This window comes from Lacinutrix sp. MEBiC02595 (assembly GCF_053601555.1).
Window position 1 is genome coordinate 461,372 of the sequence record NZ_JBSHNU010000243.1, and the last position, 57,671, is coordinate 519,042.

Annotated in this window: 48 protein-coding genes (2 of these 48 running past the window's edge); 26 read left to right on the forward strand and 22 right to left on the reverse strand. The window is 32.4% G+C overall.

What is annotated here, in order from left to right; translation table 11 throughout:
* Both dprA and ACVCZW_RS15695 read left to right on the forward strand, forming a co-directional pair.
* On the forward strand, positions 1-800 hold the 3' portion of the coding sequence (gene dprA, locus ACVCZW_RS15690; protein ID WP_452230632.1) for a DNA-processing protein DprA. The gene continues 304 nt to the left of window position 1, outside the view; the window shows 800 of its 1,104 coding nt (coding positions 305-1,104); its start codon lies off the left edge, out of view; the stop codon is at positions 798-800.
* 96 nt (positions 801-896) lie between these two features.
* On the forward strand, positions 897-5,378 hold the full coding sequence (locus ACVCZW_RS15695) for a T9SS type A sorting domain-containing protein (protein WP_452232852.1): 4,482 nt from the start codon (positions 897-899) through the stop codon (positions 5,376-5,378).
* Positions 5,379-5,469: 91 nt separating this feature from the next.
* On the opposite strand, the gene trpS is transcribed toward ACVCZW_RS15695, so the two are convergent.
* Positions 5,470-6,438, reverse strand: a complete 969-nt coding sequence (gene trpS, locus ACVCZW_RS15700) for a tryptophan--tRNA ligase (RefSeq protein WP_452232853.1) — start codon at positions 6,436-6,438, stop codon at positions 5,470-5,472.
* Between the two features lie 180 nt (positions 6,439-6,618).
* On the opposite strand from trpS, the gene ACVCZW_RS15705 reads away from it, so the two are divergent.
* A complete protein-coding gene (locus ACVCZW_RS15705; protein WP_452230635.1) occupies positions 6,619-7,359 on the forward strand; it encodes a lysophospholipid acyltransferase family protein in 741 nt (246 codons plus the stop codon).
* An 85-nt stretch (positions 7,360-7,444) separates the two neighbouring features.
* Here ACVCZW_RS15705 and ACVCZW_RS15710 read toward each other — a convergent pair whose 3' ends face one another.
* The 4 genes from ACVCZW_RS15710 to recA all read right to left on the reverse strand — a co-directional run bounded on the left by ACVCZW_RS15710 (position 7,445) and on the right by recA (position 11,253).
* On the reverse strand, positions 7,445-9,157 hold the full coding sequence (locus ACVCZW_RS15710) for a hypothetical protein (RefSeq protein ID WP_452232854.1): 1,713 nt from the start codon (positions 9,155-9,157) through the stop codon (positions 7,445-7,447).
* On the reverse strand, positions 9,157-9,699 hold the full coding sequence (locus ACVCZW_RS15715) for an RNA polymerase sigma factor (RefSeq protein ID WP_452230637.1): 543 nt from the start codon (positions 9,697-9,699) through the stop codon (positions 9,157-9,159). Before ACVCZW_RS15715 ends, ACVCZW_RS15710 begins: the two co-directional genes overlap by 1 nt.
* Before the next feature lie 22 nt (positions 9,700-9,721).
* Positions 9,722-10,141, reverse strand: coding sequence for a hypothetical protein (locus ACVCZW_RS15720; RefSeq protein WP_452232855.1), 420 nt, complete (start codon positions 10,139-10,141; stop codon positions 9,722-9,724).
* Between the two features lie 104 nt (positions 10,142-10,245).
* Positions 10,246-11,253: a recombinase RecA gene (recA, locus tag ACVCZW_RS15725; protein ID WP_452230639.1), complete on the reverse strand. Its 1,008-nt coding sequence runs from the start codon at positions 11,251-11,253 to the stop codon at positions 10,246-10,248.
* A 714-nt stretch (positions 11,254-11,967) separates the two neighbouring features.
* Here recA and trhO point away from each other — a divergent pair.
* The gene (trhO, locus tag ACVCZW_RS15730) at positions 11,968-13,038 is read left to right on the forward strand and encodes an oxygen-dependent tRNA uridine(34) hydroxylase TrhO (RefSeq protein WP_452232856.1); all 1,071 of its coding nucleotides are present in this window, start codon (positions 11,968-11,970) and stop codon (positions 13,036-13,038) included.
* Positions 13,039-14,043 (forward strand): radical SAM protein, encoded by a 1,005-nt coding sequence (locus tag ACVCZW_RS15735; protein WP_452230641.1) that lies wholly within the window; start codon positions 13,039-13,041, stop codon positions 14,041-14,043.
* A gap of 4 nt (positions 14,044-14,047) precedes the next feature.
* Here the strand turns inward: ACVCZW_RS15735 and ACVCZW_RS15740 are convergent, their stop codons facing one another.
* Positions 14,048-15,460 (reverse strand): peptidoglycan DD-metalloendopeptidase family protein, encoded by a 1,413-nt coding sequence (locus tag ACVCZW_RS15740; protein WP_452232857.1) that lies wholly within the window; start codon positions 15,458-15,460, stop codon positions 14,048-14,050.
* 280 nt (positions 15,461-15,740) lie between these two features.
* Here ACVCZW_RS15740 and ACVCZW_RS15745 point away from each other — a divergent pair, with 280 nt between their 5' ends.
* The 9 genes from ACVCZW_RS15745 to ACVCZW_RS15785 all read left to right on the forward strand — a co-directional run bounded on the left by ACVCZW_RS15745 (position 15,741) and on the right by ACVCZW_RS15785 (position 26,471).
* Complete coding sequence (locus ACVCZW_RS15745; RefSeq protein ID WP_452231166.1) at positions 15,741-17,129, forward strand: PSP1 domain-containing protein; 1,389 nt, start codon at positions 15,741-15,743, stop codon at positions 17,127-17,129.
* Positions 17,119-17,607, forward strand: coding sequence for a gliding motility lipoprotein GldH (locus ACVCZW_RS15750; RefSeq protein ID WP_452230643.1), 489 nt, complete (start codon positions 17,119-17,121; stop codon positions 17,605-17,607). Before ACVCZW_RS15745 ends, ACVCZW_RS15750 begins: the two co-directional genes overlap by 11 nt.
* Positions 17,608-17,647: 40 nt before the next feature.
* On the forward strand, positions 17,648-20,002 hold the full coding sequence (locus ACVCZW_RS15755) for a penicillin-binding protein 1A (RefSeq protein ID WP_452232858.1): 2,355 nt from the start codon (positions 17,648-17,650) through the stop codon (positions 20,000-20,002).
* Positions 20,003-20,426: 424 nt separating this feature from the next.
* The gene (locus ACVCZW_RS15760) at positions 20,427-20,651 is read left to right on the forward strand and encodes a hypothetical protein (RefSeq protein WP_452232859.1); all 225 of its coding nucleotides are present in this window, start codon (positions 20,427-20,429) and stop codon (positions 20,649-20,651) included.
* Position 20,652: 1 nt separating this feature from the next.
* Entirely contained in the window at positions 20,653-21,408 is a 756-nt protein-coding gene (locus ACVCZW_RS15765) for a GLPGLI family protein (RefSeq protein ID WP_452232860.1), read from the forward strand.
* A 51-nt stretch (positions 21,409-21,459) separates the two neighbouring features.
* Positions 21,460-24,147: a carboxypeptidase-like regulatory domain-containing protein gene (locus ACVCZW_RS15770; protein ID WP_452232861.1), complete on the forward strand. Its 2,688-nt coding sequence runs from the start codon at positions 21,460-21,462 to the stop codon at positions 24,145-24,147.
* 98 nt (positions 24,148-24,245) lie between these two features.
* Positions 24,246-24,947: a CoA transferase subunit A gene (locus ACVCZW_RS15775; protein ID WP_452232862.1), complete on the forward strand. Its 702-nt coding sequence runs from the start codon at positions 24,246-24,248 to the stop codon at positions 24,945-24,947.
* Positions 24,948-25,070: 123 nt separating this feature from the next.
* Positions 25,071-25,724, forward strand: coding sequence for a CoA transferase subunit B (locus tag ACVCZW_RS15780; protein ID WP_452232863.1), 654 nt, complete (start codon positions 25,071-25,073; stop codon positions 25,722-25,724).
* Positions 25,725-25,826: 102 nt separating this feature from the next.
* Positions 25,827-26,471: a hypothetical protein gene (locus ACVCZW_RS15785; protein ID WP_452232864.1), complete on the forward strand. Its 645-nt coding sequence runs from the start codon at positions 25,827-25,829 to the stop codon at positions 26,469-26,471.
* A 232-nt stretch (positions 26,472-26,703) separates the two neighbouring features.
* On the opposite strand, the gene ACVCZW_RS15790 is transcribed toward ACVCZW_RS15785, so the two are convergent.
* Positions 26,704-28,395 carry an ABC transporter ATP-binding protein gene (locus tag ACVCZW_RS15790; protein WP_452232865.1) on the reverse strand — a complete coding sequence of 564 codons (1,692 nt, stop codon included), beginning with the start codon at positions 28,393-28,395 and terminating at the stop codon, positions 26,704-26,706.
* 166 nt (positions 28,396-28,561) lie between these two features.
* Between ACVCZW_RS15790 and ACVCZW_RS15795 the strand changes: the two genes are divergently transcribed.
* The gene (locus ACVCZW_RS15795; protein WP_452232866.1) at positions 28,562-31,441 is read left to right on the forward strand and encodes a GEVED domain-containing protein; all 2,880 of its coding nucleotides are present in this window, start codon (positions 28,562-28,564) and stop codon (positions 31,439-31,441) included.
* 349 nt (positions 31,442-31,790) lie between these two features.
* On the opposite strand, the gene ACVCZW_RS15800 is transcribed toward ACVCZW_RS15795, so the two are convergent.
* The 4 genes from ACVCZW_RS15800 to ACVCZW_RS15815 are packed head-to-tail and all read right to left on the reverse strand — an operon-like array spanning position 31,791 to position 35,356.
* Entirely contained in the window at positions 31,791-32,504 is a 714-nt protein-coding gene (locus ACVCZW_RS15800; protein WP_452230652.1) for a 3'-5' exonuclease, read from the reverse strand.
* 50 nt (positions 32,505-32,554) lie between these two features.
* Positions 32,555-33,706, reverse strand: a complete 1,152-nt coding sequence (locus ACVCZW_RS15805; RefSeq protein ID WP_452230653.1) for a serine hydrolase domain-containing protein — start codon at positions 33,704-33,706, stop codon at positions 32,555-32,557.
* 58 nt (positions 33,707-33,764) lie between these two features.
* Positions 33,765-34,238, reverse strand: coding sequence for a methylated-DNA--[protein]-cysteine S-methyltransferase (locus tag ACVCZW_RS15810; protein ID WP_452230654.1), 474 nt, complete (start codon positions 34,236-34,238; stop codon positions 33,765-33,767).
* Between the two features lie 2 nt (positions 34,239-34,240).
* Positions 34,241-35,356 (reverse strand): CNNM domain-containing protein, encoded by a 1,116-nt coding sequence (locus ACVCZW_RS15815; protein WP_452230655.1) that lies wholly within the window; start codon positions 35,354-35,356, stop codon positions 34,241-34,243.
* A gap of 450 nt (positions 35,357-35,806) precedes the next feature.
* On the opposite strand from ACVCZW_RS15815, the gene ACVCZW_RS15820 reads away from it, so the two are divergent.
* Together ACVCZW_RS15820 and ACVCZW_RS15825 are read left to right on the forward strand one after the other, a co-directional pair.
* The gene (locus tag ACVCZW_RS15820) at positions 35,807-36,256 is read left to right on the forward strand and encodes a hypothetical protein (protein ID WP_452232867.1); all 450 of its coding nucleotides are present in this window, start codon (positions 35,807-35,809) and stop codon (positions 36,254-36,256) included.
* Between the two features lie 5 nt (positions 36,257-36,261).
* Entirely contained in the window at positions 36,262-37,473 is a 1,212-nt protein-coding gene (locus ACVCZW_RS15825) for a hypothetical protein (protein ID WP_452232868.1), read from the forward strand.
* Between the two features lie 54 nt (positions 37,474-37,527).
* Here ACVCZW_RS15825 and hemB read toward each other — a convergent pair whose 3' ends face one another.
* On the reverse strand, positions 37,528-38,517 hold the full coding sequence (hemB, locus tag ACVCZW_RS15830) for a porphobilinogen synthase (protein ID WP_452232869.1): 990 nt from the start codon (positions 38,515-38,517) through the stop codon (positions 37,528-37,530).
* Between the two features lie 72 nt (positions 38,518-38,589).
* Between hemB and ACVCZW_RS15835 the strand changes: the two genes are divergently transcribed.
* Positions 38,590-41,226 carry a DEAD/DEAH box helicase family protein gene (locus tag ACVCZW_RS15835; protein WP_452232870.1) on the forward strand — a complete coding sequence of 879 codons (2,637 nt, stop codon included), beginning with the start codon at positions 38,590-38,592 and terminating at the stop codon, positions 41,224-41,226.
* A gap of 4 nt (positions 41,227-41,230) precedes the next feature.
* Here ACVCZW_RS15835 and ACVCZW_RS15840 read toward each other — a convergent pair whose 3' ends face one another.
* The 8 genes from ACVCZW_RS15840 to hemA all read right to left on the reverse strand — a co-directional run bounded on the left by ACVCZW_RS15840 (position 41,231) and on the right by hemA (position 48,648).
* Positions 41,231-41,620 carry a YchJ family protein gene (locus ACVCZW_RS15840; RefSeq protein WP_452232871.1) on the reverse strand — a complete coding sequence of 130 codons (390 nt, stop codon included), beginning with the start codon at positions 41,618-41,620 and terminating at the stop codon, positions 41,231-41,233.
* 96 nt (positions 41,621-41,716) lie between these two features.
* Positions 41,717-42,619, reverse strand: a complete 903-nt coding sequence (gene hemF / locus ACVCZW_RS15845; protein ID WP_452232872.1) for an oxygen-dependent coproporphyrinogen oxidase — start codon at positions 42,617-42,619, stop codon at positions 41,717-41,719.
* A gap of 73 nt (positions 42,620-42,692) precedes the next feature.
* Complete coding sequence (locus ACVCZW_RS15850) at positions 42,693-43,238, reverse strand: GNAT family N-acetyltransferase (RefSeq protein ID WP_452232873.1); 546 nt, start codon at positions 43,236-43,238, stop codon at positions 42,693-42,695.
* The gene (locus ACVCZW_RS15855; RefSeq protein WP_452230664.1) at positions 43,238-44,005 is read right to left on the reverse strand and encodes an EI24 domain-containing protein; all 768 of its coding nucleotides are present in this window, start codon (positions 44,003-44,005) and stop codon (positions 43,238-43,240) included. Before ACVCZW_RS15855 ends, ACVCZW_RS15850 begins: the two co-directional genes overlap by 1 nt.
* Before the next feature lie 260 nt (positions 44,006-44,265).
* Entirely contained in the window at positions 44,266-45,294 is a 1,029-nt protein-coding gene (hemE, locus tag ACVCZW_RS15860) for a uroporphyrinogen decarboxylase (protein ID WP_452230665.1), read from the reverse strand.
* 43 nt (positions 45,295-45,337) lie between these two features.
* Positions 45,338-45,694, reverse strand: a complete 357-nt coding sequence (locus tag ACVCZW_RS15865; protein ID WP_452230666.1) for a four helix bundle protein — start codon at positions 45,692-45,694, stop codon at positions 45,338-45,340.
* Between the two features lie 115 nt (positions 45,695-45,809).
* The gene (hemC, locus tag ACVCZW_RS15870) at positions 45,810-47,393 is read right to left on the reverse strand and encodes a hydroxymethylbilane synthase (RefSeq protein WP_452232874.1); all 1,584 of its coding nucleotides are present in this window, start codon (positions 47,391-47,393) and stop codon (positions 45,810-45,812) included.
* Positions 47,386-48,648 (reverse strand): glutamyl-tRNA reductase, encoded by a 1,263-nt coding sequence (hemA, locus tag ACVCZW_RS15875; protein ID WP_452230668.1) that lies wholly within the window; start codon positions 48,646-48,648, stop codon positions 47,386-47,388. The genes hemC and hemA overlap by 8 nt, the downstream gene beginning before the upstream one ends.
* A 39-nt stretch (positions 48,649-48,687) precedes the next feature.
* Between hemA and ACVCZW_RS15880 the strand changes: the two genes are divergently transcribed.
* From ACVCZW_RS15880 to ACVCZW_RS15910, 7 genes are all read left to right on the forward strand, one after another.
* On the forward strand, positions 48,688-48,816 hold the full coding sequence (locus ACVCZW_RS15880; RefSeq protein WP_452230669.1) for a hypothetical protein: 129 nt from the start codon (positions 48,688-48,690) through the stop codon (positions 48,814-48,816).
* A gap of 25 nt (positions 48,817-48,841) precedes the next feature.
* The gene (locus tag ACVCZW_RS15885; protein WP_452230670.1) at positions 48,842-49,738 is read left to right on the forward strand and encodes a helix-turn-helix transcriptional regulator; all 897 of its coding nucleotides are present in this window, start codon (positions 48,842-48,844) and stop codon (positions 49,736-49,738) included.
* A 34-nt stretch (positions 49,739-49,772) separates the two neighbouring features.
* Entirely contained in the window at positions 49,773-50,804 is a 1,032-nt protein-coding gene (gene hemH / locus ACVCZW_RS15890; RefSeq protein WP_452230671.1) for a ferrochelatase, read from the forward strand.
* Between the two features lie 7 nt (positions 50,805-50,811).
* Positions 50,812-51,360, forward strand: a complete 549-nt coding sequence (locus ACVCZW_RS15895) for a CopD family protein (protein WP_452230672.1) — start codon at positions 50,812-50,814, stop codon at positions 51,358-51,360.
* Positions 51,361-51,541: 181 nt separating this feature from the next.
* Positions 51,542-52,993, forward strand: a complete 1,452-nt coding sequence (locus ACVCZW_RS15900; RefSeq protein WP_452230673.1) for an ATP-binding protein — start codon at positions 51,542-51,544, stop codon at positions 52,991-52,993.
* Between the two features lie 63 nt (positions 52,994-53,056).
* Complete coding sequence (locus tag ACVCZW_RS15905; protein ID WP_452230674.1) at positions 53,057-53,839, forward strand: enoyl-CoA hydratase/isomerase family protein; 783 nt, start codon at positions 53,057-53,059, stop codon at positions 53,837-53,839.
* A gap of 24 nt (positions 53,840-53,863) precedes the next feature.
* Positions 53,864-55,387, forward strand: coding sequence for a hypothetical protein (locus ACVCZW_RS15910; protein ID WP_452232875.1), 1,524 nt, complete (start codon positions 53,864-53,866; stop codon positions 55,385-55,387).
* A gap of 87 nt (positions 55,388-55,474) precedes the next feature.
* On the opposite strand, the gene ACVCZW_RS15915 is transcribed toward ACVCZW_RS15910, so the two are convergent.
* Together ACVCZW_RS15915 and ACVCZW_RS15920 are read right to left on the reverse strand one after the other, a co-directional pair.
* Entirely contained in the window at positions 55,475-56,074 is a 600-nt protein-coding gene (locus tag ACVCZW_RS15915) for a hypothetical protein (protein ID WP_452232876.1), read from the reverse strand.
* 307 nt (positions 56,075-56,381) lie between these two features.
* On the reverse strand, positions 56,382-56,978 hold the full coding sequence (locus tag ACVCZW_RS15920; RefSeq protein ID WP_452232877.1) for a hypothetical protein: 597 nt from the start codon (positions 56,976-56,978) through the stop codon (positions 56,382-56,384).
* Positions 56,979-57,337: 359 nt separating this feature from the next.
* Between ACVCZW_RS15920 and ACVCZW_RS15925 the strand changes: the two genes are divergently transcribed.
* Positions 57,338-57,671 carry the 5' portion of an AraC family transcriptional regulator gene (locus ACVCZW_RS15925; RefSeq protein ID WP_452231167.1) on the forward strand. The gene runs 539 nt beyond the window's last position, so only the first 334 of its 873 coding nucleotides appear in the window; its start codon is at positions 57,338-57,340; its stop codon lies beyond the right edge, outside the window.

Here is a 57,671-nt window from a genome sequence, read left to right on the forward strand (position 1 = left end):
TTTTATTTCAAGCAGGAAATATTAATCTGAAACAACAACGCATCATTAGTATTGTTGGCGCAAGAAAAGTCACCACTAGCGGCATTGCTTTTTGCGAAAAACTGATTGAAGAACTTGCCGTTTTTAACCCTGTTATAATTTCGGGATTTGCGTATGGTACCGATATTACAGCACAAAAGGCTGCCTTGAAACATAAGCTACAAACGATAGGCTGCTTAGCGCATGGGTTAAATCAGATATATCCAAAAACACATAAAAAATATGTTGCCGATGTAGAAAAAAACGGAGGGTTTTTTACCGATTTCTGGAGTAGCGCTACCTTTGATAGAAATAATTTTTTAAAACGAAATAGAATAATTGCAGGTGTTAGCCAGGCAACCATAGTTATTGAATCTGCCGAAAAAGGCGGAAGCCTTGTAACTGCAGATATTGCAAACTCCTATAATAGAGATGTTTTTGCGGTTCCTGGTCGCGTTACCGATAGCCAAAGTGTTGGTTGTAATAATTTAATAAAGCACCAAAGAGCGCACATGTTGTCTACCCCTTTAGATATTCCATATATTTTAAATTGGGAATTAGAGGACAACCAAAAACCTGCAGTTCAAAAACAGTTGTTTGTAGAGCTCGATGATCAAGAAAAAGTGATTTATAACTTCTTAAAAGATATCGAAAAAGAACAATTAGACGTTATTGCGTTGCGTTGTAATTTACCAACCTTTAAAGTCGCTGGTTTATTGTTAAATATGGAATTAAAAGGAGTGATAAGACCACTTCCTGGAAAATTGTTCGAGGTGATCTAACCGTTCATCGATAAAATGTATCGTTGGTGTGGGAAATTTCATGCTTATTTTTTTATGGTTTATGTTTGTGAATCAAACATTTATGATAATTTTTCAATGAAGAAATTTTACTTCTTTTTTTTACTAACATGCGTTGTTCAAATGCATATTTCTGCGCAAGAAATAGAACCAACCATGTATACTTGCGGAGAATTTCATAGCGATATAGACGCGATCCAAAATAGAGGAAATAACCCAGAAGACAATTTTGTGGATCGATTTGGTAATACACATTTTAAAGAAATAAACACCAATTTATCAGGAGAACAAAGAGCAATTCCTTTAGCACCAGATTATGTTAGTCCTGAAGGATTGTTTGCTATTTATTTAACAGATCAAATTGCAGATAATAGTATTACAGATTTTAATAATGATGCTAATTATAGAAATGTAATCGCTCAAATTTTTGCAGATTTAGAGCAATTGATAATAGAAAATCCAGCTACTGGAGTTTTAGAACCGGTAAAAATAGAATTACAATCTGTTTATTCTAGCAGTAGTAGCGCTTTAGCATCTGCTTCTTCTTATTATAATTATAATGGAGTAGCACCCGGAACCATTGTAGATGGAGAAGTATGGAAAGCTATTAATACTGGAGCTAATGATTCAAATTTCTGGGATGGTTTTATAAAAGTAAACTTTTTTCATTCCTGGTATACAGATTTTAGTAATCCAACAGCTATTAGTGGTACGAATTCTTTCGATATGTATGCTGTTTTGTTGCACGAAATCATGCATGCATTGGGATTTGCTTCCGGAATAGATGATAACGGGAATCCTAGAAACGGAAATGCATTTCTAACTTATGATACGCTTTTGCATACAGATACTGGAGATGATTTAATTGTTCCTTCTGGATCCAGTTGGTTGTTTAATGGTGCTTTAAGTACAAATGTTTTAACTAATGGTTGTCCTAGTACTTCTGAAGTTAGATTAGGAGATGATGATTTATTTGTTCATACACCACAAACATATTCAAGTGGTTCTAGTTTAAGTCATATTGATCTGGATAATGATTGTGTCTATCCAGTAACAGATTATATTATGGCTTATGCGGTTTCGGTGGAAACTCCAAGAAGACCAATTACGCAAGAGTTTGATATACTATGTAGTTTAAACTATAATCTTGCAACGCAATATGGAAATAATAATGTTGTAGATTTTGGAAATCCTGCAGTGGTAACGGCACAAAATAATCATACAAGTAATATTGTTACTTATGCAAGCTGCAACCCTGAAGTTTTTGGATTAGATGATTTTGTTGATGTTGCTACACAACCAACTATTGATAATTGTCAAGGTTCTGTTTTAAGTATTTTAGAACAAGATTTATTAAATAATGATGTATCTAATTTAGGTTTAACACTAGAGGTTTCTAACTTAAGCTTAAATGGTAGTTTAATTACAACGTTTACAGGTATAGCACCAAATAGAACTTTTCTTGTGTCACCAAATACTGTTGGTAATCTTCAGTTAACTTATAAGCCTATGGACACCAATGGTAATTTAGGAAATGATACGTTTGCTAATATAGTGGTGACTATTTGTACTAGTTTGAACTGTATTAATACTAGTAGTTGTAATTTAATTTGTAATCCTGAGTTTATGGATCCAACACTTGGAAATATAGGTTCATACAACCCATTTGATATGGCGTATCATATGAATACTAGTGGAAATGGACCCAGTGAATTAGATGGATGGTTTGCGTTTAATGGTAGTGTTTCTTATTACGATTTTTCATTACCACAATGGATTGGGACTACAGAAGTGCCTGTAAACTATTTTAATTTACCAGGTAGTTCAGGAGAAGGAGCAATTGCTCTTTATGGATGCTCTTCCAATCAAATTAACAATGGAGAAGCTTTATTAACTAATGTTACTATTTATAATAATGTGAACTATCTACTATCCATTAATAGAAATAGATGGGTTGCAAATAGAGCATGCAGTTATCAAGTATATTTAAGTGATAATAATGCAATATCTTCATGGAGTTCTTCTACAGATTGTGGTGGAACTACTAATATTCTAGATGGTTTACCAGTTCAAACAATAGCTTTTGAAGATAATATTACAAGTAATCTATGGGAACAGTCTTTGTTTTGTTTCACGGCAGATGACAATTACCAAAGCCTAATATTAAATGCGTATTCGGCTTCTACTAGCGGAAGTCATGTATTAATAGATAATGTGGAGTTAATAGAAGATAAATTTATTACAAACACTGCAAACATTCAAACAACATACGATTTAATTTGTGGACAAGACGCTAATTTAGGCCAAGCATTGTGCTTGGTTTCTAATTTAGAATACCAGTATTGGGATGTTACAGATGTATCAAATACATTTCAATTAACCAATGCATTGGTTACACCTAATTATTATGTGAGCGATTTAAACAGTTCAGAAGTTATTTTAAATGACATAGCTGCTACTGTTAATATAGAATTAAGACGTGTTTTTGTTAATACTAATGGAGTCCCAATAAATATAAACACGTGCAACACTGTATTACTAATTACCATTAATGTAACACCAGAGAAACCACAAGATGGAAGTTTTACTAACACAGAGGATAGTATAGACTGTTTATTACATACTTTTCAAGCAAGCGAAACCTATGCAAATCACGAGTGGGATTTTAATAATGATGGCATAATTGATATTTCAGGACCTGGAAGCAATGTGGCAAACACAAATCCAAGTTACACATTTACAACGCAAGGCACATATACTGTAACACATACAGTATCTAATGAATGTGGAAGTTTAACTTACCAAGAAAGTATAAATGTTTTATGTGGTTGTCCTACCAGTACCACTTGGAATGGAACCGCATGGAGCAATGGTGTACCAGATATAAATACAGGAGTAATAATTAATGGAAACTACAACACCATACCTAACGGAAGTTTTAGCGCTTGTCAATTAACTGTAAATGCTGGTTTTAAACTTACAATACAAGATGCTACTTACGTAGAGGTACAAACCACTACTACTGTAAGTGGCGAGTTATTTGTAGAAACACATGGCGCATTTGTGCAAAATATGGATTTGGTAAATGCATTTACCCTCAATCCTGGAGGAAATGCTCTTGTAAATAAGTACACAAGCCTAGTTAGTAATTGGTACGATTATACCTATTGGAGTTCTCCAATAGTAGACGAAACCATTGGTGATGCTTTAGATATTGCACCTGCAAATAGACGTTTTTGGTACAATGCGCAAAATTATTTAGATCAATATTTAGATAGCTCTGGCAACACGGTTCTTGGTAGTGATGATATTGATGATGATGCTAACGATTGGCAAGTAGCAACAGCAGGATCTATTATGACCCCAGGAGTAGGTTATGCCGCAACAGTTTCCCCTGTTGGTTTTATGCCTGTGTCGTATCAAGCAACTTTTGAAGGTGCGTTTAATAACGGTATCATAGAAACACCAATATCTGTAAATAGTTTTCCTACAGATAACGATTGGAATTTAATTGGTAATCCATATCCAAGCGCCATTGATTTTGATGATTTATATGCACTAAACTCTGGTGTAATAGGAGGTGCAGCTTACCTTTGGTCGCATGCTAGTCCTCCAGATAGTAATAACGCTGGTAATGATGTCTTAAATTTTAATGCCAATGACTATGCAATTATTACCATTGGAAGTGGAAACATTGCTGGTAGTGGTACCTTAACCGATAATAATATTCCTAATATAGAAAATACCATACCATCTGGACAAGGATTTTTTGTAATAGGGCAATCTAACGGAACGCTAAGCTTTAACAATAGTATGCGTAGAGCAGATTTGGTAAGTAATCTTCAGTTTTTTAGAAATGCTAATAGCACCACAGATGCCAATAAATTATGGTTAAATTTAACGTCGGAAGCAGGTGTTTTTAACCAAATACTTATTGCCTATGTAGATGGAGCAACGAATGGCTATGACGGATTTTCTTATGAAGCAACTAGAAGTTTGTTTGGTGGAAATGCATCGGTTATTTATACCGAAATTGAAAACGATCCTAGAAGATTCGCTATTCAAGGTAAAGATCCTAACGCACTAAATATAGATGAAATTATCCCTTTCGGATTTTATTCCGGCATAGAGGAAACAACTAATTATACTATTTCTATTCCGCAATTAGAAGGCGATTTTTTAAATAACAATACTTGTTACCTGAAGGATAATCTATTAGATGTTATTCACGATTTAAATGCATCTAATTATAGTTTTACTTCGGGATCTGGAGAATTTAATAATAGATTTGAAATACTGTTTAATCCTGAAATCTTAACTATTTCTGAAAATGAAATTCAAGAGATTCATGTATATCCTAACCCAACATCAGGTGTTATTAACATAAAAGCTGCAACAAAAATTCAATCCTTAAAGTTGTATAATAACCTCGGACAATTAATTTTAGAGAACAAGGAAGTAAATGACTTAGATGTTTCAAAAATTAGTGAGGGTATATACTTCTTGAAAATAAAAGATGTAGAAGGAAGAATAAATACTACTCGAATTATAAAAAAATAGAAATAGAATGTAAAAGAAAAAGCTATTATGTTTTCACGAAAACATAATAGCTTTTTTAATAGTATAAAATTCTTAATTTTTTAGAAAGGTATTAATATCCAACCTTTTCTCTTACTCTAGCCAAAACAGCATTGGCTACTATTGTTGCTTTTTCAGCACCAATAGCTAGAGCATCATCTAATTCGTTTAAATTATTCATGTAGTAATTGTATCGTTCACGTTGCACCGCGAATTTTTCAACAATCAATTCAAATAAAGCTTGTTTTGCATGACCATAACCATAACCGCCGTTTTCATAGTTGGCTTTCATGGTTTCTATTTCTGCTTCCGAAGCTAAAACTTTGTATAGCGTAAAACAATTACAGGTCTTCCAATCTTTAGGGTCTTCTAAAGCAGTACTATCTGTTTCAATACCCATAATTTGTTTTCGTAGTTTTTTATCCTCTAAAAATATATTGATAAAATTATTTCTACTCTTGCTCATTTTCTCACCATCGGTTCCTGGAATAAGCATGATGTTTTCTTGAATCTTTCCTTCTGGTATAACAAAGGTTTCTCCCATTTTAGCATGAAAACGAGATGCTACATCACGAGTCATTTCAATATGTTGTAATTGGTCTTTCCCTACCGGAATGATATTGGCATCATAAGCTAAAATATCGGCAGCCATTAACATTGGATAGGTAAATAATCCAGCGTTTACATCTTCTAAAACGTCTGCTTTGTCTTTAAATCCATGCGCTAAGGTTAAACGTTGGTATGGGAAAAAACAAGATAGGTACCAAGATAACTCGGTAACTTTCGGAATATCACTTTGTCTGTAAAATACCGTTTTTTCTATATCTAAACCAAAAGCAAGCCAGGTTGCAGCAACAGAGTACGTGTTTTCTCTTAATAATTCTGCATCTTTAATTTGCGTTAAAGTATGCAAGTTTGCAATAAATAAGTAAGACTCATTATTGGCATCTTCAGCCATTTTAATAGCAGGCATAATTGCGCCTAAAATGTTTCCTAAATGTGGTGTTCCTGTACTTTGTACTCCTGTTAAAATTCTTGCCATGTTTACTTTCCGCGAAAGCGGGAATCTGTTTTTAAAAACACAATGTAATATTGTGTTTTAAGATTTCACTTTTAATAATATAAAAGGAACCTCTTTAAATTAAACTTAATTTCTGTTTCTACTTACAAAGATAATTTTTTTATAAAGAGGAGTTCGATAAATTTACTAGATTTGGCACTTATGAAGATTTTTAAATACATTTTCTGGGTTTTCTATCGTATTTGGTTTTATATACTGGTTGCAATACCGATTATTATATTATTTCCATTTTTAATTGTTTCTATTTTAAAGGAAACTTGGTATCCTTTCTTTTTTAAAATTGCACGTATTTGGGCAAGGTTTATTTTAATAGGAATGGGTTTTAATGTAAAGATAGAACGCGATCAAATTACCGAAAAAGATAAAAGCTATATGTTTATAGCAAATCATACCTCGATGGCAGATATTATGCTCATGTTGGTTGCGGTTAAAAACCCTTTTGTTTTTGTTGGGAAAGCAGAATTGGCTAAAATTCCTCTTTTTGGTTTCTTTTATAAACGGACAAGTATTTTAGTAGATAGAAGTAGCGAACGCAGTAGAAAAGCGGTGTTTAAAAATGCACAAAGACGGTTAGGGCAAGGCTTAAGTATTTGTATTTTTCCGGAAGGATTGGTTCCAGATGACGATGTGCTTTTAACCGATTTTAAAGATGGTGCTTTCCGATTGGCAATAAACCATCAAATACCAATTGTACCTATAACTTTCGCTGATAATAAAAAACGTTTCTCCTATACTTTTTTTAGCGGCAGTCCAGGAAGAATGCGAGCAAAGATGCATACATTTATTCCTACGGAAGGTTTGAAATCTTCCGATGCTAAAACAATAAATAAAGCGTCAAAAGCTTTGATTTTAAATCAGCTAATCGCTTATAATGCCAAATAAAAAAGCCGCTCTTGGCATAGAGCAGCTTTTTGTATTCTTGCTTTTTTAAATATTAAATACTTCAAAAAAACAACAACCAACCTAACTAAAACTTATAACTCAACCCTGTGTACACACCAATAATGTATGGTCTAAAATCACCAGAAGTATTTTCAAACGCATTCATTTGGTATTTAAAGGTTGGTTGTACATTGAATTTAATTTTATCTGAAAACTTATAGTCTAAACCAAGTCCTAAGTTTCCGCTAAAACTAACCTCGTTAATATTATTTGCTTCGCCAATTTCTGTTTTTCGGCCATCAAATTCAGAAAATATCTTATTATCATTTAAAATAAAGGTGCTTAATCCTGCAATAACGTTTACGCCAAACTTTTTACTAGATATCGTGTATTCTAACTCCATAGGAACCTCGTAATAACCAATACGCTGACTTATAGCTGCATTTTCATTTGGTAAAAGACCAACCGCTTGTTGCACCACCAGATTATTTGCAGAAATAGCCGAAATATTTTGACCGTTATTAAAGTCTACATTTTTTAAAGCAGGAGCATTATTTCCAGAAACATTTTGATAAATAATCACATTATCTGTGTCATAACTTAAATTTAAAGAGTTCACACCAGAACGCAATTTTAATTTGTTATTAAAAGCATAGCTTACATTGACACCATAACTCGTATTTGTTTCACCAGATTTGGAGTTGTCAATAAATTGATCGTCCATGTGAGATCCTTTTCCAAGGGTATTATAGTAAACAGGTGCAATGTTAGCATATACTTGCCACCTGTTTACCTTTTCCTCTTTTTCAATGAGATCTTCCACTTTCGCTATTTCTTCTTCTATAGATGTTTCTTCCTTTTCGGTTTCTGTATCTGTAGTTGTGTTTTCTTCTTCGGTATTTATAGTGTTTTCTGCTATAGTATTTGTAGCACTATTTTCTAATGCAGAAGCTACTTTGTTTTTGTCTAATTCGGTTACATTTCCATTCGTAGAATTACTGTTTTGGGCTACAGTATTGGCGTTTGTATTAGTAATACCTGTATTTTTTTCTGTAGCATTAGTAGCGATAATATTCTTATTTATAGTGCTAGATTGTGCAGTATTGATAGTAACGTTTTTGGTCTTCGTATATAACGGTGAATTATTTTTAGTAGGTACTATTTGGGTTTGTTTATTAGCGGTAGCCTTGCTTTTATTTTGGGTTACAGAAGTATATGCTTTGCTGTTTTGTGAAGTATTATTGCTAACGGAATTGTTCGTGTTTACATTGTTATTTGTCGTTTTAGACGTATTAGAAGATGCAACACCAGCGTTTATATTGTTTTTGTTTGCTTCGGATGTTGTATTTTGAGAGGTGTTAGAAGATGCAACACTAGAATTTGTGTTGTTTTTGTTTGCTTCGGGAGTGTTTTTAAAGCCATCCATTATTCCTTCTTTGTTAGAAGTGGTATTGCTTTCTTCTACAATTCCATTATTTGTGTTTTCTGAATTTGTACTATTCGCGTTGGTACTATTCTTTTCCATTTCGGAAGCATTTACGGCATTCTCTATGTCTACAACATTTGTTTTGGTTGCATTATTTCTATTCGAATTATAGCGATTCCCTATCGTTAATAGTATGAGCAATAATGCTGCAATACCACCAATACGTAGCCAAATAGGAAAAATCTTTTCCTTATCTTCTTTAGGTTGCTCTAGTTTGCTTTGAATATTTTCCCAAACTTTCGGATTAGGAGTTGCCTCTAAATCTTTAAGTTTTTCTTGAAAAATTCTATCTATATGTTTTTTGTCACTCATTACAATGTTTGCGCGTTTAAAGACGCTCTATAGGTTTCTATTTTATCTTTTAAAGTCTGTCTGGCTCTTGCTAAGTTAGATTTTGATGTTCCTGTTGTTATACTTAACATAGCTGCTATATCTTTATGGGAATAGCCGTCTAAGGCATACAGGTTAAATACTAATCTGTATCTGTCTGGTAATTCTTGAATAATTTGTAATAGATAGTCTATAGATAATTCATCATCTTCTATTTCAAGAGTTACATCTTCAATATTTTCTTCGTTTACAATTTCAAAAACACCTTGGCTTCTGTAGCATTGTAGAGCTGTGTTTATTGCTATTCGTTTTAACCAACCTTCAAAAGAACCTTTGTTATTGTATTGTGATATTTTGTTGAAAATAGTCACAAAAGCATCCTGCAGATTATCTTCCGCTTCGGCGTAACTTCGTGAATACTTTAAGCAAAGAGAAAACAGCTTACTCGAAAAGAGTTGGTATAGTTCGCTTTGTGCTTTAGCATCATTTTTTTTACAATTTAGAATGAGTTGGTCTAAACTCAAAAGATATATGTATTAGTTAAAATTATTCTACTACTTCTATTTCATAGATCAAGTAGTTGTCTTGATTTGTATTGTTTACATCACTTTCACTATGCCAAAATTTAAAAACATGAGTACCCAACACTGTTGGTCTAAAATTAAAAGAAGCTTCTGCTTCTGTCATTACTTCTTGACAGTCGCTAATATTTGTATATACTTGACTTACCACAGCAATAGTGCTTTCGTTGGTGTTTGTGGTAGAATAAATGCCATTAAAAACGTGACAAGAAGATGGCTTGTAATAAACCAAATCTATAGTGTATGTGTAGTTTCTTCTAAATACATCTGGCATGCTAACACTTTCTATAGGTAAAAACTCTGTTTGAGAACGTGGCGTATCCTCATCATTTACACTACAAGAAAATAAAGAAACGAATAATAAGATTGCTAATATTTTTTTCATTTTAAGTATAATAAAAACATAGGTTTTAATTACTAGATGCAGAAAAGTATAAAAGGTTGCGTGTAAAAATAAAAAATCCCGAATATATCGGGATTTTTTTAAATTTATTCTTTAGCAGCTTTAATTGCTAATTTAATTTTTCCTTCCAGCTCATCCATGAGCTCCGGATTATCTTTTATTAATGCTTTAACAGCATCTCGACCTTGACCTAGTTTTGTTTCGTCATAACTAAACCACGAACCAGCTTTCTTTACAATTTCAAATTCTACAGCAATATCTAAAATTTCACCAACTTTAGAAATTCCTTCTCCATACATAATATCAAATTCGGCAAGTCTAAAAGGAGGAGCTACTTTGTTTTTAACCACTTTTACTCTGGTTTTGTTTCCTTGTACTTCTCCGTCGGTACTTTTTATTTGCGTGGATCTTCTAATATCTAATCGAACAGAAGCATAAAACTTTAATGCATTTCCTCCAGTTGTTGTTTCTGGATTACCAAACATAACACCAATCTTTTCTCTCAATTGGTTAATAAAAATAACCGTACAATTAGTCTTACTAATAGATGCTGTTAATTTTCTTAAAGCTTGAGACATTAAACGTGCATGTAAACCCATTTTAGAATCTCCCATTTCACCTTCAATTTCACTTTTTGGTGTTAATGCTGCAACAGAATCAATTACCACAATATCAATAGCACCAGAACGTATTAAGTTATCGGCAATTTCAAGTGCTTGCTCCCCATTATCTGGTTGCGAGATTATTAAATTATCTATATCTACTCCTAAATTTCCAGCATAAAATCTATCAAAAGCATGCTCTGCATCAATAAATGCAGCAATTCCACCAGCTTTTTGAGCTTCTGCAATGGCATGTAAAGTTAACGTCGTTTTACCAGAAGATTCTGGACCATATATTTCTATAACACGACCTCTTGGATAACCACCAACGCCTAATGCAATATCTAAACCTAAAGATCCAGAAGAAATAGCCTCTACATCTACTATGGCTTTATCGCTCATTTTCATTACTGTTCCTTTCCCGTAAGCCTTGTCTAATTTGTCTAAAGTTAGTTTAAGGGCTTTTAATTTTGCTTCTTTTTCGCTGCTCATCTGTGTATATTATTTTATTCGTGTAAGAGACGCTAAAATACTACTTCTTTTGTCATATTGCAATACAATAATACATTTCATTTTAAATTAATTAAATAATAATTGCCTTCGCGACGCAACCTTTTTGCTCTTTTTGCATCTACTATATAAAGTGGGAAAATTTTATGCTATGAAAAAGAAAAATAACCTTGCTTTTTAATAAATAGTGTCGAATAAATTTTAAAATTATTGAATCTAATTTGAATTTTATTTTCTTGTGATGAAATGATAATTTAAGCATCCCTTAAATACGTTTTGTTTTATGTTGGAACATGAAGAAAATAGAAATAACTTTAATTCATTGTTTTAATCTTTATTAGGTATATATAGTTTAATCTTTAAAGAATAAAACTATGAAGTTTTTTAAAAAATGTATTCATGCACTAGGCGGTTCCGTTGCTATATTTATAAATAGCAATTGTAAAGCCGATGGAGGTTAACTCGTAAAATATTTAAAATTTTAAGAAATTGAAAATATTAATAACGAGTTAGTCTATTAAAAGTCCTTTGCAAAGCGCAAAGGACTTTTTTTTGCCTTATACTTTTATAAATGGTATTATACAAATGCGCAAATCTTGCCTATTCTTTTTAAAATACTACCTTTGCATTATAAACTCAAAACTCTTCCTTATGTGAAGTTAAATGAGAATCTTTAACCTTAAAACTAAGTATAGCATGCAACTGTACAACACCTTAAGCGCAAAAGAAAGAGCTGCGTTAATCGAAGAAGCAGGAAAAGACCGATTAACACTTTCTTTTTACCAATACGCTAAAATTGAAAATCCTCAAGAATTTAGAGACCACTTATTTTTAACCTGGAATGCATTAGATGTTCTTGGTAGAATATATGTGGCTACAGAAGGTATCAACGGACAACTATCTCTTCCGGCAGATCAATTTGAATCTTTTAAAACCCATTTAGATACCATCGATTTTTTAAACGGAATCCGTTTAAATATTGCCGTAGAGCAAGATAATATGTCTTTTTTAAAACTGAAAGTAAAAGTTAGAAACAAGATTGTTGCCGATGGTTTAAATGACGATACTTTTGATGTAAGAAATAAAGGGGTTCATGTTGGTGCAGACCAATTTAACCAACTTATTGAAGATGAGAATACGATTTTAGTGGACATGCGAAACCATTACGAAAGTGAAATAGGTCATTTTAAAAATGCAGTAACTCCAGATGTAGATACGTTTAGAGAATCTTTAGATATTATTGAAGCAGATTTAAAAGCACATAAAGAAGACAAAAACCTTGTCATGTATTGTACTGGTGGCATACGTTGTGAAAAAGCTTCCGCATATTTTAAACATAAAGGCTTTAAAAATGTATATCAGTTAGAAGGCGGAATCATAGAATATACACGTCAAATAAATGACGAAGGATTAGAAAATAAATTCATTGGAAAAAACTTTGTTTTCGATGAAAGAAGAGCCGAAAAAATTAGCGAAGATGTGATTGCAAAATGCCATCAATGTGGAGATGCTTTCGATATTCATACCAATTGTGCAAATGATGCTTGCCATCTACTTTTTATTCAATGTGATGCTTGTAAAGCCGAAATGGATAACTGTTGCTCTACAACTTGTCAAGAAATTCATGTGCTTCCTTTTGAAGAACAAAAAGCATTGCGAAAAGGACAAGCAAATAGTAATGATATATTTAAAAAAGGAAGAGCAGATCACTTACCTTACAAAAAAGATTTAAGGAATATTTTTGAATCCTTTCCAAACAAGAAGTAAATGGATATTTACAAGCTATTACAACTAAACCGAAAGATAAAAAGTCATCGAATTAAATTCTTTGGTCTTTGGCTGTTACACAAATTTAACAGGCGTTATCTAGCAGTAAATTTAGATCCTGTAATGGCTTGTAACTTACGTTGTAAAATGTGCTATTTTACAGATGCAGATTATGTAAAAACCTTAAAAGGGCAATTTAAACAAGAAGAGTTAGATCAGGTAGCAAAAACCATTTTTAAACGTGCATTAAAATTGCAAATTGGTTGCGGTACAGAGCCAACGCTTTATAAAAACTTACCAGAAATTGTAAAACTAGGTAAAGAATACGGAGTGCCCTATATTTCGGTAACTACCAATGCGAATTTGCTAGATGAAGAAAAGATTGAAGCACTTTTAAAAGCAGGTCTTAATGAATTTACGATCTCATTGCACGGCGTAACCAAAGAAAGTTATGAGGGTTTTATGAAAAAATCGAGCTACGAGAAATTTCATAATGCATTTAATGCTTTTCAAAAACTAAAAAGTAAATACGATTTTAAAGTCCGAATTAATTATACTTTTAATAAAGATAATTTTTACGAACTAACAGAGCTCTTTGATCACTTTAGCGGAAAAAGTTTCGATATTCTTCAAATTCGTCCCATTAGAAAAATTGGTAATACCGAGTATAACGATTTCGATTTAGAAAGTATTCGTGCAGATTACCCGAAATTGATAACACAAATTCGAGACAATTGTAAAGCCAATAATATTACGCTTTTAGCGTCCAACGAAATTCCTAAAAAAACGAAAATAAACAACTCTAGTTTAATTTTTGACTATACGTTTTGCTATGTTTCTCCCAATCAATTCTGGAAAGAAGGCTTTAATTGGAAAGAAGAAAGCTTCAATAGCTACTCCAAAAGAATAGGCTGGAGCAAGCAATTATATGCAAATGTTTTTAAGTCGGAAACCGAATTAAAATCACTTACCAATAGATTAAATTACGAAGTAGAGTTTAATTAAAATGCTACTCTTTTATAATTTTAAACGTTTTCTTTTGGTAGGTGTCACTTTCAAGGGTTAAAAAGTACATCCCATTAGAAAGGTCTCCTAAACTTACTTTTTGTATTCCTTCTAAAATGTTATTTATTGTTTTCATGTTTTTACCTTGAATATCCACTAATCTAGCTTTTGTAATGCTATGGCTAGATGAAATATGAATATAATCCTTAGTTGGATTAGGGTAAATGGAAACTGCTTGTAAATTGTTTTCATCGATGCTTAAGGTTTGCATATTAAATAGATGTGTAATGGTTTGTCCTTCATAAGTAACTTCCCATTTCCACGTACCAACTACATCAAATGAATTAAAATACCAGTAGTAATACCAAGAAGAACTTGTTGTGCTAGTATTAAAAGAGGAATTAAAAAAAACAGAATTATTTGGTCTTAAAATCTGTACACTTAAATTGGTTCCTGCAACTTGATCTCTTAAAAAAGCAGTTAAATAAATGGTGTCTCCTAATTCAAAATCAGTACTTTCATAAGTGGTTTCTTGCTCAGGACATGTTGGAAATACAATAGGGTTATTGCTATGTGTAAGTGCGGCATTTATATTTGAGTTGCTATATGGTTTTTGGTTTAGCCACCAGGAGTCTGCGTTTAAACTATTGCATGTTCCGTAATACGGATCTACTAATTGTGTATAACTCGCATTTGTGTATACTTCAAAATGTAAATGTGGTCCTGTTGAATTCCCCGAACTTCCTACCGTTCCAAGAACTTCTCCTGTGGTTACCATATCTCCAACAATTTTTGGAGTTACAGATCCGTTTTTCATATGGCCATACCAAGCAACACTACCATCGCTATGTTGCACGTAAACAGCGTTCCATTGATTATTATTAAAGCCGCAACTTCTATCAAATTGACCATCTCCTTTTCCTATAATTTGCCCACTTGCCGCGGCAATAATTTCTGTTTGGCTATCATCCATCTGCTTCCAACTAAACGGCCATAGGTAAATATCTAAACCTTGATGGTTATATCCCGCTGCGGTGTCATAGGTTTGTGAACCACAATTATAATCTAATAATTGACTTGGAAACGCCGTATTATGATCTACATATCCAGAAATTGCCCAAGTCTCATTAAAATCAAAACCAGTGGCTTGCTGTATGGGCCAATCAAATAAAACATGACCACCAGCTTTATTTGTTTCTTTAAATGCGAGTTTGTTTTCTTGTTTTAAAACGCGCATATTTTCCTTTAAGGAAACTTTAATGTTTTCCCTTTGTTCTATGGTTAAGCAAGGTTTTTTTGCTTCATTAAAGATGTATTCTCCGCTATTTATTTTTTGAAAAGATTCTTGAGCATGTACAGAAATTAAAAATCCGAATACCGAAAGTAGTGCGATGGAAGTTTTAGTGATTTTTTTCATAATATTAATAGCTTTAAGGGTTGTCGAAATATCTTAAAAAAGGAATTGTAATCTATTTGCTATTAATGAATTAGGAAGTATAAAGATACAAATTTTTTATAATATTGAGTTTTATAAATTTACTAGCTTTTTAACTTAATAAATAATATTATCTTTACATTCCAAAGTAGAGCTTTGGTTTTAAATTTCTATGAAAGTGGAAATGTTTAAAAAAGAAACTATTTTTTATTAATCTTCTTCTGAAAAAAGAATGCTTTTTCAGAATCAATATATACACTTTATGGCTTGTGGAACTTGTTCAACAGGAAAAGATGGCCAACCAAAAGGCTGCAAAAGTAACGGAACATGCGGAACAGATAGTTGTAATAAACTTACTGTTTTTGATTGGTTAGCAAACATGTCGCTTCCAAACGGAGAGAAACCTTTTGATTGGGTGGAGGTTCGTTTTAAAAACGGAAGAAAAGAATACTACAAAAACACAGAAAATCTAACCTTAGCGATTGGTGATGTGGTTGCAACGCAAGAGCAATCTGGTCATGATATTGGTATGGCAACACTTACCGGAGAATTGGTAAGAGTACAAATGAAACGTAAAAAAGTTTCTGAAAAACCAGAAACAATTTTAAAAATATACAGAAAAGCATCACAAAAAGATATTGATATTTGGTCTGAAGCTCGCGATAGAGAAGACGCAATGAAGGTAAAAGCACGCCAATTTGCAATAGAGCTGAAATTAAAAATGAAGATTTCAGATATCGAATTTCAAGGAGATGCAAGTAAAGCTACTTTCTATTATACAGCAGAAGAACGCGTAGATTTTAGAGAGCTTATTAAACTTTTTGCAAGAGAGTTTAGAACCAGAATAGAAATGAAACAAGTTGGCTTTAGACAAGAAGCTGCAAGACTTGGTGGTATTGGTTCTTGTGGTCGTGAGTTATGTTGTTCTACCTGGTTAACCGATTTTCGTTCGGTAAGCACATCTGCAGCACGTTACCAACAATTATCTTTAAATCCGCAAAAATTAGCAGGACAATGTGGAAAACTAAAATGTTGTTTAAACTATGAGTTAGATAGTTATTTAGATGCTCTAAAAACGCTTCCAAAACCGGAAATAAAATTATACACTAAAAAAGGAACTGCTGTTTGTCAGAAAACAGATATTTTTCAAGGACATTTATGGTACGCTTATGAAGGCGAATGGATGAATTGGCATAAGATTACTAAAGATCAAGCTAATGAAATTATAGCAATAAATAAGAATAAAGAAAAAATAGAAAGTCTAGAGGAATACGCATTAGAACTAGTAGAAGATACTAAAACAGAGTTTGAAAACGTTGTTGGTCAAGATAGTTTAACACGTTTTGATAGTCCAAAAGGCAATAAAAAACGTAAAAACAATAAGAGAAGAACAAAACCTCAAAATAGTACAAACAATACCAACACCAATACTGCTGCTAAGACTAATAAATCGAATACCAATAAAACAAACAAAGCGAACACCAATAAACCCCGTAATACAAACAAAACGAGTACTGCGAGCAAAAGCAATACCACCAATAAAAGTAATACCACAAACAAAGCTAGCAATACAAACAAAACTAGAAATACAAATAGAACCAGTAATACGAATAAAACCAGTAATACTAATAAAACAAACAATGCGAAATAGTATTTCTCTATTGCTTTTTTTTCTTTCTTTATTTTTTGTGTCTTGCGATGCTAATGGTGTTTTTGATAGGTATCAAAGTATACCAAACCAATGGAATAAAGAAGCTTTAGTAACGTTTAAAGTACAAGCGCCAGACTCTATAAATAAATACAATTTGTTTGTAAACTTGAGAAATAATCAGGAATACAAATACAATAATTTGTATTTAATAGTAGAAATGAATTTTCCGCATGGAAAAACGGTTAAGGACACATTAGAATACAAAATGGCAAAACCGAATGGCGCATTTTTAGGTACTGGTTTTTCTAGCATTAAAGAAAATAAATTGTGGTATAAAGAGAATTTTACTTTTACCGAAATAGGAGAGTATCAAATTAATATACAACATGCCATGCGTGAAAACGGAAAAGTGAATGGTGTCATTGACTTAGAAGGCGTTACAGATGTTGGATTTAGAGTAGAAAAACAAATTAAATAAATTAGTAAACAAGGGTTTCAATTCCTTGTAGTTTAAGAATATGGCAAAAAAACAAGCGAAAAAACAAGCAAAAACAGAAGATTTCACGAAGTACGTTCGTTTATTTTGGAAACTTTTTTTAGGTGGTGTTTTAGCATTCATCTTATTGTTTGTATTAACATCTATGTTTGGGGATTTACCGGATCACACCATCTTAGAAAATCCTAAAACCAATTTAGCGACAGAGATTATTTCTTCCGACGGAAAAACTTTAGGTAAATTCTATTTTAATGATAATAGAACGCCAGTAAGTTATGATGAATTGCCGCAGCATTTGGTAGATGCTTTAATAGCAACAGAAGATGCACGTTTTCATGAGCATTCAGGGATTGATGCAAGAGGAACATTAAGAGCCATTGTAAAACTAGGAAAAGGTGGAGGAGCAAGTACTATTTCGCAGCAACTTGCAAAACAATTATTTCACGGGGAAGGATCTAAAAATACGATCGCTCGTATTTTACAAAAAGCAAAAGAATGGATTATAGCGATTCGTTTAGAGAGACAATACACTAAAGAAGAGATTATAGCGCAATATTTTAATATTTATGATTTTGGAAACAATGGAGATGGAATTCGTTCTGCTTCCAGAATTTATTTTGGTAAAGAACCAATGGAGCTAGATGTAAAAGAATCTGCCATGTTAGTTGGTATGTTTAAAAATTCTTCCTTGTACAATCCAAGACCAGAACGTAATCCAATAGGCGTAAGAAACAGACGTAATGTTGTTTTAGCACAAATGGAAAAGTATGATTTTATAAACGAAAAATTAAAAGACTCGCTACAAAAATTAGACTTAGGTTTACGTTATTCACCAGAATCGCATCGCGAAGGAACAGCGACTTATTTTAGAGAATATCTTCGTGCTTTTATGAAAGATTGGACCAATGAAAAAGGGAATAAAAAACCAGATGGTACAAAATACAACATCAATAGTGATGGCTTAAAAGTATACACTACTATAGATTCTCGTATGCAATTATATGCAGAAGATGCTGTAGCGAAACACATGCCAAGATTACAAGCAGAGTTTTTTCATCAAAATACACCAGATAGAAATCCAACAGCTCCCTTTTTAGATTTAGATACTGCGGAAGTCAATGCTTTAATGCAACGTTCTATAAAACAAAGTGAACGCTGGAGACATATGAAGTATGATTTAAAAAAGAAGGAAAAAGATATTATAGCTTCTTTTGATGTCGCAACAAAAATGAGCATTTTCTCATGGAAAGAAGGTAAAGTACACGAAATAGATACCATTATGAAACCAATGGATTCCATGCGTTATTACAAGCATTTCTTACATACAGGAATGATGAGTATGGATCCGGAAACAGGTCATGTAAAAGCGTGGGTTGGTGGTATAAACTATAAGCATTTTCAATACGATCACGTAAAACAAGGAAAACGTCAAGTAGGTTCTACCTTTAAACCTTTTATTTACGCAACAGCAATAGATCAATTGCATCTTTCGCCTTGTGATGAGTTGCCAAATACACAAATTACAATTGAAGCAAATAAATATGGAAACCCAGAGCCTTGGACGCCAAGGAATTCAGATAATAAATATGGAGGAACACGTACTTTAAAGAATGCTTTAGCAAATTCTATTAATACGATTACTGCGCGTTTAATGGATAAGGTTGGTCCGCAACCCGTGGTAGATTTAGTTAAAAAATTAGGAATAGAATCGGAAGTGCTTCCGGTACCTTCTATAGCTTTAGGTACACCAGATGTAAGTGTATATGAAATGGTTGGTGCTTATGCTGCTTTTGCAAATCAAGGGGTATACACAAAACCAGTAATGGTTACGCATATTGAAGATAAAAACGGAACTATTTTATATCAGTTTACACCAGAATCCCGTGATGTACTAAGCGAAGAAGTTGCTTATGTAACCGTAAACCTAATGCAAGGTGTAACACAATCTGGATCTGGAGCAAGATTAAGAACTAAAGGAGCCGATTCTTATAGAAAAGATTATAAAGAGATAATTACTGGTTATCCTTATGAATTTAAAAACCCTATAGCAGGAAAAACAGGAACTACACAAAACCAAAGTGATGGTTGGTTTATGGGAATGGTTCCAAACCTAGTTACCGGAGTTTGGGTTGGTGCAGAAGATCGAGCAGCGCATTTTGCTTCTATTACCTACGGACAAGGAGCAGCAATGGCACTGCCAATTTGGGGAATGTACATGAGAAGTTGTTATGAAAACGAAGAGCTTGGAATTTCTAATGGGGATTTTGAAAAACCGAAAAATTTATCCATCGAAGTAGATTGTAAGGATTATAAACAAAATCAAGATTCTAATTCTGATACGCCAGGTGGTGATGTTCCTGAGGATTTAGATTTCTAATAAATAAATTCTCTAATAGTCACACATAAATTCAAAGCCATTCTTTTCAGAATGGCTTTTTTTACGGATTTTCGTAAAATTTTTATGGAAAACCGGAAATTCTGACGTAGTAGAATATTTTCTACAAAAACTTGCTAGATTAGTTCTTTTTTTTTAAGTTTGAAATGTCAGAAGCAAAAATTTAAATCAAAGCCGATTAGAAGATTGCTAATGACAACAAGATTAATCTATAACTAGCGCTAGTTTTTTTATTAACAATTTAGTTTGTCATTCCTGCGAAGGCAGGAATCTCTCACTTAAAACAATAATGGCTTTTGTTGTTTTAATTTTATTCGGCTTCACACATTTTTCGGCTTTAAAATTCGGCTTAATTTTTATTAACCAACCAGTTATAAATAATCAACTGGTTTAAAATTTTAGAATTATGAAAAAAATAATTAGTTTTATTGGTGTTTTTATGTTGTTTACAACATTTAATGCCAACGCAGTCCATACTAAAGAAAATAGCGAGTATACATTATTGAAAGAACAACAAAGTTGCTTCTCTTTTTATCATGGCCTTTTTCATGAATATTATGGCGGTATTAATATTGGTAATGTTGGCGACTTTAATAATCTCGTATCACGATGTCAAGCTTTATTCGAATAAAATGAGTTATACTTATTTGCATTATTTTACTTTAAAGATAGTTTTCTGTATGTTTTTTTTGGTTTCAACGCTAAATTTATATGCACAAACTTCTTATAAGGTAACTTATAATATTTCAGAAATTAAACTTCAAGGTTCTATTGATAATTTAGATGAAAAAGGTAAACGTATTACTAAACAGGTTTCAGACAAAGCAAAAGATGTGCATTATACGCTGATATCAAATAAAGATAGTTCTTATTTTCAGTTAGAAAATACATTAAGAAAAGAAAGCGATTCACCACTCGATGACATGCTATCGAGAATGGCAAAAAGGTTTCCTTCTTTTAATAAAAAAGTATATACAAATCATAATGAAAACACCATTATTTTTGTTAGGAATTTAATTAATCAAGATTTTTTGGTTGAAAGAGATTGTTATGATTTTAATTGGATTATTAGGGATGAGTCAAAAAAAATCCTTGGTTTAGTAGCAAAGAAAGCTGAAGGAAATTATTATGATCCAGTGACAAATGAGGAGTTAAAAGTGGAAGCTTGGTTTGTTCCTTCAATACCTTTGCAATCTGGTCCAGATATTTTTAATGGACTTCCAGGGTTAATTGCAGAAGTTAATTTAAAAGGAGCTGTAGTGTCCGTAATAAGTATGGAACCTAATATGATTTTGAAAATAGAAAAAATGGATGCCGCAAAAGCAATGACACAAGAGGAATATGAAAATCTAATAATCAATTTAACTAAAAAGTATATTGATAACTAAAAAGAAGAAGCTTTTATAGGAAGCATACTTCGAAATCCAAAAACCAATTAATTGATTAAGTTTAAATATATAATTATTTTAATCCTGCTATTCCTGGCAGGATTTTCTCTTAATGCCCAAAACGTAATAATAAAAGGGAAGATTAATAATACCTTACAGTCTCCTTTAGGTAACGCAAATATTCTTGCTATTCCTGAATCTGAAAATGTAGAAATACGTTTTGCTATTACAAACCAGCATGGAGAATACAAACTAAAATTAGAGCAAAACAAAAGTTATAAAGTAACTGTAAGTTATTTAGGTTTTATCCCAAAAATTTTAACAATAAACACAAAAGAAGAAAACCTCACATTTAATTTTATTTTACAAGAAAATCCAGATCAATTAGATGAAGTGATTTTAAATTACACACCTCCTATAATTATTAAAAAAGACACAACCATTTATCGTGTAGATAAATTTTCAACAGGAGAAGAACGCAAACTAAAAGATGTTCTTAAAAAACTACCGGGAGTAGAAGTAGATAAGCAAGGTAATGTTACTGTACAAGGTAAAAGAGTAACCAAGGTATTGGTAGAAGACAAAACCTTTTTTAATGGTAATAGCAAATTGGCAGTAAATAATATCCCTGCAGACGCAGTAGATGAAGTTGTGGTTTTAGATAATTACAATGCAGTTGCTATGCTTAAAGACCTGCAAGACACGGATGACATGGCTTTAAATATTAAGCTTAAAGAAGGTAGGAAAAAGTTTGCCTTTGGTGATGTGGAGTTTGGTGCAGGAATTAAAGAACGTTATGTTTTACATCCTAACCTGTTTTATTATAGCTCAAAAACAAATGTGAATTTTATTGGAGACCTAAACAATACTGGAGTAAAAAGCTTTTCATTTAGAGATTATTTAGAATTTGAAGGTGGATTTGGTAAACTCTTAAAGGATTCTGGTAGTTATTTTGGTTTGTTTAATAGTGACTTTGCAAAGTATTTAAATAATCAAGATTTTACTGCAAATACCAACCAATTTGGTGCAATAAATATTAGGCAATCTGTAAGTAATGTTACAGATATTTCTGGTTATGTAATTACTAGCAAAGCAAAAACAGAAACTCAAGACAATACTTTAAATGAGTATTTAATTAATGTAGAACCATTTATTGAAAATAGAAGTAATGCTAATGCACTAAACAGTTTTTTTACTATTGGTAAAATAACTATAGATTATAACCCAAGTTATGAAGAAGATTTTGCCTACAACAGCTTTGTTAAAGTTACCAATAATGATAGTAATGGTTTAGTAAACACTATAAATCCAACACAAAACAATAACATTACAACTAAAACAGACATTAAAAATATTAACTTAAAGCAAAATGTAAGTTATAGCAGAAAGTTAAGTAAAGACCACACCGCAACTTTAGAAGCAACTTATAATTTTCAAAAGGACAAACCCATTACTAATTGGCTTACCAATCAAGAAATTTTACAAGGTTTAATTCCTTTACAAGAAGCCGAAATCTATAATATTCTACAAACCAAAAAAGTAAAATCACATACTACAAATGCAATTGTAAAAGACTATTGGGTTTTAAATAATTTTAATCATTTATATACAAGTGTTGGTGTAAATGCTTCTTTTAATGATTTTTATAATCAGGATGAACAGTTATTAAGTAATGGAAGTAGTAATAATTTTTCAAGCGCTGAATTTGGTAATGATTTTAAACATAACATTATAAATACGTTTGTTGGTTTAGAGTATAAATTTCAAATAGGTATTGCTACATTTAAACCAGCATTATATTATCATTTTTACTCTTGGAATACACAGCAGTTTGAAGAGAAGTTTTCTAATAACAAAGCACTTTTATTACCACAATTTACATCTAAAATTGAATTTAATAACAGTGAAAAAATAAACATTAAGTACAGACTAAATGCTAATTTTTCTAGTGTAAGCCAACTAGCTAGTAATTTTATGCTCTCCAGTTTTAATAGTGTATATAAAGGAAACTCAACTTTAGAGAATCAACTATATCATACTGCTAGTTTGAGTTATTATAAATTTAGCTTATTTAAAAACTTAAACATTAATGTTAGCACTACATTTAATAAACGAGTTAAATCTTTTAAAAATGAAACCCAATTGCGAGGTATTGAACAGTTTAGTACATCAATTATTTTTGAAGAACCAGAACAAAACTGGACGTTAAACGGAAGCATTGCCAAGAAAGTGAATAAAATTAGATACAAATTTAAAAGCAGTTATTCTTACAATGACTTTTATCAAATTTTAAATGATGTAACCAATAAAAATATTTCTAAAAATATAAATACCACAGTAAGTGCAGAAACTTTTTTTAAAAACTATCCTAATATAGAAATAGGTTATTCTAAAGATTTTAACAATTATAAATCATTTGGTAATAAAACCAAATTTGAAAACGATGACTTTTTTGTAAACCTGGAATATGATTTTTTAAACGATTTTATTTTTAAAGTAGATTACAGTTTAAATAATTACCAGAACAAGAATATGAAAGTGAAAAACAAATTTGAACACGCAAATGCTTCGTTGTTTTATCAAAAAGAAGATAGTCCTTGGGGATTTGAAGTTTCAGCAAGCAATATTTTTGACACTAAATTTAAGCAACAAAATTCTTTTTCAGATTTTTTGGTAAGTGATAGTAAAACGTATATGCTTCCAAGAATAATTCTTTTGAAAATAATTTTTAAACTTTAAGATCAAACAGCTAATTAATAGTCACACATAAATTCAAAGCCATTCTATTCCGAATGGCTTTTTTATTTCGTATTTTTCAGTTCCAAAAAATTACAAAAATGATTAATAAAAAAGTAGATTCTGTACAAGAAGCATTGCAAGGAGTTCAAGACAACATGACTTTTATGTTTGGTGGATTTGGTCTTTCTGGTATTGCTGAGAATTCTATAGCAGAATTAGTAAAGAAAAACATAAAAGGACTTACCTGTATTTCAAATAATGCAGGAGTTGATGACTTTGGTTTAGGCTTATTGCTGCATCAAAAACAAGTCAAAAAAATGATTTCTTCTTATGTTGGTGAAAATGCAGAATTTGAACGTCAGATGCTTTCTGGTGAATTGGATGTAGAACTTATTCCACAAGGAACATTAGCAGAACGTTGTAGAGCCGCACAAGCTGGGTTTCCTGCAATTTATACGCCAGCAGGATATGGAACGGAAGTGGCAGAAGGAAAAGAAACCAGAGAGTTTGATGGTAAAATGTATGTATTAGAACATGCTTTTAAAGCAGATTTTGCTTTTGTAAAAGCGTGGAAAGGAGATGCAGCAGGTAATTTGATTTTTAAAGGAACGGCTAGAAACTTCAATCCTAATATGTGCGGAGCAGCAAAAATCACCGTTGCTGAGGTGGAAGAACTAGTTCCTGTTGGGACGCTAGATCCTAACCAAATTCATATTCCAGGAATATTTGTACAACGTATTTTTCAAGGAGCTAAGTATGAAAAACGCATTGAGCAACGTACCGTAAGACAGCGAAGTTAAGAGGTTGACGTTTCTGAGAAATCAGGAATGTACTATTGGTATTTAAGTTTCAATTAAAAAGATTCCTGCCGTGGTTTATCTCGAGCGAAAACGAAAGGCAGAAATGACAAAAACTAAAAAAAAATGTTAGATAAAATAGGAATTGCAAAACGAATTGCAAAAGAAGTACAAGATGGTTACTACGTAAACCTTGGTATTGGTATACCAACGCTGGTAGCAAACTATGTTAGAGACGATATAGAAGTAGAATTTCAAAGTGAAAATGGTGTTTTAGGAATGGGGCCATTTCCTTTTGAAGGGGAAGAAGATGCAGACATTATAAATGCAGGAAAGCAAACCATTACGACGCTTCCTGGGGCTAGTTTTTTCGATTCTGCGATGAGCTTCTCTATGATTAGAGGGAAACATGTAGATCTTACTATTCTTGGTGCTATGGAAGTTTCGGAGAATGGCGATATTGCCAACTGGAAAATCCCAGGAAAAATGGTAAAAGGAATGGGAGGCGCAATGGATCTAGTTGCTAGTGCTGAAAATATAATTGTTGCTATGATGCATACCAATCGAGCTGGAGAGTCTAAATTACTTAAAAATTGCAGTCTTCCTTTAACGGGAGTTGGTTGTGTAAAAAAGATTGTTACTAACCTAGCTGTTTTAGAAGTTACAAAAGATGGTTTTAAATTACTAGAACGAGCTCCAGGAGTTTCTGTGGAAGATATAAAGAATGCCACAGAAGGAAACTTGATTATTGACGGTGATATCCCCGAAATGAAGTTGTAAAAATGTATAAGGATTCTTTAATCTACATTACCGAATTCCATTTTTTTAATTTTTAAAAATAAGGAAGATAATATAAAAGGAGTCTGTAATTTTTTTTAATAAATGAAAATTAAATCCCTGGAAGGAGAATTCTTTCCATATAAATACAAAGTAGAGCGCGATTATACAAGGATAAAAGATCGTTTTGTTCGAAACACTACAACGGCATTAGACTTCTTGGTGAAAAATAATACACTAACGATTTCTTTTGAAGACGATGACGCGTTAAAAAGAGTCGATATCATAGATGTTTTAATAGCAGATACTACAAACAATATCTCCATTGTTCCGGGGAATAAAAACGCATACTACCATACACATAATGCCATTATGTTTTATGATACACATGGCGCTGTGTTTAGAAAAAACCATAAAAAAAAGTGGTTTAAACGAAATAAAGGCTTCAATTCTCCTTTGGCTTTATTTAGCCATGAACTGATACATTGTTATAATGAATTGTATGAAACCGAAGATTATCATGCTAGAAAGAAGGATCATTCTTCTAGAGGGGAAAAAGTAGATTATGATGGTCATGATTTATCATTTCCTAATGCAGAAGAAGTCTTTGTAGTTAAAATGACGAATCAGATAGCAAAAAGATTGGGAGAAGATAAACGCTCTAATTATGGTAGAAGTTATTATGCTGTAGAACATGTATTAAGTACTAAAAAAAAGAAGAACAAACCTAGAAACTGGTTGAAACGTTAAAATTTTAGGTATTTCATCGATTTATTATGCTTTTTAACTGATAATTCTAAAATAAGTTACATCTTTGGAGTCCCCAAATGTACCAAATATAATAACCCGAGTCTAACATAGACTTAACCTAAAATTATGAATTATGAATACGGATTTATTTTTTTTAAAACTTTTTAAAAAACTAAAGAACACATTCAAATTTATGGCGAGCTTATTATATTTAACAAAAAAAGTATTCATGCTATAACCCTTTGGGTATAGCGTGAATTAACTTTTTTGTGTATTCCTTTTTCGGATTGTTATAAATTACATCTGCATCATCTAACTCTTCAATTTTACCAGCATTCATTACTAGCAATTGATCTGCCATATATTTTACCACAGCCAAATCGTGTGAGATAAAAATATAGGTAAAACCAAAATCTGCTTTTAATTCATTCAATAAATTTAATACTTGCGCTTGCACAGAAATATCTAAAGCAGAAACAGATTCATCACAAATAATAAGTTTTGGTTGCAAAGCAATAGTTCTAGCTATTCCAATACGTTGTCTTTGTCCGCCAGAAAATGCATGTGGATATCTGTTAAATGCATCCGCATCCAAACCAACTCTATGTAAGATTTCTAGAACTTTTTCTTTTCTCTCAGTATACGTGTTATATAGATGATGCACTTTCATTGGTTCTAAAATAGCATTACCAACCGTTAGTCTTGGGTTTAAGGATGCATAAGGATCTTGAAAAATAATTTGAATGTCTTTTCTAAGCACTCGCATTTCTGCAGCAGAAATTTTAGTGATATCTTGCCCTTTATATAAAATATTTCCAGCTGTAGCTTTATCTAATTGTAAAATAGCTTTACCAAGCGTAGATTTTCCACAACCAGATTCGCCAACCAATCCTAAGGTTTCGCCTTCATATAATTTAAAACTCACATCGTTTACCGCTTTAAAACCCTCCGTTTTATGAAACCAACCAGAAGTGCTAAAATATTCTTTTTCCAAATTTATAACCTCTAATAAGGGAGGCTTACTATAAATAGCTTCATGATGTTTTTTCCTTTCTTCCGTAGTTATTATTTCTTTCGATGTGGTTTCTTGTAGATAATCTTGAATAGTAGGTAGTGTTTTTAGTCTGGTGTTTAAAGAAGGTCTAGAACTTATAAGAGCTTTGGTATAATTGTTTTCCGGATTTTTAAATATTTGTTCTATGCTGCCTTGTTCTACAATATTACCTTGATACATGACTAATGCGCGATGTGCAATTTCAGATATTAAAGAAAGGTCATGTGTAATAAAAAGAATACTCATTTTGGTTTTTGCTTGCAATTCTTTTAAAAGTAGAATTATATCTTTTTGTACTGTGACATCTAGAGCAGTTGTGGGTTCGTCTGCAATTAAAATCTCCGGTTCACAAGCAATAGCCATGGCAATCATAACCCGTTGCATTTGTCCGCCAGATATTTCATGCGGGTACTTATTATATGTGGTTTCAGGAATAGGAAGCTTTACTTGTTCAAAAAGCGAAATCACATGCGCTTTGGCTTTGGTTTTAGTTAAACTAGTGTGTTGTAAAACAATTTCAAGAACTTGTTTTCCACAAGTCATAGAGGGATTTAGAGAACTCATTGGTTCTTGAAAAATAATAGATATTTTTTTTCCTCTTATTTTCTGAAACCCTTTTGCGTCTAATTTTGTTAGATCTTCGTTTTTATATAAAATGCTTCCGTTGGTGATTTTGGATATGTTTTTTGGTAATAATCCTAATATTGCCAATGTAGAAACAGATTTTCCAGAACCAGATTCACCAACAATGCCTAATATTTCATTTTCATTTAAATGATAAGAAATATTGTGGATAATTTCTTTTTCTTCCTTTTTATTATAGAAGGAAATAGAAAGGTTTTTAATAGCAAGTATTTTGTTTTTTAACATGGTTAAAAATAGCTTTTTTAGTCAGAAAAATTACGGGAAAACCGTAAAATATAGCTGTTTTTTTACAAAAAAAATGTATTTCGTCGAAAAGCTATTAATTATTTATTTTTTTAAATCAAAAACACTACTTTCATCAGAATATTAACCAAAAAATTATAACATTCGCATGAAAAAGAACTTTACATTATCAATTATGTGTTTTTTGATGGTTGTCTCCATTTTCGCTCAAGATCGAAGATGTGCTACTATGGAAAACCTGGAATATAGAAAGCAATTGGATCCGCAATTGGAACAGCGAATGACGGAAATAGAAAATTTTACGCAAGCAAAAATCCAAGCATTAGAAAATAATAGTAGTGCATATCGAGTAGATGGGAGTATCATTACCATTCCAGTAGTAGTACATGTGTTATATAGAAATAGCACAGAAAATATTAGTGAAGCACAAATACAGTCACAAATAGATGTTTTAAATGAAGATTTTAGACGTACTAATTCAGATGCGAACAGTACTTGGTCACAAGCCGCAGATACACAAATAGAATTTTGTTTGTCTACAGTAGATCCTAACGGAAATGCTACAACAGGTATTACTAGAAAATCAACTACACGTCAAGATTGGGGTGCAAATGATGAAGCTAAAAGTGCTTCTTCAGGAGGAATAGATCCTTGGAATACTTCGGAGTATTTAAACATGTGGATTGTTCCAAAAATGACAACAACTTCTGGAGGACAAACAATTAACCTTTTAGGTTATGCGCAATTCCCAGGAGGTTCAGCTGCGACTGATGGTTTAGTAATGATTTACAATGCTTTTGGTACAACAGGAGCTGTTACTTCTCCTTATGATGGAGGTAGAACTACGACGCATGAAATAGGACATTATTTTAATCTTCGTCATATTTGGGGAGATTCTAATTGTGGTAATGATTTTGTAAGTGATACACCAACACATCAAACTTCAAACTATGGTTGTCCAACGGGTCAAACTTCTTGTTCTTCAACAGATATGGTGGAGAATTATATGGATTATACCAATGACTCGTGTATGAACTTATTCACACAAGGACAAAAAACAAGAATGCGCGCTGTGTTAGAGGCAGGAGGAGCAAGACGTACTTTAGCATTATCTGATAAATGTGGAGCAACAGGAACTACACCAACATGTACCGATGGTATTCAAAATGGGGATGAAACAGGAATAGATTGTGGAGGTTCTTCTTGTGCACCATGTCAAACTGGAACCCAATATTGCGATTCGCAAGGAAATAATTCAAATGATGAATATATTTCTAGAGTGCAAGTAGGTACTATTAACAATGCTTCTGGAGCGCAATTATATTCCGATTTCACAAGTGTTTCTACAGATTTAGATACAGGTTCAAGTTATACCTTAACAGTAACACCTACATGGACGGGATCTACTTATAGCGAAGGGTATGCAGCATGGATAGATTATAATGATGATGGTGATTTTACAGATGCTGGAGAACAAATATTCTCTAAAGCTGCTTCATCAGTAACACCAGCAAGTGGGACTTTTACAGTACCAACAGGAACTGCAAGTGGCGACAAGAGAATGCGTGTTTCCATGAAATATAATGGTCTACCAACTTCTTGCGAAGCTTTCTCTTATGGAGAAGTAGAAGATTATACGGTAAATATTACTGCAGGAGTAGCAGATTCGGTGAAGCCAGTTATTTCTTTAACAGGAAGTGCAACCATTAATTTAACCGTTGGAGACACTTATACAGAATTGGGTGCTACAGCTACAGATAATATAGATGGAAACTTGACTTCTAGTATTGTAGTAACAGGAACTGTAAATACAAATACTGCAGGAACCTATACAAGAAACTATAATGTTAGTGATGCAGCAGGTAATGCAGCAAACCAAGTATCTAGATCTATAGTGGTAAGCCCAGCAAGTACGACAGGTTGTTCTGGAGCTATTAGCTCTTTCCCATATAATCAAGGTTTTGAATCTAGTTTTGGATCTTGGACACAAAGTAGCGGTGACGATTTTAATTGGACAAGAAAATCTGGAGCAACTCCTTCTAGTAACACAGGTCCAACTAGTGCATCAGAAGGTTCTCAATATATTTTTATGGAATCTTCTTCGCCTAACAATTCTACTAAAAGAGCCATTTTAAATTCTCCTTGTTTTGATTTAAACGGAGAAACGCAAGCTACATTCGCTTTTGCATATCATATGTATGGTGCTTCTGCAATGGGAAGTTTAGCTTTAGAAGCAAGTAGTAATAACGGAAGCTCTTGGACAAGTGTTTGGAGTAAATCTGGAAATCAAGGAAATGCTTGGGAAACAGCATCTGTAGATTTATCTGGGTATGTAGGAGCAACAGTTCAATTACGTTTTAATGGCGTTACAGGAACTACTTGGCAAGGCGATATGGCAGTAGATGCAGTAAGCTTATCTACAAGTGGTGGATCTTCAGGTAGTAGTACAGACGTTACCTTATCTATTACTTTTGATAATTATCCAGAAGAAACATCTTGGACAATAACAGATGACTCTAATAGTGTTGTAGCATCTGGAGGAACATACGCAAGTCAAGCCGATGGTTCTACATTAAATATTAATGAAACCTTACCAGCAGGATGTTATTCTTTTACAATTAGTGATGTTTACGGAGACGGTATTTGCTGTTCATACGGAAATGGATCTTATTCTTTAACCGGCGGAGGAACGGTATTAGTAAGCGGAAGTTCTTTTACGAACTCTGAAACCACAACATTTTGTGTTGGAGGTGCATCAAGTTCCGCTTCTAATTATTTTACTGCATCTACAGTGAATACTTTAGATAATCCGTTTACATTGTATCCTAACCCGGCTAAGCAAACGCTTAATGTGCGTTTAGTAGGATTAGAAGCACAAAGTTTCGAGATTAAAAACCTGTTAGGACAAACGGTGATTAATGGAAGATATACCAACACGATTAATGTGTCTAAATTGCAACAAGGTATGTATATTTTGCAATTAAATATTGGGGAGAAAACGAAGGTTAAAAAGTTTATTAAACAATAAACAAGTAATCCCCAAGAATTAGTTTTTTTAAAGTCCAGAGTGAAAGCTCTGGGCTTTTTTTATATCCTTCCTTGAGGAAGGTGGCTCGAAGAGACGGAAGGTGTTTTTGTTCCTTGAGGAAGGTGGCTCGAAGAGACGGAAGATGTTTTTGTTTTTTGAAAAAGATGTTTTTGTTTTTGGGCAAATTTTTTTGAAGGAAAAAAATCAGGCTGTCACTACTCAATCTTTTTTTTAGCTCTTTCCTATAGGAAGATCTTTCGAAGAAATAGAAACTATTATACTTTATTTAGAGAGGTATCAAAACTAAAAAAAAGGATTTCAAACAAACCGTTCCATCCTTTTTGCAATACTAAATATGAACAATCTCATTGTCATGAAGTAGCGCATCCCCACGAAGTCTTAAAAATATTTGAGCAACAGCAATGGTATCTTTTTCGCAGTAAACAACAATCCGGTCTATTTCCTTTTCTTGATAATATACACGATATACTTCGCTACCATCAATATCATCCTTTGGTGAAGGAATTCCTAAAACATTAGTCAGTAGCTTTAAAGAAGTATAGTTTTTATAGTCACCAAACTTCCAAAGTTCCAGCGTATCTAAATGCGGAACTTCCCAAGGTTTTTTGCCAAATAAATTTAGTTTGTATGGTAATTCTATGTTGTGAATAATCATACGTCTTGCGATATACGGAAAGTCAAATTCTTTACCATTATGTGCGCACAATAAATGTTTATTCTGACTAAAATGGGAAAGCAGTAGGTTTTTAAAGTCTTTTAAAAGTTTAGGTTCCTCACCATAAAAAGAGGTAACTCTAAAAGTTCTTATATCGTTTTGAATAGCAAAATAGCCAACCGAAATACATATTATTTTACCAAATTCTGCCCAAATTCCTGCACGATCATAAAATTCTTCCGCAGTAAATTCTTCCTTCCTTTGGTAACGTGATTTGGCATCCCAAAGTTCTTGTTTGGTTTTATCTAATTCCGAAAACTTCTCTGTTTCCGGAACCGTTTCAATATCTAAAAATAAAATGTCTTCTAAATGGAGTTTGCTAATCATATTTGCTTTTAGTCTTTCGATTATGCTTCAGATAAACTCCAGCAATAATCTTAGTTATTCATCATCTTATACGCTTCTTCTATGTATAAAGAAATATCTTTGGTATACGCTCCAATTCCAGCATCCGGCGATTTTTGGTGTCCTAAACGCACAATAATCACATTGTCTTCTGGTTGTACAATTACGTACTGCCCCAAGTGGCCACGCATCATGAAAAAATCTTTTTCGTTTTGGGTTTTTAACCACCAACCATATCCATATTCTGGACTTGCAGGAAAACGAGGTTTTAAAGATTTCGCTACAAAAGCAGAATCTAATACTTGTTTCCCATTCCATTTTCCATGGTCTTTATATAGTTTTCCAAAACGCGCAAAGTCTTTGGCGTTACTTGCAATGCAGCAATATGCTTTTACTAAATCATGGTCTTCACTGTCTACTTGCCAAAGGGTTGGGTTTTCGCTACCTAATGGTTTCCAAAAGCTTTCTGTTAAGTAATTGTATGCTTTCTTCCCTGTCGCTTTTTCTATTACCATGGCTAACATTTGTGTGTCTCCACTTGCATATTTAAAGGCTTGTCCTGGTTTTGTAACGACTTTTAAACCATTCATTACCTTGGCAAGATCGTCATCAAAATACGCACGTGTGGTTATAGATAGTGGGGAATAATATGCTTCATCCCAATTGGTTCCAGATGCCATACTACTTAAATCTCCAACCGTCATTTTTGCTGCATCTCCATCGCAGAATTCAGGTAGAAAGTCACAAACAGGTTGGTCTAAGCTTTCTATATAACCTTCCATAATAGCTTTTCCCATTAAACCAGAAACATAGCTTTTTGCCATAGAAAAAGAATTAGATTTTGAGTCTTTGTTATAGCCATCGTAATAATTCTCAAACCAAACACTATCATTTTTAATAATAACATAAGCAATGGTTCCCCAATCTTTATTGGCCTTTTGCAACGTTTCCGTTTCTGTTACTTTGTTATACATTTTATGATTTGGCCAAAGTTGCGGTGTCCCGTTTTCTATAACTTGGTTATCAAATTTCTTATAATCGTCTAAAAAAGCAGTAGTATAACCTTGCATATAAATGGTACGAACCGCTTTTATTAAGTAGTCTGTATCTGTAATATAAAGGGTTGCAATTAGTAATGCAAAAAGGATAGCAAGTACTTTAATTAGTTTTTTTATTATTTTCATAAGGTAATATAATTATTAAATATAGAATATTTTCTCTGATTAAAAAATTTAGAAGGAATTAAAAAAGACTTTCTTGTTTGTAATGGCTTTCATGTTCTAAAAGCCATTGTTTGCGCTGTAACCCTCCAGCGTAACCCGTTAGTGAGCCATCACTACCAATTACACGATGACAAGGAACGGCAATCCATAGTGGGTTTTTGCCATTGGCATTTGCTACTGCGCGAATGGCTTTAACATCACCAAGTTGTTGCGATAGCTTCAAATAGGAGGTGGTTTTACCAAAGGGAATAGTTAACAATTCTTTCCAAACACGTTTTTGAAAATCGGTACCTTGAGCGTTGGTTTTAAAGCTGAATTGCTGCCGTTCTCTGTTAAAATATTCTTGCAGTTGTATAGCACATTCTTCTAGTTCTTGCGGAATAATATCGGTTACTTTTTCATCCGAATTTAAAACAATAATGGATGCAATACCATCTATGTCACCTGTTATTTTGGTGAAACCTAAAGGGGTTTTGATAGTGCATTCTTCCATTGTTATTCTGGGTTGTTTTCGTCTATGATACCAAGTTTTTTAGCACGTGCTTCCCAACTTTTTCTTGCCAGACTTTGAAGATCACTTACGTTGTCACTTTCGTCCATGATTTCCATACCTAAAAGGGTTTCTATAACGTCTTCCATAGTTACAATTCCGCTTACGCTTCCGTACTCATCCACCACTAAGGCCATGTGGTTTCTAGTTTCTACTAGTTTTTCAAATAGCGTAGGTATTGGTAGGTTTCTTTCTACAATTATGATATCTCTTTTTAATTCGATTAACTTTTTAGAGCCATTTCCTAAAGCCATTTCTTTAAAAATTTCGTCTTTTAAAACGAGTCCTTTTATGTTGTCTTCTGTTTCCGAATACACCGGAATTCTAGAAAAACGAAGGTTCATATTTCTATTAAAAAAATCTTCTACTGTGGTATTTTCGTTCTCCGATTTCATAACGGTTCGAGGCGTCATCACATTTTTTGCAAATACCTCTTTAAAGGTTAAAAGGTTTTTAATGATTTTACTTTCATTACCTTCAAATACACCTTCTTCGTGAGCCATATCAGCCATAACCAAAAAGCCTTCTCTACTTAAAACACTTCCATGTCCTTTGCCTCCAATAAGTTTTGTAGTAAGTTGTAATAGCCATAATAAACCTGTCCATTTAAGTGGGAATATTAAAACTTTTAGCGCTGTTGTAGTAAAATTAGCTAAGCTTTTCCAGTAGGTAGCACCAACAGTTTTTGGTATAATTTCTGAAGCTACTAATATTAAAATCGTCATTATTGAAGAAACGACTCCAACCATTAAATCTTCTGTAAACTCGATACCAAATATGGATTTTGTTTGACTACCATAAAGTTCTACATAAGCTACTTTTGCTTGTACACCAACTAAAATAGCACCTACTGTATGCGCTATTGTGTTTAAGGTTAAAATAGCAATTAATGGTCTGTCTACATCCTTTTTTAGTAATTCTAATTCGGTTGCAAATGCTTTCCCTTCTTGTTTTTTTAGGTTAATAAATGTTGGTGTAACACTTAAAAGAACGGCTTCTAAAATAGAACATAAAAAAGAAAAAAATATTGAAATAAATGCGTAAAATAGGAGTACTCCCATAGTTGGTTTTAGATTTTTGTTTTGGCTAATTTACAAAATCCTATTTATATTAATAGACTTCAAGATAATAGGTTGTTTAACCTTTTGAAATTGCGATGAAAAGTAAATTTATTCGTGTAATTTATAGGTGAGTTTACTTTAATGGTTGCTTTGTTTCTATAAATAGTATTAATTATCCTTTTTGTTGTCACTTAAATAATGTCGCGTATTTTACATCTAGCATAAAGTGAAGTTGAGGTAGTTGACTAATAAATAGCTAGGTAAAAAAAATACTGTACTATTTTTTTGTAAATTAGTACCAATATACCTTTTATTGGGTATGGTATTCTTTCCCTATAGTACTTAGTTTAGTAGCATCATTTAAAGACAAAGTTATGTTCCATTACTTAATGAGAACATGGCAGATATAATAGACTTAAAACAAGTAGTACACAAAAAACAAAATAAATTATGGAGCTTTTTGAAACCTTTTACAATAATCAAAAGATCACCATCAAAATTACGGATGTGGAAACGATTGGAAAACAAATTGGACCTACCGTGTTTGCTCTTAAAAATAAGAGTGACCCTACTGATTTTGAAATACTGGATAATGACTCCAATTCTTCAGCTTTCTCAAAAGAGCAGGCAGAAAAATATACAATATTAGCTGCTAAATTTGTTTTTATTGTAGATATGAATCAAGAATCAAACAAGGAGAAAGTTAAGGAAAGAACCCTTATTCGATATAGTATTTATGATCAAGATAATCGTAAAACGTATTATTCTACTCTTGTGGATTTTGACAATGAATTCAAAGATGTTTCTGCTGAACAGTTTTCAGTGGAAAAGAATATCGAAATTGTATTAAGTAAGGATCATAAGAATAACCATAGAGAATTCGTAAAATCATTGAATTAATTATTATGAAAAGAGTTTTTATATTTTTACTTACACTTAGTGCATTAATTGTAAATGCCCAAGAAGAAAACGAACCCTCTGTTAACGATTTTAATTTCGAGAGTACTGCAAACCCCGCATTTACACTCATTGAAGAGTCACCAACAGCCATTAATACACCAGATAATATTAAAAGCTTAGGTCTTTATATGACTAATGGGTTTTCTAATGGCAATATTGCTTTAGAGACCAATCCATATTGGTTCATTCCAAATACTAAGGATAAATCTTACGAAAATTATCGTGGAATAAAGAAAAATAGAAATGGGGAATATATTATTGATCCTTTCAAGGCATTACAAACCAATACTTCTTTATCGATAGCTTATGTCAGTAAAGAGTTTCAAGGATTTGAAGAAGAAAAAAAGGTTGGAGCAATTGGTTTGAGAACTACATTAGTACAATTGTTTAGTAGAAAACAAGTTGATAAAATTGTTAATATTTTAAGTGATACCGGAAAGCCATATTCTAATGACGCACTTAATAAGTACAATGGTACCTTGGTTTTTTCGAATGACATTGTAACGAGAGAAATGGCTGACGAGTATGTTAAGAATAAAACAATACCTCAAAGCTATATGGATACTGCCAATAAGTTCTTAAGCCAAAATCCAGAATATAAGTTAATTTATGCAGATGGTAAAAGTTTAGCCACAGCGTACTTTAATGACATAACAGATAGAATTGTAAAATTTTATTATAATCCTAAAAACATAAAACCTATTTTACGAATAGATGGTGCTGTTGCATATAGTTTACTGTTTAAAGAAAATCAATTTAATAGTAATACAGCAAAGCGTTTAGGAGGTTGGATTACACTTGATTTGGCGCTTCCATTTAATGATAAAAACTACTTCCATTTATATGCTATCAGTAGATATATGGATAATGGATTTAATATAGATGCTACATTGCGTTATTTTGATACCAGTTTTTGGGACATTGGAGGGAAGCTTGAATTGGAACTAGGGAAGTTCAATTTGTCATATGAATATTTACAACGTGATGGTGACGATGAACAATATAGATCTGTGGGTAATATCACGTATCAAATCAATAAAAAAATGAGCCTAACAGGAGGTTTTGGTAAAGATTTTCCGATAGGCGATAATAACCTAGTTACTGTAATTGGTATAAATTGGGCATTAACCTCCGGAGAGTCAATATCTTCTAAATAAAATAATTCAAAAAGGATCAATTGTGGTATTCCGCAATTGATCCTTTTAGTTATTTTAAGACAACAACTTCACCACATCCTTAGCAAAGTAACTAGCAATGATATCTGCTCCAGCACGTTTGATTGCAGTAATTTGCTCCATCATAACCGCATCATGATCTAACCAACCTTTTTCGGCAGCAGCTTTAAGCATTGCGTATTCACCAGAAACTTGATACACAGCAACAGGAACGTCGACTTCATTTTTAATTTCGCGAACAATATCTAAATAGCATAAACCTGGTTTTATCATTACTATATCTGCACCTTCATCAATATCCATTTCCGTTTCGCGTAATGCTTCAAAACGGTTGGCATAATCCATTTGATACGATTTTTTGTCTTTTGGAATGTCTTGAGAATCTACAGGAGCAGAGTCTAATGCATCTCGAAAAGGACCATAAAAAGCAGATGCATATTTAGCAGAATAACTCATGATTCCTGCATCGGTATAACCTTCATCTTCAAAAGCTTCGCGAATAGATAAAATACGACCATCCATCATATCACTAGGAGCTACAAAATCTGCTCCAGCTTCAATATGAGAAACACTCATTTCTGTTAATACATCTACACTTTCGTCGTTAATTACTTTTCCGTTTTCAATAATACCATCGTGACCATAAATAGAATATGGATCCAGTGCAACATCTGTCATTACTAACATTTCCGGACAAACATCTTTTACTGTTTTTATGGCACGTTGCATTAATCCGTCAGGGTTTACCGCTTCGGTTCCTTTATTGTCTTTTAAATTATCTGGTACTTTCACAAAAAGTAAAACCGATTTTAATCCCAATTTCCAAAGTTCTTTTACTTCCGCTTGTAATAAATCTAAGCTGAAACGGTAGTAATTAGGCATCGATGCAATTTCTTCTTTAATGCCTTTTCCTTCCACTATAAAAAGCGGTACTAAAAAATCATTTGGTGAGATAATGGTTTCTCTAACTAAGCTTCTAATTGCTTCGTTGGTTCTTAATCGTCTATTTCTCTTAATTGGATACATAATTTTTGTGTAAAATTCGGGATAATGTTTACTTTTATCAAATACAAAGTTAATCAATAATCCGTATTTATATTGAGCAAAGCATGGTCTAGTTTAGAATTTATTTTTCCGTGGAGAAGTTATCAAGCCAAGCTTTTAAAAAACTTTGAGACGCATATTCTAGATCGTCATTTTCATGTTATTGCGCCGCCAGGTTCTGGAAAAACTATTTTGGGTATTGAAATAATGAGAAAACTAGGAAAGAAAACACTAGTTCTCGCGCCAACCCTTACTATTAGAAACCAATGGGAAAATAGGTTACAGTCTTTTTTTACTAAAAACAAGGATTTTAAATCGTTCTCTTTTGATGTAAAATTCCCTAGCGATATTACTTTTATTACCTATCAATCTTTGCATGCTTTTTATAAATCCTTTGAAGATAAAAACGACTACCTTAATTTTTTTAAAAAGCATCATATTGAAACGCTAGTTTTAGACGAAGCGCACCATTTAAAAAACGCATGGTGGAAATGTTTATTCGAATTAAAAAACAGTACTCCTTTTTTTGTGGTTGCTTTAACAGCAACGCCTCCTTATGATAGTGATAGGACTGAGGTTTCTAAATATTTTAGCCTTTGCGGAGAAATAGATGATGAAATTGCAGTTCCCGATTTAGTAAAAGAAACTGATTTATGTCCACATCAAGATTTTGTGTATTTCTCCAAACCGGAAGATTTAGAGATTCATTTAATTTATGAATACCGACAGAAAATAGCTGGTTTTAAAGATGAATTACTACAAGACGAAACCTTTATTTCATTTATTAAAGAACATCGTTTTTATAAAAATACAGAAGATTGTTTAGATGAATTATATAGCAATACCGAATATTTTTCGGCAATGCTTATTTTTTTAAATGCCTGCGGAATACCTATTGATGATTCTAAATTAAAGACTTTAGGATTTCATAAAAAGGAAACTATAAATTTTCCGGAGTTGTATTTAGACTGGTTAGAAATTTTGTTTCAAAACCTGTTAGTAAAAGATCGAGAACAGTTAATTGCAAGTGAAGCATACCTTTTAAGTTTAGAGAAAGCGCTAAGAAGATTACATGTTTTTGATAAAAATAGAGTGCACTTTTTAGGAGAAGAATTATTGTATAAATCGCTAATTAGTAGTCCGAGTAAACTTAAAAGTATTATCACCATTGTGAATGCCGAAAGTAAGAGTTTACAAGCCGATTTAAGGTGTGTGGTTTTAACAGATTATATTAGAAAGGAATTTTTAACCACTCCAGAAAGCGATCTTAATACGATTAATAAAATTGGTGTTATTCCTATTTTCCAGCAATTGCGTTGTCGCTTTTCTAAAAAGGAAGATGTAGCAGTATTAACCGGCAGTTTGGTTATTATTCATCAATCTATAATACCTGCTTTTTGCGCTATAGAAAGGGAAGTACATTTTTCATTTATACCTTTAGAAGTCGATGATGCATTTGTAATTGTTTCCGCTAAAACAAAAACTAAAAATAGTATAGTAAGTATAATAACCACTCTTTTTGAAAACGGAAAGATTAAAGTATTGGTTGGTACAAAATCCTTATTAGGCGAAGGTTGGGATGCGCCATCTATTAATAGTTTAATTCTAGCATCGTTTATAGGTTCGTTTGTGTCTTCTAATCAAATGCGTGGAAGAGCCATTAGAAAAAACCCTAAAAAGTTAAATAAAACCGGAAACATTTGGCATTTAGCTTGTGTAGATCGTACAGCGATAAATGGAGGTAAAGATGTCGATACTTTAAGACGACGTTTTGAAGCGTTTGTTGGAGTTGCAAATAGCGATATTCCTTATATTTCTAATGGAATGGATCGTTTAAATATACCAGAAAAATTTACAGATATAGATTTAGAAAGCTTAAATATAGCAACTTTAAAACGTGCTACAGATAGAGAATGTATTGCCAAAAAATGGAAAAACTCCATTGGCAACGGAACCAAGTTAAGTAAAGAAGTTAAGATTTTTAATTTAAGCGAACTGCCTTTTAAAAAGCAGAAACAAGTGTACTATTTTGATGTGGTCCGGTTTTTTACAATCGAATTATTTTTTTCTATCTTATTGTTCTATTTCGAGTTTATTATTAAAGGGTTTAATGTGATTTTACAACGTGGCGTCACCTATTTTATATATTCCTTTTTAGCTTTTTTTGTGCTCTCTTTCGGGCTTAAACTCTATAAGGCTATCACTTTATATATTCGTTATGGTTACTTGTATAAAAGTATTCAGAAAATGGGAGAAACCATATTAGATTCCTTGTATGATTTAGGACATCTAACAACTAGTAGAGAAGCTGTTTTTGTAACATCGAGTCGTGTTACTAGTGGCGATGTTGTTTGCAATTTAGTAGGAAGTAATACTTATGAAAATGCATTGTTCTCTTCCGCTTTATGCGAATTATTAGATGCTATAGATTCGCCAAGATATTTAATAATTAAAACTAGTTTTTTTAGAAGAACATTAGATATTGAAAATTTTTATCCTGTTCCGGAAATCTTTGGAGATAGAAAAGAGAATGCTATTATTTTTCAAAAAAATTGGAGTAAAAATATTGGTAGAAACAAGTTGTTTTACACGAGACATTTGAAAGGCAGAAGATTGCTTTTAAAAGCTAGATTATTTCATGTATATAATGCCTTTAAAAAAACATCTAAAGAAGTTACTATCTGGAAATAGTTATTTAGTTTTTGGCATATCCAACGTAATACCATTGGTTGTTTTCTTTTATAAAAGTAGATTTTTCATGAATAATATCTGTGTTTCCATTTTCATTAAAATACGCATTAAAAGTTACTGTTCCTTCCGCATCCTTTTCTAAGCCTTTGGTAGTTTCTTGTACTTCTAGTTTTATCCACGCTACAGATTTCGCCCATTTTACAATTGCTTTTTTTTCGGATATGGGTCTTGTGGATAGATGATGCGTTTCCATTAAATAATCACCATTTGCTACTACAAATGCGCTATATCTAGAACGCATGAGTTGTTCTGCTGTTTCCGTTTTTCCATGGTTTAAATGAAACACTTCGCAGCACGCTTTGTAGGTTTTGTTATTTCCGCAGTAGCAATTCATGGTTTTGCCTTTAAACCTGCAAGGTTTTTGAAACCTTGCAGGAATGTTTATTTATATATACCCTGCGAGGTCTTTAAGACCTTTTAGGTGTTTCAATTATACCCAATCTTTCGGGTTTTGTAATACTTCAATTAATCGTTCTTCTTCGCTACCCGATTCTGGATGATGATCATAAACCCATTGCACATGCGGCGGAAGACTCATTAAAATACTTTCAATACGTCCATTGGTTTTTAATCCGAAAAGGGTTCCTTTATCATGTACTAAATTGAATTCTACATAGCGTCCACGACGAATTTCTTGCCAATCGCGTTGTTCTTTTGTGTATGCTAAATCTTTTCTTTTTTCAGCAATAGGAACATAGGCTTCTAGGAAACTATCTCCAACTTCGGTAACATAATCATACCAGTTTTGCATGCTCATATCGTCGGAAGCTTTGCAATAATCGAAGAATAAACCACCAATACCACGACCTTCATTTCTGTGTGCATTGTAAAAATATTCGTCACAACGCGCTTTGTATTTTGGGTAAAATTCTGGATTGTGCTTGTCGCAAGCCGTTTTACAAGTCTGATGAAAGTGTGTTGCATCTTCATCAAATAAGTAGTAAGGCGTTAGGTCTTGTCCGCCACCAAACCATTGGTCTACAATATTTCCTTCTTTATCATACATTTCAAAATAACGCCAATTTGCATGTACTGTTGGAACCATTGGGTTTGTAGGATGTAATACGAGGCTTAATCCACAAGCGAAAAAATCGGCATCTTCTACGCCAAAATACTTTTGCATCGAGTCTGGTAATTTGCCATGAACACCAGAAATATTAACACCTCCTTTTTCAAAAACGTTTCCATTTTCAATGACACGTGTTCTTCCGCCACCACCTTCTGGTCGTTTCCAAATATCTTCTTGAAATTTTGCTTTTCCGTCAACTGCTTCTAGACCAGCTGTAATCCTGTCTTGTAAATCTTGTATGTATTGGTAGAATTTGTCTTTCATTTTACTGTCAAATATGTTAAGGTTATTTGATGAGGTATCCGTGCCTATTGTTTACTGCAGACCTACAACGTTTTTAAAACCTGCTAGGTCTATGCAATTCGTATAATTCCATGTCTAACGGACTCTCATTAGTTGGAGTAAATTCTTTTTCTAACGTTTTTTGCCAAACAAAACCATTGTTTAAAGCGACGTTTACACTTGGTAAATTATCTTTGTGTACTATAATTTGAAGCGTTTCTAATTCTAAATGCTTAAAAGCATATTCGGATAAAGTTTTTACAGCATTAGTAATTACTTTTTTTCCTTTAAAAGGATAACCAATACAATAAGCAAATTCGCCTTGTTTTATAGTCCAATCTAATGCTTTGATGTAGACTAAGCCAACCAAAGTATGGGATTCTTTTTCTTTTATAGTGAATAAATATTCTTCGTTTTTTTGAAACTGTTTTACTTTTTTTTCTACAAAAAGCTTGGCTAAATTTGGTGTTAAGCTGTCTGCTAAAGTTCCTGGAAAATAACGTTTCAGCCTATCTTGGTTAGCGACCATAAAATCGCAAACTTTCCAAGCGTCTTTTTCTTGGATTTTATCGATATAGAAATTGCTAAACGTTACTATCATTATTGTTGTATTGCTGTATTAGATAGTTTCTTTTCGGCTTCTATTAAGGTTACTGTATTTAAAGACGCGGCAGTGACAGATAGTGGCAAAACGAAAATAATACCAAATACTGGAATTAATAAAAAGAGCATAAATACAATACCATTTCCTATGGCAATACCTCTATTTTTTCTAATAAACTGAATGCTTTCTCGATATTTAAAATGTCTTTCTAAAGTATAATCCATGTTACCAAAACCTGCATAATAGGCTTGAAGAAAGAATAATAATACGGTGGAGAATATATTTACTACGGGAATAAATTTAAGTAATAATAACGGAATGGTAAATAGAAGTTCTTTGGCTAAGTTTCTAATATTGATACGTATTCCTCGCCATAATTGTTCTTTAAAGGAGGTTTGACGATGTGTGTGGTTTTCAACGCCTGTAAGATATGCTTCAATTTTTTCGGAAACGGGACTCATAAATGGCGCAGAAAGTGCCATGATAATGTGTTTGTAGACAATTAAACCTATTGCTAAAACTGCGATTCCGCCAATCACTGTGGAAATAGAAGTGAAGGTTTCTTTTCCCCATTCCCAAAACCAAATTTTCGCGATAAAATTACCAACATTATCGGATAAACCATAGGCAGTAATACCTATTATGGTTGCGGTTACTAAACTTATAATTATTGGTATGAAAAAGAATTTCCACAGTTTTAATTTAGAAATTAGTGCGAAACTTCCTGTGTATGCTTTTATGCCTTGAAGTATATTTTTAACCATAGTCTTTTTTTTAAAACCAAGCCTCGCGTTAGCGATTGAAGCATTTGTTGAAGCTCTTTTTTTTGCTATTGAAAGCAAATAAAAAGCGACTGCTGAAAGCGCGACCTACTTTTTTATAGCTATTTGTTGCAATTAACAACGAAATGTTACTTAAAAAAGTGGGTAACGCCCAAATTATTACTATTCTAAACCCTTTTCTAATGAAAGGAAACGTAAATGTTTAATCTTTTTGCCGGAGCAGATTCTTCTCTTAGGGAAGATTAAGATGGGCTTTTATACTCTTTTACAGCATCTATAAAGGCTTTGGCATTTTCTAACGGAATGTTGGGTAGAATACCGTGACCTAGATTTACAATATATTTGTCTTTACCAAATTCGTTAATCATTTGGTGTACCATTTTCTTGATTTCTGCAGGAGGTGAAAATAATCGCGTAGGATCAAAATTACCTTGAAGCGTAATGTTTCCACCAGTAAGATAACGAGCGTTTCTGGCAGAACATGTCCAGTCAATTCCTAAAGCTGCAGCTCCAGATTTTGCCATTTCATCAAGAGCAAACCAACATCCTTTTCCAAATGCGATAACCGGAGTTTCGTCTTTTAAAGCATCGATTATTTGCTGAATATATTGCCAAGAAAATTCTTGATAATCTACAGGAGAAAGCATGCCTCCCCAAGAATCGAATACTTGAACAGCGTTTACACCTGCTTTTACTTTTTCTTTTAAATAGGCAATGGTGGTGTCTGTAATTTTTTGAAGCAATTGATGTGCAGCAACCGGATTGGTAAAGCAAAATTCTTTGGCTTTATCAAAGTTTTTAGAGCCTTGTCCTTGTACACAATAGCAAAGGATGGTCCAAGGCGAACCAGCAAAACCTATTAACGGAATATCGTCATTTAGTTTTTCTTTGGTCATTTTTATAGCTTCGTAAACGTAGCTTAAACTTTCTTTTACGTCTGGAACGATTACCGTATCGACATCTTTTTGTGAGCGAATAGGATTTGGTAAATAGGGACCAAAATTAGGTTTCATTTGAACCTCAATATTCATTGCTTGTGGAATTACCAAAATATCACAAAATAAAATAGCAGCATCCATTCCAAATCTTCGGATGGGTTGCACTGTAATTTCACTTGCTAATTCTGGCGTTTGACAACGTGTAAAGAAATCATACTTTGCTTTGATTTCCATGAATTCTGGAAGGTAACGTCCTGCTTGACGCATCATCCAAACTGGTGGACGCTCTACTATTTCTCCTTTTAATGCTCTTAAAAATAAATCGTTTTTCATAACTGGCTTTTAGCTGCTAGCCCCTAGCTTTTAGCTTTGGTCTTTAGCTATTCTTAATTGTGTTTATTAATCCATTTATCATTTTGCCCTCTGTTTCTATAAGTTCAAAAATGGATTTTAAATCTTCTGGTTTGATGAATTTTAATTCTTTTATTATAATTAATTGCGTATCTACTTCAAAAAGAGAACCCATCGCAATTTCAAGAAATCGTTTGAATTCAAGTTCACTGTTTCTACTACAACCTTCAGCAATATTTGAAGGAATGGAAATCGCTGCTCTTGTAATCTGAGACTTTAATCCAAATTTTTCAGTTGCAGGTAATTGCGCTGTTAAAACATATATTTGTTTTACTAATTCAATTCCTTGCTCCCAAATTTTTAGATTCTTATAATTTCTCATTTTATATATTTAGCCTTTAGCCTTTAGCCTTTAGCCTTTGCTAATATTTTTTATTTATAACAGTGAACCTAAAGGCTAAGAGCCAACAGCCAAAAGCTATTTTCACTACAGTGAGCTAAATATAATGCTCATTCACCAATTGGATTACACTTTCTACAGTGGGAACCTTAGCTATACGGATATCTTTAAAGTGTTTTTTAGCTTCTTGTGCCGTAGTTTCTCCAATACAAAAGGCAATCATATTTTCGGAAACATTATTTTCTTGCTTAAAACTTTGTACTGTGGATGGACTATAAAATAAAACAGCTTCTACAGTATCAGCAAGTTTTACCGCATCTAATTTGGTTTGGTATGCTTCAATTTCGTGAACGGTAATATTGTTTTCGGTTAAAATAGTTGGAAGCGCGTCTAAACGCAAGTCACTACAGAAATAAGTAACTTCGGTTCCTTCTATGTAATCTACTAAATAGTCTGCAAGTTTTTTAGCGTTAGGTTCGGTATGTTTTACTTCGCCAATACGTTTTTCTACCAAACGTTTTGTTCTACGACCAACACAGTAAATATTTTGAAATTGTAGCTCGATTGCAGAAAAGTTTTGGAGTAATGCTTCCACGGCATTTTTACTTGTAATCACCACGTTTTGAATAGGATTTCTAACCACTTGTGGTTTTAATCTATTGGTGCTTATTTTTACAAAGTCGGAACTTTCTACACCAAGATTTTCGTTTACTAATAAACGTTGATCTTCTGTAAATGATTTTGTAGAATATACGGTAGTTGGTTTGCTAGATTCTTGTGAAGAATCCATTAAACGTTTCCCGCCTTTTTCTATTACGTAATTGGCACACCATTCTGCCATATCATGGTGCTCACCTAATGTTTTTACACGTTGTACGGTTATTTTTTTACTTCCGTTAGGGCTTAATAAAACACCATCAAAATGTATTTCTTCTTCTTTAATATAACATAATGCGCCAATTGGAGCAGAACATCCACCTTCTAAACGATTTAAAAACTCACGCTCAATTTGCGTACAAGTTTGTGTTTCTTCATCATTAATTTCGCTTAAAATAGCTCTTGTTTCTTCATCTTCCTCTAGAGCAACAATCACTATTGCACCTTGTCCTGCTGCTGGAATCATCCATTCTAAATTCACAGCGGTTTCCGGACGTAATTCTAAACGACCAATTCCTGCTGCTGCAAAAATAGCGGCATCAAAATGTTCTGTGTCGTCTAATTTTTGCAAACGTGTGTTTACATTACCACGAATATCTTCGATGGTGTGTGTTGGGTAACGGTTTAACCATTGTGCTTTTCTACGTAAACTACTAGTTGCAATTACGGCTTTACGCGCTCCCAAAAACTCTTCTGTTGTTTTATACACTAAAGTATCTCGTACGTTACCACGTTTTAAAACAGCGGCTTGAACAATACCTTTTGGTAAAAGTGTAGGTACATCTTTTAAAGAATGTACTGCAATATCTATATCGCCATTTAGCATCGCAATATCTAGGGTCTTAGTAAAAATCCCGGTTATTCCTAATTCGTATAGCGGTTTGTTTAGTTGCAAGTCTCCTGTAGATTTTACAGGAACTAATTGTACTTTGTGACCAAGATGTTCTAATTGGCTTTTTACGATTTTTGCTTGGTATAATGCAAGTTCGCTATCGCGAGTACCAATTCTAATTGTTTTAGACATTTGTTGTGGATGTTTCTAATTGAAACACTTTTTTTATGAGTTCTAGACTTTCGTCTGTAGATATAGCATCATCTTTTAAGTGATGTGCAAAATGATTTGTTATTTTTTGAATAATATTATTGCTAATTAATTCCGCTTGTTCTTCGTTAAAATTGTTTAATTTTTTACGTTGCGTATCTAATTCCGCAACTTTAAAATCATTTAATTTTAGCTTTAGCGCTTTAATAGTTGGTGCAAACTTTCTAGTTTCTAACCAAGCGTTAAAGTCGGCTTTAACTTCTTCAATAATTATTTCTGCTAGCGGGATGTCTAGTTTGCGCTTTTCTAAAGTATCGTCGGTTATTTTAGATAAATGATCTAAATGTACTAAAGTGATGTTCTCTAGTTCATTTACATTTTCATTTACGTTTTTAGGAATGGATAAGTCTAGAATTAAAAGCGGCTTTTTGTTTTGTATAATATGTTTATCTACCGTTGGCATTTGTGCTCCAGTAGCAACAATTAAAATATCGGAAGCTTGAATTTCTTCTTGTAAATTGCTGTAATCTTTAACTACAAGGTTAAATTTTCCAGCAATAGCTTCGGCTTTATCTTTGGTTCTGTTAATTAAAGTGATTTGTTCGTTTTGCGAATGTTTCACTAAGTTTTCACACGTATTTCTTCCAATTTTTCCGGTTCCGAAAAGAAGAATATTTTTTTGCGAAACATTTTCCACTTCATTCAAAATATATTGTACCGATGCAAAGGAAACAGAAGTTGCTCCTGTAGAGATGCTTGTTTCGGTTTTAATACGCTTGCTTGCTTGAATTACTGCATTTACTAAACGCTCTGAAAAGTGATTTAATAAACCTTCTTTTTTAGCTTGTGAAGCAGCATGCTTTAACTGACCAATAATTTCGAAATCCCCTAAAATCTGACTATCTAATCCAGAGCCAACTCTAAACATGTGAGAAATAGCATCTTTATTTTTAAAAACAAATGCTACTTGTTGAAACTCTTCAACAGTACCTTTTGTATTGTCACAAAGTAATTTTATAAGTTGAAATGGGTGTTGTGCGAAACCGTAAATTTCGGTTCGGTTACATGTAGAAGTTACCACAAGGCTTTCTACACCTTCTTGTTTTGCTTGTTCTAGTAACTTTATTTTAGATTCTGAGTCTAAACTAAAATGCCCACGAATTTCGGCATCTGCTTTTTTATAGCTGAGACCAATTGCGTAAAATGAATTGCCTTTAGAAATATTGTATTGCTCCATTACCTGATTTGGATATTACCAGACAAAAATAGAACGCTTATGCGGATAAAAGTAACGCTAAAAGAACTTTTAGTGTCGTTTGTGGTTTTTTGGTGGTATTTTTTAATATTATATGATAATTGTCATACTTTTGCAGTAATAGCAACGCTTTTTGATGCTATTGTTTAGAACTGTTCTAAATAAGAATTTAAAAATGAAAGAGAATACTACTTTAAAAAATGTCGCTAGAGGGACTTTTAATGAAACAAAGGTCGATGATGGTTTTTTTGTGCTAAGTTATCAGAATGAAAGCCAATTAGTTGAAACTCTGGAGAGAGAGATAGATAGTAGTTTTATTCAGTTCCATTTTTGTATTAAAGGTTCTGCCGCTTTTTTGTTTAATACGGGAAGTTATACCTTAAACATACAAGACGAAACTTCTTTACTTTTATATAATCCGCAACGCGATTTACCAATTCATTTGCAAGTAGATGCCAATACGTGGTTGGTTTCTCTTCTTATTTCTATTAAAAAATTTCATGGTTTATTTAGTCAGGAAGCAGATTATATCACGTTTTTGAGTGATGACAATAAAGATAAAAAGTATTATAAAGACGGAAAAATTTCGCCTTCCATGTCTATTGTATTAAACCAATTGATACATTATAATTTAAACCAATCTATTAAAAACCTATATTTTAAAGGAAAGGCGTATGAACTTTTAAGCTTGTATTTTAATAGAAATGAAGATGCAAATGTAGAACAATGTCCTTTTTTGGTAGATGAAACGAATGTGATTAAAATACGAAAAGCAAAAGATATTATTATCTCTAGAATGTCAGAACCGCCAAGTTTGCAGGAATTAGCAGACGAGATTGCTTTAAGTTTAAAAAAGCTTAAAGAAGGATTTAAACAAATTTATGGCGATTCTGTATTTAGCTTTTTATTAGATTATAAAATGGAAGTCGCTAGAAAATTATTAGAATCTGGTGACCATAATGTAAATGAAGTTGGACTAAAAGTTGGTTATAGTACTTCTAGCCATTTTATTGCGGCTTTTAAAAAGAAGTACGGAACGACTCCGAAAAAATATATACAATCTATAAACTAAAATCATTTCCACTTTTGTGGAAAATACAATAGAAATGAGTAAAGGAATATTATTAGTAAATCTAGGTTCTCCAGAAAGTCCGGAACCTAAAGACGTTAAAAAGTATTTAGGAGAATTTTTAATGGATGAGCGTGTTATTGATATCCCGCTTTTGGCTAGAACCGCTTTGGTAAAAGGTATTATTTTAAATACCAGACCAAAAGCATCTGCAGCCGCCTATAAAAAAATCTGGTGGGAAGAAGGTTCACCGCTTATTGTTCTTTCGGAAAGGCTTCAAAATAAATTGCAGAAACAAACAGATATGCCTGTTGCTTTAGCCATGCGTTATGGAAGTATGACCATGAAGAAAGGGCTTCAGGAATTGGTAGATAAAGGTGTGGATGAAGTTTTACTTTTTCCGTTGTACCCGCAATTTGCAATGGCAACTACAGAGACCATAACGGTTTTAGCTGAAGAATTACGTCAAGAACATTTTCCGAATTTGAAAATAGAATCTGTTCCTGCGTTTTATAACAAACCAGATTATATTGCAGTTTTATCTAACAGTATTGCGAAGCATTTAAAAACGGTAAATTATGACCATGTATTGTTTTCATATCATGGTGTTCCAGAAAGACATATTAGAAAAAGTGACGTTACAAAATCGCATTGCAAAATAGATGGAAGTTGTTGCGTAACGCCAAGCAAAGCACACGAATTTTGTTACAGACATCAATGTTTAGAAGTAACACGTTTGGTTGCAGAAAAGTTGCAATTTAAAGAAGGTGCTTTTTCTACATCGTTTCAATCTAGATTAGGATTTGATCCTTGGTTGCAGCCATATACAGATAGAACTATTGAGCGTTTAGGAAAAAAAGGTGTGAAAAATATGGCCATTGTAACGCCAGCTTTTGTGAGTGATTGTTTAGAGACTTTAGAAGAGATAGCGATGGAAGGGCAAGAAATTTTTCATGAAATGGGAGGAAAGGATTTTTCAACGGTTCCGTGTTTAAATGACGATGACGAATGGGTTTCTTTACTTGCGAAATGGGTGAATAACTGGTCTGATAAAGGAGTTTTATCATAATATCACTATGGAATATTACAACTACATAAAATCCTTACATCTCATTTTTGTGATTACTTGGTTTGCAGGATTATTTTATATTCCTAGATTATTTGTGTATCAAATTGAAGCGTTTCATAAACCTTCACCAGATAAAGAAATTCTTGGGAAGCAGTTGAAGCTAATGGCAAAGCGTTTATGGAATATCATTACCTGGCCTTCTGCAATTTTAGCTACAAGCTTTGCAATTTGGTTATTGATTTTACAACCCGTTTGGTTGCAACAGCCTTGGATGCATGTAAAATTAGGTTTTGTAGTTTTACTAATCATTTATCACTTAAGAACACATCAGTTTTATAAGCAACTGCAAAACGATGTGGTTAAAAAAACTTCTAATTTTATGCGATTATGGAATGAAGGAGCAACCTTTATTCTGTTTGCAGTGGTATTTCTAGTCATACTAAAAAGTGCTTTTAATTGGATTTTTGGCGTGCTAGGTATTTTTGCTCTAGGTGTATTATTAATGTTAGGTTTTAAAGTGTATAAAAATATACGCAACAAGAATCCGGAAGCTTGATTAAAAGATACAAATACCAAAAACTAAAACCCCAAATGCCAAGTAATAATCTTGAGACCTAACAAATGGAATTTCTAATTTGATTTTTCTGGTATTTACACGAAGTGTTTTTGGTGTGATTATTGCTATATTTAGACTATTATAATACTAATTTAAGGTACCTGTTTATACAGGCATTTCTATGATATTAAAAAAGTTGTCTTTACGGGTTCGTATTTTTATTGCCATGATTCTTTTGGTGTTTTTAGCGTCTATTTTAATAACGGCAGTAGCTGTTTATCAAAATAAAGAAGAAACTATTGATTACCACACGCAAAGATTAGAGCGTAAAGAAGCTAATATTAAAAGACATATTAATTTTGTAATTCAAGAAACAACTTTTGAGGTTAAAACCGAGAAGCTCCCGTTTATTTTTAAAGATGAAATTTACAAAATTGCTTCGGTACATGATTTACCAATAAACCTTTACGATTTAAGTGGTCAGATTTTAAAATCCTCCATAGCAACCTTAACGCAAGATTCTTTGCAAACCTGTTTAAATGCAGAAGTTTTAAATGCTTTAGCAAATACCGTGGAACATAGGTATGTTGAGAAAAGACAAGTAAACGGAGAAACCTATCAATCTTCATTTACCTATATAAAAGACCATAAATCAAAGCCTATTGCTATTTTAAATTTACCATTATTAGAGAATGATGATTTTTTGGCAAAAGAACTGGATGAATTTTTAGAACGAATCGCTTTTGCATATTTGTTTATGTTGCTAATGGCAATTGCTTTGGCTTATGTTTTATCAAAATATATAACAAAATCTTTAAATACCATTAGTGATAAAATTAATACAACTCGGTTAGAAAAACGGAATCAAAAAATTGAATTAGATTCTGCTACAGTGGAGATTGCTGCGCTTGTAAAATCGTACAATAGTATGATTGATGAGTTAGAAGAAAGTGCAGTGCACTTGGCTACTAGCGAGCGGGAACAGGCTTGGCGAGAGATGGCAAAGCAAGTTGCGCATGAAATTAAAAATCCGTTGACGCCAATGCGATTAACCGTGCAGAGTTTTCAACGTAAGTTTGATCCTTCTGATGAAAACATACATCAAAAACTAGACGAATATAGCAAAACGTTAATTCAGCAAATAGATACACTAAGCTCTATAGCTTCGGCATTTTCAAACTTTGCTAAAATGCCAGCACAGAAAAATGAAATGCTTAACGTGGTTGAAATTGTAGATCTTTCTCTAGATATTTTTAATGAAGATTATATCGCGTTTTCATCTAATAGAAAAGAAATTATCGCTAAATTTGATAGAACACAGCTCATTCGAGTGGTTACCAATTTAATTAAAAATGGTATTCAAGCAATTCCTAAAGATAAAAAACCAGAGATTGTAGTGAAAGTACTGGAGGAAAATGAGCAGATTAAGATTACAGTTTCCGATAATGGTATCGGAATTACAGAAGAAAATAAATTAAAAATATTTGAACCAAAATTTACGACCAAAACCAGTGGTATGGGATTAGGTCTTGCAATGGTTAAAAATATTATGGAAACTTATAAGGGAAGTATTACCTTTACCACGCAATTAGGAATAGGCACCACTTTTACGGTGACTTTTCCGAAAGAATAAAGTTAAAAATAAATCAGATGGTCACTCTGAGCGTGTCGAAGAGTCTTCTAAAACCAAATAAAAATGTCATACAACAACATCTTATCTGCAACCCAAAACGGAATAACAACCATTACTATTAATAGACCAACAAAGCTTAATGCGCTTAATAAAGAAACTATTCAGGAACTGCATGAAGGTTTTAAAGCTGCGAATAAAGACAAAAACACCAAAGTTATTATTGTAACAGGAAGTGGTGAAAAAGCTTTTGTTGCGGGTGCAGATATTAGCGAGTTTGCAAACTTTAGTGTAGATAATGGCGGGAAACTGGCAGCTAAAGGACAAGAATTACTATTCGATTTTGTAGAAAGTTTAGAAACACCAGTTATCGCTGCTGTTAACGGTTTTGCACTTGGTGGCGGATTAGAGTTAGCAATGGCTTGCCATTTTAGAATAGCAAGTGATACTGCTAAAATGGGATTACCAGAAGTTTCTCTTGGTGTAATTCCTGGTTATGGAGGTACACAGCGTTTGCCGCAATTAGTTGGTAAAGGTCGTGCTATGGAAATGATAATGACCGCTGGAATGATTGATGCAGAAACAGCAAAAAACTACGGATTAGTAAATCATGTAACCACGCAAGAAGAGTTAATACCATTGGCTGAGAAAATAGCAAGTAAGATTATGCGTAATTCAACGGTTGCAATAGCCAAAGCCATCAAAGCCATTAATGCTAATTATAAAGATGGTAAAAATGGGTATAAAGTAGAAATTAAACAATTTGGAAAATGTTTTGGAACCGAAGATTTTAAAGAAGGAACAACCGCCTTTTTAGAAAAACGTAAAGCAGATTTTCCAGGTAAATAAACGATATATTTAATAAAAACACATATGAGGAAACTACTTATTACAAGTATAATTTTATTTACAAGTATTTTAACTTTTGGACAAAATGAATTTGACAATATTATTGAAGGACCTGTCTTTAAAGATCAAACAAATTGGACACAAATAGTTTCTTCTGAAGATGATGGAAATGGTGGTCTTGTAATTGTAAGAACATTTCATGTGCACTCTAGATCAAATGCGGAAGCCTACTATATAGAGCATTATGATAGTGATTTGAAATTAACTAATAGAGTGAAAATAGATAATGCTTCAAGCAATATTGTTATAGATAATGGTGTAATTAATATGATTATGTTTGGTTTGGATGAAGCAACAAATGCATATGAGTTTAATTTATTATCATCTACTATTGAATCCATGAAGTTTGAAAAGAAGCATTTATGCTCATCAGGGAAAGATCAAAAATTATCTATGTCTTTGTACGCTTCATCTAAAACATATGATCCTAATTCTTTTGGAACTGTATATTTCTCTGAAAACAAAAACTATAGTGCTTTGATTTTTGATATTAAAAATGAAGAAGAAGCAACACATAAAGTTTTTGTTTTTAATAAGAAATTCGAACAAGTAAAGGAGTACACATTCAAGAAAAACATTCCAGATGTATTTTTTGATTTTCAAAGTGTTAATGTAGATGACACAGACGGTTCCATTCTTTTATTAGGTAAAGTTTTTGAAAATAATACTAGAAAATTAATAAAAGACGATAAAGTAAACTATCATTATGAACTCTTTAAGCTAACTAATAATGGACAAGAAAAAGTAGATTTACAAACAAACAATAACTTTGTTAAATCTTTAGTGCCAGTTAGAAAAGGAAATAATTTATCTTATGTTGGTTTTTATGGAAAAGACAAGGAAGAAAAATCAAATGGAGTATGTAGGTTTGATATAAATATTAAAAATCTAAGTATAGAAAAAAGTAGTTTTGCTCAATTTTCAGATGATTTTATTATTGAAAAACTTGGTAAAAAATCGGATAAAGGGCTTAAAGATTTGAATATTAATGCTGGTTACATGCAAGATAATGGTAATATTATTTTAGCTGCAGAAGAACAACTAGATAAATATGGTCAGCATACAGGAATAACTTATCTCTATGATGATATTATTTCAATTAAAATGAACAATAATGGTGAATTAACTTGGGCTAAAAATATAATTAAAGAGCAGGCGGATACTTATTTTGATGTTGCTAATACTGTACATGCATCCTATGGTTCTGTATTTAGGAATGACAAACTATATTACTTTTTTAATGCTTCTCCAAAAATAAAAGAATCAAAAAATGGCGTGGTTGAATTTGGGAAATTCAAAAGAGATAAATCTGCTATCTATTGTGTTATTTTAGATGAAAACGGAAAGTCAAATTATAAAAAAATATACGAAGACAAAGATTTAGACATTCTATTTCATACAGAAGACAATATTATAGATGCTGAAGGAAACATAATTATTTTTGGTGATTCTGGGGAACAAAAAAGATTTCTTAAAATAAAAATCTAAATTTTTACAGAGTAACAAAAGTATTTTAAACAAAAAAAGCGAGCATAAATGCTCGCTTTTTTTTTACGTTGATATTATATAATCTAACTAGAACTGTATGTAATCAACAAATGTTCTTCCTTCTGTTTTTGTAACAATCTTATATGTTCCTTTTAGTTTTTGGTCTAAACTTAATACTCTACTTATATTTTTAGAGTCGTCCATAATGGTTTCCGAATAAATTAAGTTAAAGATATCACCTTCTGCGTCTTCGTAATAAACATTAATGTCTAAAGGTTCTTGGTTTAAAGATAATTTAGAGATGTACACTTTGTTTTCTTTATTTCTAACATGAGGTTTAAAGATTGTAGATCCTTTTTCTTTGTTAAATACAACGATGTTGTTAGCAACCTGAAAAGGAATTATTACGATTTTAAAATCTTTGTTTAATTCAAAAAAGTAATCCCCATTTGGTAATTCTGTTAAATCAAATCCTTTGGTGTAATCTCCAGAATTCTGAATGAACTCATTATAGAGAATAATTCCGTACGTATTCTTAATTAATAGTTCGTCACCTTTTTTAACATCGTTTAATGTTAAGGTTGTTCTTTTTGCATCCTTTAAAATGTTTAGTGGTGCATTTGCGTTTGCTAGTAAAGTAGTAAATAGTACTACTAATACTAAAGTGCTTTTCATTAATTTTTTCATAATCTTATAGGTTTAATGATTATACGGACAAAGTTATAATGAAAAGAGAGTTTGTAAAACAGCTATTTTTGCAACTATATATACTATTTTAACTCAACTATTTGAATTATAAAATATTATCTGTTAATATGGAATATAATTTTGATAATATAGCACACACAAAGCTTCTTGTAATCTTACTTAAATACCTAAGGTTTTAAAAGTATGGGGCGCTTTAAGTTTAATATTTAAACGGAAGTGTGTAAAACAAAAAAGCGAGCATAAATGCTCGCTTTTTGAAAACTGAAGAAGTATTATATAAATCTAACTAAAACTGTATATAATCAACAAATGTTCTTCCTTCGGTTTTTGTTACTATTCTATAGTTTCCTTTTTTCTCTATATCTAAATTTAAAATTCTATTTATATTATTTGAATTTTCTAGGGTTTCAGAATAGATTAAATTATAGTTATTGCTTTCTAAATCTTCATAATAAACTTCCACTTTTAAAGGTTGGTAGTTTAAAGATAGTTTAGAGATGTACACTTTGTTCTCTTTGTTTTTAACCAAAGGTTTAAAAATTGTAGATTCATTGTCATTTTTAAATGCAACTGAATTATTTGAAACATTAAAAGGAATTATTTTAATTATAAAATCTTTGTTTAATTCGAAAAAGTAATCTCCTTTTGGTAATTCTGTTAAATCAAATCCTTTTATATAATTACCAGAATTTTTAATTACTTCTTTGTAAAGAATAATTCCGTAGGCATTTTTAATGATAAGTTCGTCTCCTTGTTTAACATCTTTTAATGTTAGAGTTGTTCTTTTTGCATCCTTTAAATTATTTAAAGGTGCATTTGCGTTTGCTAGTAAAGCAGTAAATAATACTACTAGTACTAAGGTGTTTTTTATTAATTTTTTCATAATCTTTTCTTGTTATATATATTCCTAATCGTTGTTTCATTAAAACAACGGTAATTAAATTGGTTCTTAGTTGATCACTTTGTTGGCTATTACTATTATAGTAATAAAGCGTATTGCTTGGGCTTTTGTTTCTTGTATGAATTTTTTCATAACCATTTGGGTTTAATTATTATGTGGACAAAGGTATAAGCAAAGGAGAGTCTATTAAACATCTATTTTTACAACTATCTATGCTATTTTAACCTTGTAGGTTGTTGCGAAAACGTTATATGTTAAAATAGTATATAATAGTGGTAAATTAACACATGCTAAAATTTTTATTATTTGTAAATTTGTAGCGTATTTAATATCAAAAAAATATTTTGCAGTTAAAACCTACATTTAGAAAAATTACGCCGGATTTTGGTAGTTCTATTACCGCTATTCAAAAAACCAAGAAGCGAAAACGAAGCGAAGCTTTCTGGCATTTTCATCCAGAATTAGAATTAGTATATGTTAATAAAGGAAAAGGGAGAAGGCATATTGGTAATCACCTTTCTTACTTTAATAATAGTCAATTGATTTTAATCGGATCTAATTTACCGCACAATGGATTTACAGATCGATTAACTTCTAAAGGGAAAGAAACAATGGTGCAATTTCATCCGGAGTTTTTGGGTGATTTGTTTAATAAGCTGCCAGAAATGAAAAACA

Bases quoted from the DNA above. Each gene is read 5' to 3' on its own strand.
- ACVCZW_RS15695 (WP_452232852.1), top strand. From the start codon at position 897: ATGAAGAAATTTTACTTCTTTTTTTTACTAACATGCGTTGTTCAAATG.
- trpS (WP_452232853.1), bottom strand. From the start codon at position 6,438: ATGGCAAGAATTTTAACAGGAGTACAAAGTACAGGAACACCACATTTA.
- ACVCZW_RS15705 (WP_452230635.1), top strand. From the start codon at position 6,619: ATGAAGATTTTTAAATACATTTTCTGGGTTTTCTATCGTATTTGGTTT.
- ACVCZW_RS15710 (WP_452232854.1), bottom strand. From the start codon at position 9,157: ATGAGTGACAAAAAACATATAGATAGAATTTTTCAAGAAAAACTTAAA.
- ACVCZW_RS15720 (WP_452232855.1), bottom strand. From the start codon at position 10,141: ATGAAAAAAATATTAGCAATCTTATTATTCGTTTCTTTATTTTCTTGT.
- recA (WP_452230639.1), bottom strand. From the start codon at position 11,253: ATGAGCAGCGAAAAAGAAGCAAAATTAAAAGCCCTTAAACTAACTTTA.
- trhO (WP_452232856.1), top strand. From the start codon at position 11,968: ATGCAACTGTACAACACCTTAAGCGCAAAAGAAAGAGCTGCGTTAATC.
- ACVCZW_RS15735 (WP_452230641.1), top strand. From the start codon at position 13,039: ATGGATATTTACAAGCTATTACAACTAAACCGAAAGATAAAAAGTCAT.
- ACVCZW_RS15740 (WP_452232857.1), bottom strand. From the start codon at position 15,460: ATGAAAAAAATCACTAAAACTTCCATCGCACTACTTTCGGTATTCGGA.
- ACVCZW_RS15745 (WP_452231166.1), top strand. From the start codon at position 15,741: ATGGCTTGTGGAACTTGTTCAACAGGAAAAGATGGCCAACCAAAAGGC.
- ACVCZW_RS15750 (WP_452230643.1), top strand. From the start codon at position 17,119: ATGCGAAATAGTATTTCTCTATTGCTTTTTTTTCTTTCTTTATTTTTT.
- ACVCZW_RS15755 (WP_452232858.1), top strand. From the start codon at position 17,648: ATGGCAAAAAAACAAGCGAAAAAACAAGCAAAAACAGAAGATTTCACG.
- ACVCZW_RS15760 (WP_452232859.1), top strand. From the start codon at position 20,427: ATGAAAAAAATAATTAGTTTTATTGGTGTTTTTATGTTGTTTACAACA.
- ACVCZW_RS15765 (WP_452232860.1), top strand. From the start codon at position 20,653: ATGAGTTATACTTATTTGCATTATTTTACTTTAAAGATAGTTTTCTGT.
- ACVCZW_RS15775 (WP_452232862.1), top strand. From the start codon at position 24,246: ATGATTAATAAAAAAGTAGATTCTGTACAAGAAGCATTGCAAGGAGTT.
- ACVCZW_RS15780 (WP_452232863.1), top strand. From the start codon at position 25,071: ATGTTAGATAAAATAGGAATTGCAAAACGAATTGCAAAAGAAGTACAA.
- ACVCZW_RS15785 (WP_452232864.1), top strand. From the start codon at position 25,827: ATGAAAATTAAATCCCTGGAAGGAGAATTCTTTCCATATAAATACAAA.
- ACVCZW_RS15790 (WP_452232865.1), bottom strand. From the start codon at position 28,395: ATGTTAAAAAACAAAATACTTGCTATTAAAAACCTTTCTATTTCCTTC.
- ACVCZW_RS15795 (WP_452232866.1), top strand. From the start codon at position 28,562: ATGAAAAAGAACTTTACATTATCAATTATGTGTTTTTTGATGGTTGTC.
- ACVCZW_RS15800 (WP_452230652.1), bottom strand. From the start codon at position 32,504: ATGATTAGCAAACTCCATTTAGAAGACATTTTATTTTTAGATATTGAA.
- ACVCZW_RS15805 (WP_452230653.1), bottom strand. From the start codon at position 33,706: ATGAAAATAATAAAAAAACTAATTAAAGTACTTGCTATCCTTTTTGCA.
- ACVCZW_RS15810 (WP_452230654.1), bottom strand. From the start codon at position 34,238: ATGGAAGAATGCACTATCAAAACCCCTTTAGGTTTCACCAAAATAACA.
- ACVCZW_RS15815 (WP_452230655.1), bottom strand. From the start codon at position 35,356: ATGGGAGTACTCCTATTTTACGCATTTATTTCAATATTTTTTTCTTTT.
- ACVCZW_RS15820 (WP_452232867.1), top strand. From the start codon at position 35,807: ATGGAGCTTTTTGAAACCTTTTACAATAATCAAAAGATCACCATCAAA.
- ACVCZW_RS15825 (WP_452232868.1), top strand. From the start codon at position 36,262: ATGAAAAGAGTTTTTATATTTTTACTTACACTTAGTGCATTAATTGTA.
- hemB (WP_452232869.1), bottom strand. From the start codon at position 38,517: ATGTATCCAATTAAGAGAAATAGACGATTAAGAACCAACGAAGCAATT.
- ACVCZW_RS15840 (WP_452232871.1), bottom strand. From the start codon at position 41,620: ATGAATTGCTACTGCGGAAATAACAAAACCTACAAAGCGTGCTGCGAA.
- hemF (WP_452232872.1), bottom strand. From the start codon at position 42,619: ATGAAAGACAAATTCTACCAATACATACAAGATTTACAAGACAGGATT.
- ACVCZW_RS15850 (WP_452232873.1), bottom strand. From the start codon at position 43,238: ATGATAGTAACGTTTAGCAATTTCTATATCGATAAAATCCAAGAAAAA.
- ACVCZW_RS15855 (WP_452230664.1), bottom strand. From the start codon at position 44,005: ATGGTTAAAAATATACTTCAAGGCATAAAAGCATACACAGGAAGTTTC.
- hemE (WP_452230665.1), bottom strand. From the start codon at position 45,294: ATGAAAAACGATTTATTTTTAAGAGCATTAAAAGGAGAAATAGTAGAG.
- ACVCZW_RS15865 (WP_452230666.1), bottom strand. From the start codon at position 45,694: ATGAGAAATTATAAGAATCTAAAAATTTGGGAGCAAGGAATTGAATTA.
- hemC (WP_452232874.1), bottom strand. From the start codon at position 47,393: ATGTCTAAAACAATTAGAATTGGTACTCGCGATAGCGAACTTGCATTA.
- hemA (WP_452230668.1), bottom strand. From the start codon at position 48,648: ATGGAGCAATACAATATTTCTAAAGGCAATTCATTTTACGCAATTGGT.
- ACVCZW_RS15880 (WP_452230669.1), top strand. From the start codon at position 48,688: ATGCGGATAAAAGTAACGCTAAAAGAACTTTTAGTGTCGTTTGTGGTT.
- ACVCZW_RS15885 (WP_452230670.1), top strand. From the start codon at position 48,842: ATGAAAGAGAATACTACTTTAAAAAATGTCGCTAGAGGGACTTTTAAT.
- hemH (WP_452230671.1), top strand. From the start codon at position 49,773: ATGAGTAAAGGAATATTATTAGTAAATCTAGGTTCTCCAGAAAGTCCG.
- ACVCZW_RS15895 (WP_452230672.1), top strand. From the start codon at position 50,812: ATGGAATATTACAACTACATAAAATCCTTACATCTCATTTTTGTGATT.
- ACVCZW_RS15900 (WP_452230673.1), top strand. From the start codon at position 51,542: ATGATATTAAAAAAGTTGTCTTTACGGGTTCGTATTTTTATTGCCATG.
- ACVCZW_RS15905 (WP_452230674.1), top strand. From the start codon at position 53,057: ATGTCATACAACAACATCTTATCTGCAACCCAAAACGGAATAACAACC.
- ACVCZW_RS15910 (WP_452232875.1), top strand. From the start codon at position 53,864: ATGAGGAAACTACTTATTACAAGTATAATTTTATTTACAAGTATTTTA.
- ACVCZW_RS15915 (WP_452232876.1), bottom strand. From the start codon at position 56,074: ATGAAAAAATTAATGAAAAGCACTTTAGTATTAGTAGTACTATTTACT.
- ACVCZW_RS15920 (WP_452232877.1), bottom strand. From the start codon at position 56,978: ATGAAAAAATTAATAAAAAACACCTTAGTACTAGTAGTATTATTTACT.